The following is a 57671-nucleotide window of genomic DNA, read 5'->3' as shown; positions in this document are numbered from 1 at the left end:
TAGGGAAAGACGCTAACGGTAAAGATGTAGAAGTTTTCGTTGAACATGTTCCATATAAAGAAAAAGAACTTTCTTTCACTGATCCGGACAAGCAGCTGAACACGACTACAGGAGATATTGTTAAAAACGTTGATGGAGATAAAATTTTAGGCGGTACCCTTTGGCACGGAACAAAGGTATTAGACGAAACTGGTAACGATGTAACACAGTTTAATTCGAATTTTATAAGTCTAGCAAAATTTGATGACAAATCTAATAAATATGAGTTCTTCAATAGCGAAACAGGTCAAAGCCGCGGTGATTATGGCTACTTCGATGTTGTACACGAAAATAAAATAAGAGCCCATGTTTCAATTGGAAATAACAAATACGGTGCTGCTCTTGAACTTACTGAACTAAATAAGAATAAATTTACGTATAAGAGAACTGGTAAAGACCAAGCTGGTAAGGATATAACTATATTCGTTGAACATGAACCTTATAAAGGTGATATGAAACCACAATTTAGCTTTTAAAAACGTTTGATTAAAGATCCTGTACTGAGTTACAGGATCTTTCTTAAGACAAAATCATTTATGATTCTCTTTAAAAAATCATCTCATATCCACCCTCAACACTTCAGCTTGATTGTTAAATATGAAAACTTTAAAAAGCCTTACTACGCATAAATTGTAGTAAGGCTCTGACTATTTAAGATAAAAATTAAAAGACTTCATTCCATCTATACAAATAAAGTTTAACAACTGATATTATCATCCCCTCCAAGGAAAAGAAACCTTATTTCAACTTTCCTATTGATAAGTTAACACGATAATTCCCGTATTTTAATAGTCGTCCTAGAAAGTTATCTAAGTCTTCATTGGAAGCAAAATGTGTTTTTAATAAATAACACCCCTCACCACTTATACGGTGTACTTCAGAAACCCCTTCTTCTCCTTGAAAGAAATTCATAAACTCTTGGTGATTGGCTGTTGTTACGAACAAAGTAACAAATGCAGTCACTACTTGCCCTAATTTAATTCGGTTTATTGCAATTGTATACTGTTCAATAATCCCTAAATCCTCTAATCTTCGAATTCGATTTCCTACAGCTTGCCCCGTCATATGTATTTTTTGACCAAGTTCTTTCCATTGTATTCTTGAGTTTTCTCCTAATAATTTCAGTATCTCAAAATCTGTTTGATCAATGATATAAACCAATCCTTTCACCGTGAAAGTAGAAAGCCCGAAAGTGTTTCGCCAACTTATTCTGCTTATCGATACAATTCACTATACTTAGTTTATCCTCTTACATCACATTATTTATCAGCTATATTTACTTATAACACAGAGGACACAACAAAAAAATACATCTAGATTTAAAGGAGGTTACAAATATGTTATTACAAGAAATTATAGCGTTCAATGAACACTTTGTAGAAAATAAGGAATACGCTCATCGTGAAGCGACAAAGATGCCTAAAAAACGTATGGTTGTTGTTTCTTGCATGGATGCTCGTTTAATTGAGCTACTTCCAAAAGCTTTAGATATACACGATGGTGATGCAAAAGTTATCAGAAATGCAGGTGGTAAAATTGCTTCTGCTTTTGATAGTGTTATGCAAAGTGTTGTAGCGTCAGTATACGATTTAAATGCAGATGAGATTTTCCTTATTGGACACCATAGATGTGGCGCGAGCCAAACGAATCCAAAAGGAACACTTCAAAAAATATTAGATCGCGGAGTAGTTTCACCAGAAATTTTATCAGCGATTGAATATGCTGGTATTGATCTTGAAAAATGGTTATTCGGATTTAATGATGTTTGCGACTCAACGCAAGCTAATGTTGATTTAGTAAGAAATCATCCACTTATCCCAAAAGATGTTCCTGTACATGGTTTAGTTATTGACCCTCACACAGGTAAATTAGATGTAGTAGTTGATGGCTATAAAGCGTTAAATAGTGAAACAAAATAATAATTATCACGTATATGAAAGGAAGTTATGAGATATGAAAAAACAAGTATTAGATATGAATAGACAAGAAGCTACGCAAAAAATTCTAGCGGCAAAAATTAAAAAAGGGTTAACTTGGGCAGAAATTGCAAAAGTAAGTGAAAATTCTGAGACTTGGGTTGTAACAGCATTATTAGGACAAGCTACAATGACACGTCCAGAAGCAGAAAAAATCGGTAAACTATTAGAATTAGATGAAGAAGTAGTTCAAGCATTAACAGTAGTTCCACTTCGTGGCCAAATAATGGAAATGCCTCCTACGGACCCGATTGCATATCGTTTATATGAAATGATGTTACAATATGCACCAACTATTAGAGAATTAATCTTAGAAAAAGCTGGCGAAGGTGTAATGAGTGCAATTAACTTCAACTTGGGTGTAGATACACAAGAAGATCCAAAAGGTGGCGATCCTCGTATCGTGATTACACTTAACGGTAAATTCTTACCATTCCGTGCATGGTAATTAATTTAAAATCTATCTATATAATTAAATTAATTTTATAGATTTACAAAATCCATCCTTTTTAATCTAACTGTGTAGAAAGGATGGATTTTTACTATGAAATTCTTTTTTCGGCAAAGGAGAATAATATGAATAAAAAATACTTTGATACGAGCTTTAATATTCTACAATGGTTTGTGTTTCTATTAGCAAATGCAATTGCATTACCTATAATTATTGGTGGTATATTTCATTTACCAATAGAAGATGTCTCAACATTAATGCAGCGAACTTTTTTAGTTGTAGGAGTAAGTTCATTTATACAATCATGGTTTGGGCATCGCTATCCCATTGCGGATGGGCCAGCCGGTTCATGGGTAAGTATATTTGTCATATTGGGGCAAGTCGCTATGCATCAGGGACAAAGTGCAAAAGACGTGTTGCAACTTTTAGAAGGTGGATTAATTATTTCAGGCATATTACTCTTCATTCTTGGTATAACAGGGCTTGTTCATCGAATCTTACGTTTATTTACCCCTTTAGTTACAGGAACTTTTCTTTTAATCTTAGCACTTCAGCTTAGTGGTGTGTTACTAAAAGGAATGATGGGATTACAAGGATCTGCAACTCATCCTGACTATACAACAGCTACTATTGCTCTCTTTATTTTTGCCCTTATTACTTTCTTATCAATTAAAGGGAAAGGGTGGATGAAAAGTTACGCTGTATTACTTGGAATTTCATGCGGTTGGCTTTTATATGCAGTATTAGGAAAATCATCTCATATGCCTTCGCACACAACGCTAGTTAAGTTACCAGAAATATTTGCTTGGGGCACACCTAGATTCGATATTGGAATGACTCTAACTGCAACTTTATTTACATTTCTTTTAGTTGCAAATACAATCGCTGCTATTTCGGCTGTAAAACAAGTAGCCCCATTATCTAAAGAAAATGAAAGGCAAACACTGAACCGTGGTGTATGGGTCGGAGGTATATCACATATTATCTCGTCGTTGTTCTCTACAATTGGAATTGTACCATTACCTGCATCAGCAGGATTTATCCAACTAACAGGACAAAGAAAAGTAAAGTCGTTCCTTATAGCAAGTCTTATATTAACAGGAATTTCTTTTATTCCCTCAATTGTAAACTTTATATCCTTGCTACCAGGACCTATTGCTAATGCTGCACTTTTAGCAACACTTGTCCAAGTAATAGGAATTTCATTTCAATCCATTTTACGCGAAGAAGTAAATCAACGCCGATTAACTATATTAGGAATTTCATTACTAATCAGTTTAGGAATAATGTTTCTTCCAGAAAGTGCATTTAGCGGTATTACTTCTTCCTTACAATATGTTTTAAGTAATGGCTTACTTGTGGGTACCATACTTGTCATTCTATTAGAACAATTTTGGAAAGAGTAAAAAGCGCCCTACTTATAGGGCGCTTTTTTATACTTAATGACTAATACTAGCTGTTGGGTATAATGTTGTTCCTCCAATTGAAACTTTTATTTCATTTGTTAATGGAACATTTTGTTCATTAATAATTGTTCTCCACCATTCCCATGCAAGACCTGTACATTCTCTTGCTACAATTTTTATATTTTTTGAATTTGGTGGGAGTGGGATAACTGTAGAGTAATGAGCCGTTTTGTCTTTTCCGCTACCATCCCATGTTTTATGTGTTAATACTTCGTTACCCTTTTGGTCAAATGTGAATTCATCCCAAGATACATCAAATTGAGCAACGTAAGCACCGTAATGATCAAGTGTCATTTTAGCACTTGAATATTCTGTAGTTGTCGTCTCAATATAATCTGTATTGTTATGAACAGCAGCAGTTGCATTATCTTTTAAGAAAGTACTTGTATATGAAATTGGGTATGCTGGATTTTTAAGACTTAATTCAGCATTATCTTTAATGATATTTCGGATTTCATTGAAATCTTTAGTAACAACCTTGTTATGCTCTTTCGCATCTCCGCCTAATACTACAGCAGTAAAGGTACTTTCTTCAAAAATATCTTTATACTGTCCACTTGTTTCAACGCTGTTATCCTTAAGTAAGGCTTTAAAAGCAGCTTGTACATCTTTGCTCTTAGATGTTGTTTCTAATTTTACATAAATCGTTCTACCATAAGCTACATTTGAAACCATAACAGGTGGAGCCGAATTACTTACGCCTTTTCGAGTTAACTCATCAAAAGTAACACTATTATCAAAAAGGTCGGATGGATTGTTAGGTAGTTCAGCACTTACCGTATAAAATATTTGCTTATATGCGGCAACCATCACTTTTTTCTCTCCGTTTGCAACCGCATTAAAATCAATGTTTAGACTGTTATCAAGATATTTAGCGTTAACATTAAGAGCACTTGCGATTTGTGATTTACTATAAACCATAGATTCCGTATACTGCATTCTTGCAGGCAACGTATGTGTTGTAGAATACTTTTCATTCCAAGTAGATACTAAATCGTCTACTGCTCCAGCTACATTACCATATGTCGGATTTTGGACAGTGATTGTATTTTCTTTTCTCATGCCAGGTAAGTCTATACTAATATTCAAAGGCTTTCTCTTAGCCACTAATAAACTTGGTTGATTGTCTGCAAAAGCTTTATTTGCAAGTTGTACAGCTCCTGGATACGTGCGATTCACTACAGAATCAATAATTGAAATATCGACTGGTGACGTTGTAAGTGATTTTTTTTCCCGTTCCACTACTACAAATTTACCATTTGAATTGATACTTTCTTTCGGAACAAAACTCTCTACTTTATCACCATTTACAGCTAAAACCTCTTGATTATTATATTTAAGATTTGCTATACCAGTATCAATGCCACTAGCATTTTTGGTTACATCAGTTACATTACTTGCTTGTGTTTCTGCGAAGGAAATAGATGAATAATTAATAGTGCATAGACTAACTAATAAACATGTAAGGAACTTTCTTCTTTTAGTGTTTTTCTTAATATTCAGAAAAATCACCCCGTTCTTTTTTTAGTAAAATATGATAATGATTGATAAATGATAGCTAACTAATAAATTTACATAAATGCTTTTAAAAGTTCTTGAATTAACGGGATTACGCCACCTACAAATTTTAAAACTGCCATTGCGATTTCCATATTATTTCCTCCTTTTTATTGCTACGAAAATATGATTTATCTTTATGCCCTCATTATAGTGACCCCTTACACTTTTATCAATACACTCTGATATGCAATATTACATATACAAAAAACAAGCTGAATTCTTTTGAAAAATTATACAGAGATATTTTTTCGTTTGGTACATACTTGAAAAGGTGAAGCATTCTTTTGCATTTTATGAGTAATCACATAAAAAAAGCTGCTGCCTATAAAATATAGACAGCAACTTCAACTAAAGTGTCTTGCATAATCTACGCAAGACATTTTATAACTAATAAACTGCGATCGGCCCATAAGGACCATTAATAATCTCTATTTTTGTTTCAAAAATATCTGTCAAAAGTGTTGGGTCCATAACTTCTTCTACTGTTCCAAAAGCAGCAATTTGTCCATCTTTCATAGCACAAATTTTATCCGAGTATTTAGCTGCAAAATTTATGTCATGCATGACAGTCAAAATTGTTCGTCCAAATTCATTAGCTGCACGTCTCAAATGCTCCATCATTTGAACAGAACGAGCAACATCAAGGTTGTTCAGAGGTTCGTCCAAAAGTACATATTCCGTCTCTTGGCACAATACCATCGCTACATATGCCCTTTGTCTTTGACCACCAGAAAGCTCATCTAAATATCTATTCTCTAAACTAGTTAAATCTAAGAAATCGATATATTTAGAAATGATAACCTCATCTTCTTTAGTCAATCTTCCCTTTGAATAAGGAAAGCGCCCAAATCCAACTAATTGTCTAACTGTAAGCCTAGTTACAAAATGATTTTCTTGTCGCAATATAGTCAAAACTTTTGCTAAGTCTTTTGATTTGGATTCAGAAACATCCATATTTGCTACCTGAATTTGGCCTTCATCCATATCTAAAAGTCTGCCAATCATCAAAAGTGTCGTGGACTTTCCAGCGCCATTTGGTCCAATTAAAGAAGTAAAGCCTGCTTTTGGTATTTCAATATCCAAAGGTCCTATTTTTACCTTATCAGTATAGAACTTTTTAACATTATCAATTTTTATCATAAAGCCCTCTTCCTTAAAACTATAGTTAAGAATATAATTCCACCAAATAATTCAATAATAACTGAAACTACACCTTGAGCATGGAATACATGATACATTAAAAAGTATGCGCTCGTCATTATTAAAAATCCTATAGCAAAAGCCATTGGGAAAATATATCTATGATCATAAGTTGACGCCGCCTGATAACTCAAAGTTGCTACTAAAAAGCCGTAGAAAGTAAGTGGCCCAATTAGAGCTGTTGAAATAGACATCAAAATAGCTACTAATACAAGCGTATAAATTACACTAGGTTGATATTTAACTCCAAAAGAAGTAGCAACATCCTTTCCTAGTGACAAAACATTCAAATTCTTAGAATGAGCAAAAATTAATACTGCTACAATTATGATCATAGGAATTACAATAGGGAAATATGCAGGATCTGCATGATTAACAGAACCAAATAATCTTGCTTGTAAAATATCAAATTCTGAAGGCGCAAGTAGTTTTCTCATGAAAGTTGACACAGAATTTAGCCCGGTACCAATAATAATTCCAACTAAAAGCATAAGTTGTAAATTCCCGTATTTGCCGGAAAGTAACCATCCATAAAGTATCAAACTCATGAAGACCATAACAACAACTTGGAATAAAAATGAGCCAATTCCATTAAAATTTATTAATGCACTAGCACCAAAGAAGAATATTGTACTCGTTTGAATTGCTGAATAAAGTGATTCAAAACCTAAAAGCGATGGAGTAATAATTTTGTTATTCGTAATAGATTGGAAAGCAACTGTCGACAAGCTATGGCAAACTGCAGCGATAATCATTGCAACAATAGCTACTATCCTTCTCTTAACAACTGGGATAAAAGAAGGTGAATCTATCGGAACTGGATTGTTATAAACTAAAAGTCCATATGAAGAAAGAAGGCCTAAAGTAATCAATGTGATCAGTAAAATCCAATAACGCCTTGCTTCCTTCTTAGAACGAAAAGCACTAGCTGATCTACTTTCATTATGAAGGCTAGAATCGACTTCAACATTTTCTTTATTTCTATAATCTAATGTGATCATCGCAGCCTCCTTGGTTTTCTTTTTCTCAATAAAATAGTAATAAACACGACTGCTCCCACTGTTGCAAGTATTAAAGAAACAGGTACTTCAAAAGGCTGTATAATTGTTCGAGAAATGATGTCACAGGCAGTTATTGCACCCATTCCGATCACACAAACCCAAGGTAAATTACTCCTAAGGTCATCACCTCTAAACATTGAAACGATATTTGGCACAATTAATCCCAAGAAAGGTAAGTGTCCAATAACAGCTGCAACAATTCCAACTGCAACCGAGATAAGAGCAGTCCCAAAAAGAACAATTCTATTGTAATTAACTCCAAGACTTGTTGCGACATCTTCTCCTAGTCCAGCTAAAGTCAATCTGTTAGCATACATAAAAATAAGAAAAGTAATGATAACAATCAGCCATAAATATTCATATCTTCCGACCTGAACGTTAGCAAATGAACCGACAAACCAAGTTTCAATACTTTGCGTCTTTTGAAAAAGGAGTCCTAAAAAAGTAGACACTGCAGAAATAACTGCTCCAAGCATCAATCCAATAATCGGGACAATTAAAGACGAACGAAGCTTAACTCTTCTTAAAAATAAAAAGAAAATCATAGTTCCTATAAAAGAAAAAATGATTGCACCAGTCATTCTTTGAACTAAAGTCGGGGCAGGAAATAGTAAATACACAAAAAGCAGGCCTAAGCCTGACCATTCAATCGTCCCCGTTGTAGTAGGTTCAACAAAACGATTCTGTGTAATGAGTTGCATGACGAGCCCTGCCATTGCCATCGCAGCTCCAGTAAGCATTAATGCAACTGTTCTCGGAACACGAGTGATGAAAAACATCTCCATTCCGTCCTCTTGTCCACGTATATCATAAACTCCAGTAAACAGTGATATAATCCCTAAAATTATAACAACTATAACTGCTATTATAAAAGGTTTTGTCCATATTTTATTTTGATTATAAAACTGGGGTTGAGAAATATTCTCAACCCTAGAAATCATATTTTTTGACACTGTTTCGTACCCCTTTATACTACTTAGCTAAAGTTTTTGCCATATTTCCAAATAACTCTATATAAGTTTGAATTGATTCATTTGTGTAAGTATCTTCTGGTGCATAAATAACTTGTTTTTTAGAAACAGCAGTTGTGTTTTGAAGAGCAGGTGATTTAGAAATAACATCCTTAGCAGGTGTTGACTTAGCTGCATCAGATGTTGCAGCATCACGATCTAATACGAAAAGCCAATCAGGATTTGTTTGTGCGATAGCTTCAACAGAAACATCATCACCTTTATGACCTGCAGTAGAATTCGAAACTTCTAATGCTGGAGTCCAACCGAAAATTTCATACATAGGTCCCCAAACGCGACCAGAGTGCGGCGCAGCAAAGCCAATATTTCCACCAGTAACGATAACACTCATAACTTTATCTTTTCCGTTATAAGCAGATTTTGCCTTTTCAATAGATTTATCGAAATCAGCTACTAATTGTTTAGCTTCTTTATCTTTAGCAAAGATTTTACCTAAAGTAGTTGTAGAATCTTTAAGTCCTTTTACTAAGTTTTCTCCAGGCTTAGTAGCCTTCTCAGAAACATCAAAATTAAGATCAATAACAGCTGCATTTGGCACTAATTTTTTGATTTCTTCATAATGATCAGCAAATCTTTGACCAACGATTACAAGATCAGGGTTTGCCGCTGCAATAATTTCTAGATTTGGTTCACGGTGATTCCCAATATTTTGAACTTTTTCATCCTTTTTATATGCTGAATCAGCAGGCATGATATCCTTTGGAGCAGCCGCTAATTTAATTCCCCAATCAGATAAAGTTTCAAAAGTTCTGTTATCCAAAGCAACTACATTCTTTGGGTTTACAGGTACTTTAACAGTTCCATGAGCATCAGTGATTTCAACCGTTTTTGGCTTATCACTACCATTATCTTTATTATTAGCCTTCGAAGTTTCTTTACTTGAATCTGAGCAAGCCACTAACATTAAAGTAAAAATTGCTAGAATACTCACTAATTTTAAAAGCATAGATTTTTTCATATGTATACTCCTTATAGTGTGATTTATTTCGAAAATGATGACATCCATAGATTGAATTAGAAGATAACTTTTATTCAATTGAATCGCTATTGATAATCATTTTCATTTGAACATCCTGTTAATTAGTATAGTCATTAATTCTGTGAAAATCTTGTGAATCGTATGAATTCATAAAATCAAGCATAAAAAGTAATATGTGCGGTCAGGACTGTTGATTAACCTTCATTAAATACTTTCTCAACAAATACGGGACAGAGACCTTCCCTTACAAAATACGCGCAGTAATAGCTAATATTTCACAGAAACTACTTTATTATCTTATTTTTATCATTCAACCATTGAATAGCCTCTGCCATGTATCGTTTGAATATATCTATCTTTCTTCTCGCACTTTAGCTTTTTTCTTACATACCCAATATATAAGTCTACTACATTCGGATTTACTACTACGTCATATCCCCAAACTTGATTCAAAAGCATTTCACGGCTTAATATCGTATTTTTATTCTTAATTAAAAATACAAGTAAATCGTACTCGCGCTTCGTAAGCGAGAGATTTTTGCCACCTTTTTTCACAATATTGCTAGATGCATCAACAAAGAGATCTTTAAACTGAAAAAAGTTTGTCTCATTTTGCTGGTTATAGTCACTTCTTCTTAAAATAGCTTGAACTCTCGCTACTAATTCTTCCTTCACAAATGGTTTTCTAATATAATCATCTGCTCCTGCTTGTAACCCTGCTATGCAATCCTCGCTAGAAATATTGTTGGTCACAATAATGATTGGTGTCGTTTTAACAAGTCGTATTTGTCTACAAATTTCTGGTCCCGATATACTTAATGAATCCCAATCCAATATGATAATATCCCAATCTTGCTCATATGCTATATTTAAACCTTGGTTTTCATTGTGAAGTTTTAAAATGAAATGGCCCTCTTGCGTTAAACCGCTTACGATTTTCTTTGCTGAAGACCGTTCATTTTTAATCACCAACACCTGCTTCACCGATGGTTCACCTCTACTTCAATATAAATTATTTAGATAAAAAAATTATCCCGAAAAAATAATTTAAGATTTATAAATTTAAAACCCCTAAATAATCCATTAAAACAGTTTATTAGGAGAACTCTATATAATCTTACAATAGGTATGGATAAAAACACAAAACATATGAAGATTCGAATAAAGTAAAAAAATAATAACCACTTAACAATTGAGCGTTTACAATCTGCTATAGTATCTACCCGCTTATCATCAATAACCATTTTTTATTCTCTCTTTCAGGGATACCGTCCCATCAACTTCAGCATTCTATAAAACCACAAACAAAAAGAACCATAACCTCACCAACCTGGCAAAATTATGGTTCATATTATACAAAATAAAAAACCACCAAATATGTATTGGTGGAGACGGTGGGAGTCGAACCCACGTCCAAAAATATCGGCACTTAAGCTTCTACGAGTGTAGTCGATATATTAGCATTTCGCGAACTCTTCGGCCTATCGACAGGCTTCCAAGTTGCTAGTCTGGTTGTTCTCTTCCTTTGTCCTCAGACGGCGAACTCCGGCGTAGTCCACTTAGTTTGAGTCCCTTACCCTACCACATGGACGATGGAGGGAGGAACCTTTAGTGCAATTAAGCAGCTAAAGAAAGATTGTTTTGTTTGCCAATTATAGGCTTTGACGTTTTAACGAGGCCGATCCCCTCGACTCGCAACCTAAGCTCGAACTATCCCTGTCGAATCCGTAACGTCCCCATGATAAAAATGGAGCATACGAAGAAAATATCGTGATAGCTACTAAGAGCTGTTTTTCAATGTGCAACAATCTTACATAAGTTATTATAACATACGCGCTCCATTTTACAAATGTAAATATCTGTATTACATCTTTTGGCGATCACGGAACGCGCGTGCAATTTCACGTTTAGCTTCTTTCTCTTTTAAATCGTGACGTTTATCGTATTGCTTTTTACCTTTTGCTAAACCAAGTGCCATCTTTGCAAATCCATTTTTCAAATAAATTCTAAGTGGAACTAATGCGTAACCTGTTTCTTTCGCAGCGCCCGCTAGCTTATCAATTTCTTTTTTATGCAGAAGTAATTTTCTCGTACGAAGTGGATCATGGTTGAAACGATTCCCTTGTTCGTACGTATTAATGTGCATATTATGAACCCATACTTCACCATTATGTACACGTGCAAACGCATCTTTCAAGTTTACGCGTCCAGCGCGAATCGACTTAATTTCCGTTCCTTGAAGGACAAGCCCTGCTTCGTATGTTTCTTCGATGAAATAATCATGAAATGCTTTTTTATTCTGTGCAATAACCTTACCTGTACCCTTTGGCATATAACGTCCCTCCTCTATTTTTACTATTGTAACAAATGTTAATAAAAAGCGAAAGTGGCTCGCTCAGAATCTTTGGACATTGGAACTCCCGACAGAGAAGCGCTTTTTGCTTCGTCCGAGGGAGTGAAATGGCCAACAGATTCTAGCCACTGTAGCTGGATTCCATTAAAAGCGAAAGTGGCTCGCTCAGAATGTGAGGTAGCTGGAGCTTCTGACCTTGAGGCGCTCTTTGCCTCTCGGGAAGAAGTGAAGCCGCCGAACATTCTAGCCACTGTAGCTGGATTATATAAAAAGCGAAAGTGGCTCGCTCTCAAGCCACGAAGAAAAAAGAAAACGGCCCCGCTTTTCATCAAAGCGAAGCCACTCTTTTCTTACTTACGCTTTTTCTTTTTCTTCTTGAATCCTGGTACGTTTTCGAAGAATGCTTTTTTCTTCTTACCGTTACCATCTTTTTTTCCTGGCTGGCTAGCAGAAGCGGATGCAGATGCAGATCCTCTTCCTTTTCCTTTACCACCACGGTCAAATTTTCTACCTGTGCCACGTTCACCGCCGCGCTCATTACTGCGCTCGCTACGTCCACCGCGTTTCTTTCTGCCTGTTCTTGGCTGCTCGATAACGACTGGACGATCTTTGAACTTACGGCGAGGTGTGCCTTTCATGCCAACGATTTCAAAGTCGATTGCACGCTCGTCTTTGTTTACGTTAATAACGCGAATTGTAATTTCGTCACCGATGCGGAATACGTTTCCTGTACGTTCTCCGATCATAGCGAAATGTTGCTCGTCATAACGGTAGTAATCATCCGTTAAGTAGCTAACGTGTACAAGACCTTCAATTGTATTTGGAAGCTCTACGAATAAACCGAAGTTTGTTACAGAACTAATCATACCGTCATACTCTTCACCGATCTTATCAACCATATACTCTGCTTTTTTCATCTCATCTGTTTCACGCTCTGCTTCAACAGCACGGCGTTCCATATTAGAAGAGTGCTCTGCAATCTCAGGTAATTTTTCACGCCATTTTGCTTGCGTTTCGTTGTCGACTTTACCATTAATAATGTATTCACGAATTAATCTATGAACGATTGTATCTGGGTAACGACGAATTGGTGATGTGAAATGTGTGTAGAACTCAGTTGATAAACCGAAATGTCCTAAACTATCCGCATCGTAACGAGCTTGCTTCATAGAACGAAGCATAACTGTTGAAATAACTACTTCTTCTGGCTGTCCTTGAACCATTTCAAGAATTTGTTGCAGCGCACGAGGGTGCACTTCATTCGCACGTCCTTTTACCGCATATCCGAAGTTCGTTACAAACTCGAAGAAACGCTCAAGCTTATCTTCTTTCGGATCTTCATGGACACGGTACATAAACGGTACGTTCATCCAGTGGAAGTGCTCTGCTACTGTTTCATTCGCAACAAGCATAAATTCTTCAATTAACTTCTCTGAAACAGAACGATCACGCATAACAACATCAGTCGGTTTTCCTTCTTCATCTACTAATACTTTCGCTTCTTTAAAGTCAAAGTCAATTGCACCACGGCGCATACGTTTTTCACGTAAAATTTGTGCCAATTGACCCATCTCTTTAAACATCGGTACGAGCGGCTCATAACGCTTAATTAACTCTTCGTCCTCATCTTCTAAAATGCTTCTTACGTCAGCATACGTCATACGCTCTGTCGTTTTAATCACACTTTGGAAAATCTCGTGTTTAACAACATCACCTAAGTTGTTGATTTCCATTTCACAAGATAATGTCAGACGGTCTACTTTCGGATTTAATGAGCAAATACCGTTAGATAGACGATGCGGAATCATCGGGATTACACGGTCAACAAGATACACACTTGTCGCTCTTTCCGCTGCTTCAACATCAATTGGAGAGCCTTCTTGAACGTAATGACTTACATCCGCAATGTAAACGCCTAGCTTGTAGTTACCATTTTCAAGCTTCGTTACTGTAACAGCATCATCTAAGTCTTTCGCATCCGCACCATCAATCGTTACGATCATTTGATCACGCAGGTCGCGGCGATCTTTTAAATCTTCTTCTGAAATCGTTTCTGGTACACTGTTTGCATGCTCCATCACTTCCTCAGGGAATGCTAAAGGTAAATGATGTTTATGAATGACAGATAAAATATCTACTCCTGGATCATTTTTATGACCTAGAATTTGAATAACTTCACCTTCTGCGCTTAAACGATTCTCTGGATAGCTCGTAATTTTCACAACTACTTTATGACCTTCTACAGCACCCATTGATGCGCTTTTCAAGATAAAGATATCACTCGTCCAGCGCTTATTGTCAGGTATAACAAATCCAAAGTTTTTCGATTCTGTATATGTACCAACTAGCTCTTTCGTGCCACGTTCTAAAATGCGTACAATTGAACCTTCTTGACGCGAACCGCTCGATTGAGAACTAAGGCGTGCTAATACTGTATCGCCATGAAGTGCACCGTTTAATTCTGTAGGCGGGATGAAAAGATCATCGTCTCCTGTTTTCTTCTCGTCTGGTACAACGAATGCAAAACCACGTGCATGTCCAATTAATTTACCTCGTACTAAATTCATCTTTTCAGGAAGACCGTAACGGTTGCTACGTGTACGAATAACAAGTCCCTTCTCTTCCATCGTTACAAGTGCCTTTACAAAATCTTTAAAACCCTCAGAACCTTCAATTCCAAATGCCTCTTCTAACTCTTGTATCGTTAGCGGTTTATACGCTTCTTCTCTCATAAATAATAACAACTTATCAATATGTTCTTGTATGATTTCTTCCAAGCAAAAATACCTCCTTTAAAACCTTATATTATTTAGTGTATCCGAAAGATAGGGGATGTATAAAGTGAAACTTCAATACTCCCCTTATGATTTTTACAGTTTTCACAAAAAATTCCTTATGAAAAAAAGAGGCAACTAGATCTTACCAATCTAGTTGCTCCAAGAAGTTATATACATCCTCATGTAGCTCGTCACGTTGTTTATCAAGTGTAATGACATGCGTAGAGTCTTCATACCATTTAATGTCTTTTAACGTAGATTCTACACCGTTATAAATAATGTTAGCACTATCTGTATTAATCATTTCGTCATGACGTGCTTGTACAACAAATGTTGGCGCATAAATCATATCCACATTGTTACGTACGTCAGCAATTAATTGTTGTAATGCTTTTAATGTATTCATCGGTGTCTTTTGGAATTCCAACATTTCTTGTTCAATTTGTTCAGGTGATTTTTGCTCACGTTTTTTATATTCGCGGGCATATGCCAATATACCTTGGTACATCGTTTCTTCGCTCTTAATATACATCGGTGCACACATTGGTACTACACCTAAAACCGGTACTGTATAACCTAATTTTAAAGAAAATACGCCGCCAAGTGACAATCCAACAACAGCAATTTTCTCAAAACCTTTATCTTTTAAAAGCTGATATGCCTCCGTTACATCTTGCCACCAATCTGTAGGCCCTGTATGAACAAGCTCTTCTGGTGGTACACCGTGCCCTTTATAAATTGGCGCATGACAAGTATAGCCTTTCTTTTCTAAGAAACGCCCTAACATACGTACATCAGCTGAGTTCCCTGTGAATCCATGTAGTAATAAAACAGCGCGGTCTCCACCCTCAAATGTAAATGGTTTCGGAGATGCTAATTTCATCATGTATTTCTCCTCTTTCTCTTCTGTAATCTAGTCGTATTCTTTCTATATCTAGTGTACCATATTTGTATTTCTATAATCTAATTAGAAACATCTTTCAAATAGCAAAACAAAAAAAGAAGAACCATTAGTACCATTCACTAACGCTTCTTCTTTCAATTCTATAAATTGAAGTACGTAACACCAATTGTTAATACAAAGAACAATACAGCTAAAACAATTGTAATACGGTTTAATACCGCTTCAATTCCACGTGCCTTTTGCTTACCAAATAATTGCTCCGCACCGCCTGAAATTGCACCTGAAAGGCCTGAGCTATTACTAGATTGCATAAGTACCATAACAATCATTAAAATCGATACAATAATAAGTAAAACTGATAATAACGTATGCACTTGGCGTACCTCCTACAAAGATTCAGTTATTGTAACTGTAGCATAAATTCTATAGAAAAGCGAGAGCTATAGAGGCGCTCTCGCTTTTCTTCTATTACATAAACATCATCGCAAATAACGGTCCAAGTAAACATGTCAAAATTGCTGTTAATGTCATTGTTACCGATCCAATAACACCTTCATGCTCATTATTTTTCATTGCTCTCATCACGCCCATAATATGAGAAGCACATCCAAATCCGATACCTTTACCAACTGAGTTTGTAACACGGCTCCATTTTAATAAAAGTGGGCCTGTAATCGTTCCAGTAATACCTGCGATAACAACGAAAGCTGCTGTTAAGGAAGGTACACCACCAACTTGTTCAGAAACACTCATCGCAACTGGCATTGTCACCGATTTTGGTAATGACGATAAGATTAAGCTTTTATCCGTTCCCATAAGTGAAGCAATCGCAAAATCACTAGCGATTGCAACTGTTGTACCTACTAATACCCCGCCAGCAATCGGTACAACATATTTTTGCAGAACATGACGTTGTTTATAAAGAGGAATTGCAAATGCTACAACACCGGGTCCAAGTAGCTTTGCAATCCAGCCACCACCACTTTCCATATAATGTTGATATGGTATATCAAGCACGATAAATAGGAAAGCCATTAATCCAGTTGCTACAAGCATTGGAATGGTGAATGGTGTTGGAAATAATTTATAGATTTTTTTAGATAATTGATATAATAGCACCGTAAAAAGAACCCAACCAATTCCGATTAATATTTGGCTCATCGCGACTCTCTTTCCTTCCTATTCGCAAGATATTGTCCTGTATGTCCTGCGACAATAATAATTAAAAATGTACTCGCTACAACTGTAATGAAAAGAGAAATTCCTTTACTCATAAAAAAAGCACCGTAATTCATTAGGCCAAGCGTTGGCGGAATTAATAAAAACGGCATAATAGCAACGAGTGTTTCTGCTCCTAAATCGAACCATTTCACTGGAAGAACTTTTAGGCTAAGTAAAACAAGTAAGAGGAACATTCCAATCAAACTTCCTGGAATCGGAATATTTAACATTTCTTGCACCCAAGTTCCAACCATATAAAACACGTAAAGAGCAGCAATTTGGACAAGAATCTTTGTAAATTTCATGTTCATCATCCCTCATGTTTATACGATCTTCTGTTAATATCTTTATCATAGTATAAATTGTAAAAAGCTGCAATTTATCAACTTGATAGCAAAAACAGCCTATGTTATACGCTTACAACCTTGATATGACTGCATTTCTAAACGGAAATTACGTCAAAAACCTTGACCTAATATAAAAAAGTTTTTATTTTCTGAATTTAAAAGACTATTATTTCAATAAAATAATCTTTTTATTCTTAAACTTACATATATATAAAGTGAAACTTTAATCAATGAGATTCCCCTCATCCTTATTGATTATTAGTCCTCACCAAGCTGGTTTGTACGGGATAAACAAGATAGGTGGTGAACATATGCCCAAAAAAGTTCTCATTTTTTGTGATCCTGGGATTGATGATACGATGGCTCTCCTCTTAGCATTCTTTATCGATGAAATAGAAATCGTCGGTATCGTTGCTGATTACGGCAATGTTCCAAAAAAAATGGCCGTAGAAAATGCTCATTTTTTTAATAACGAAACAAAGAATAGAAATATCAAGATATTCGGTGGTTCAGAACGTCCCCTTACTGGTGCCCCACCTGCGTTTTTTACGGATGTACATGGGAAACAGGGGCTCGGTCCAATTATTCCAAAGGTGAATGTGACTAACGGAGAAATGGAGAATTTTTTTGAAGTCATTCCTCTTATTGAACAGTATAAAGATGAATTAATCATTGTGAGTTTAGGAAGACTTACCTCCCTAGCAATTTTGTTTATCATGTGCAAACAGTTAATGAAACAAATTAAATCTTACTACGTAATGGGCGGTGCCTTTTTACATCCTGGTAATGTTACCCCTATTTCCGAAGCAAACTTTTATGGCGATCCTACTGCTGCTAATATAGTCCTTCAATCCGCAGTTAACATGTACATATACCCATTAAACGTCACTCAATACTCCATCATTACACCAGAAATGGCAGAATACATTGAGGCAAAAGGAAAAGCTCCACTTGTCAAACCGTTATTTGATCATTATTACTACGGATATTATAAAGACGCCCTACCACATTTAAAGGGGAGCCCCTTCCATGACACAATGCCAATACTCGCTTTATTTGATAACTCTATGTTCACGTATCATAAATCACCTATTGTTGTCATGACAGAATCCTCTGCACAAGGAGCAAGCATAGGGGAATTTCGCTCTTTAGTGAACCAGAAGCCATTTATTGATTGGCCGGTTCATCAAATCGCAATTGATTTTGACTATAACCGCTTCTTCAAACATTTCATGTCACTTATGACGGGTGAACAATTTTAGCATAAAAAAACAGACCGTGATTTCTCACGGTCTGTCGTTTATTTTCTACAATTATCGTTTGATGTTATAGAAAGATTTGATACCATCGTAAACAGCGATTTCGCCTAGTTCGTCTTCGATGCGTAATAATTGGTTGTACTTAGCAATACGGTCAGTACGGCTCATAGAACCAGTTTTGATTTGGCCAGCGTTAGTTGCAACTGCGATGTCAGCGATTGTAGCATCTTCAGTTTCACCAGAACGGTGAGATACAACTGCTGTGTAACCAGCACGTTTAGCCATTTCGATAGCTTCGAAAGTCTCAGTTAAAGTACCGATTTGGTTAACTTTAATTAAGATTGAGTTAGAGATACCTTTTTCGATACCTTCAGCAAGTTTTTGAGTGTTAGTTACGAATAAATCGTCACCAACTAATTGTACTTTATCACCGATACGCTCAGTTAATAATTTGTGACCATCCCAGTCGTTTTCGTCTAAACCATCTTCGATAGAGATGATTGGGAAGTCTTTGCAAAGCTCTTCATAGAAATCAACCATTTCTGCAGAAGTTAAGCCAGTACGGCCTTCGCCTGCAAGGTCATATTTACCAGTTTCTTTGTTGTAGAACTCAGAAGAAGCAACGTCCATTCCTAAGAATACGTTCTCGCCAGCTTTGTAACCAGCTTTTTCGATAGCTTCGATGATTACTTCTAAAGCTTCACGGTTAGAACCAAGGTTTGGAGCGAATCCACCTTCGTCACCTACTGCAGTGTTAAGACCTTTGTCATGTAATACAGCTTTAAGTGCATGGAATACTTCAGCACCCATACGGATTGATTCTTTGAATGTTGGAGCACCAACTGGTAAAATCATGAACTCTTGGAAGTCAACGTTGTTATCAGCGTGAGAACCACCGTTGATGATGTTCATCATTGGAGTTGGTAATTGTTTTGCATTGAATCCACCAAGGTAACGGTATAATGGAAGACCTACGAAGTCAGCTGCTGCGTGAGCTACTGCCATAGATACACCAAGGATAGCGTTAGCGCCTAGTTTACCTTTGTTTGGAGTGCCATCTAATTCGATCATAGCACGGTCGATACCAGCTTGGTCAGTTACATCGAAACCAGCGATTTCTGGAGCGATAATTTCGTTAACGTTGTTTACTGCGTTAACAACACCTTTACCAAGGTAACGAGATTTGTCACCGTCACGTAATTCTACTGCTTCGTGCTCACCAGTAGATGCACCACTTGGTACGATAGCGCGTCCGAAAGCGCCGCTTTCTGTGTAAACTTCTACTTCTACAGTTGGGTTACCACGAGAGTCAAGGACTTCGCGAGCATAAACATCAATAATTGTTGACATAATAAATTCTCTCCTTTTTATATAAGCAAATTATTTAATAATTGTTTTACCTGTCATTTCTTTCGGTTGTTCCACATTTAAAAGTGTAAGCATTGTTGGAGCGATATCTCCTAAAATACCACCTTCACGAAGCTCTACATCATTTTTTGTAACGATGAAAGGAACCGGGTTAGTTGTATGAGCTGTCATAGGACCGCCATCAGCAGTTAACTCCTGATCAGCATTACCATGGTCAGCAGTAATAAGTGCTACACCATCTTTTGCAAGAATCGCTTCTACAACTTTTCCTAAACATTCGTCAGTTGCTTCTACTGCTTTAATTGTTGGTTCCATCATCCCAGAATGGCCAACCATATCACAGTTCGCAAAGTTAAGAATGATAACATCATGTTTATCATTTTCGATTTCATTTACTAAAGCGTCCGTTACTTCGTAAATGCTCATTTCAGGTTTCAAGTCATACGTTGCAACCTTCGGTGAGTTAATTAAGATACGCTCTTCTCCTGGGAATTCAGCCTCACGACCACCGCTAAAGAAGAATGTAACGTGCGGATACTTTTCAGTTTCCGCGATGCGAAGTTGCTTTAATCCCGCTTGCGCAACAACTTCACCTAAAGTGTTATCAAGGTTCATTGGCTTGAATGCCACGTAACCATCTACAGTTTCACTGAAGTGTGTCATACATACGAATTCTGGAATGTGAGGTACTTTTTCACCACGATCGAACTCACGGAAGTCTTCGTTTGTAAATACACGAGCAATTTGAATTGCACGGTCTGGACGGAAGTTATAGAAGATAACTGCATCATCATCATTGATTGTTGCAACTGGCGTGTTATCTTCGTTAACAATTACAGACGGCAATACGAATTCATCATAGATACCGTTCGCATAAGAGTCTTCTACACACTCTTCTGCTGATTTATAAGTAGGGCCTTCACCATTCACCATAGCACTGTAACATTTTTCTACGCGATCCCAACGCTTGTCACGGTCCATAGAGTAATAACGACCAGAGATAGTCGCGAATTGTCCTACTCCTGTTTCTTTAATTACTTCATTCGTTGCATCGATATAACCTTTTGCTGTTTGTGGTCCAACATCGCGGCCGTCTAAGAATGCATGGATATAAACTTTCTCCACGCCTTCTTTTGCTGCTAGGCGAAGAAGAGCAAACATATGGTTCATGTGACTGTGCACACCACCGTCAGAAAGTAAACCGAATAAATGAAGTGCAGTACCTTTTTCTTTTACGCTTTTAATTGCATTTTGAAAAGTTTCGTTCTTATCGAACTCGCCTTCACGAATTGCAACGTTAACGCGTGTTAAGCTTTGATATACTACGCGGCCAGCACCGATATTTAAGTGACCAACCTCAGAGTTACCCATTTGACCTTCTGGAAGACCTACTGCCTCGCCACAAGCTGTAAGCGTTGTGTGAGGGAATTTGTTCCAGTAACCATCAAAATTAGGTTTCTTAGCTTGTGCTACAGCATTCCCGTAAGTTTCTTCACGAAGTCCGAAACCGTCAAGAATGATTAAAGCTGTTGGCTTTCTCATTTTACCGCCCCCAGAAGACCTAAGAACGAAGCAGGCTCTAAGCTAGCACCGCCAACTAAAGCGCCGTCGATGTCAGATTGTGCCATATACTCTTTAATGTTTTCTGGTTTTACGCTACCGCCGTATTGGATACGAACAGCTTCTGCAGCTTCTGGAGAAACAGCTTCTGCAACAACTTTACGGATGTGCGCACATACTTCGTTTGCATCTGCAGAAGAAGAAGATTTACCTGTACCGATAGCCCAGATTGGCTCATAAGCGATAACAGTTGCTTTAACTTGCTCTTCTGTTAAACCTGCAAGTGCTTTTGTCACTTGACCTGCTACTAGATCAAATGTTTTTCCCCTTTCGCGCTCTTCTAAAGTCTCACCACAACATACGATTGGTGTTAAACCATGTTCAAATGCTGCGATAGTCTTTTTGTTTACTGACTCATCTGTTTCAGCAAACATTTCACGACGCTCAGAGTGGCCAAGTACTACATAGCCAACTTTTAAGTCGCTAAGTGCTACTGGGCTAATTTCGCCAGTGAATGCACCATTTTTTTCGAAGTGCATGTTTTGTGCACCTACTTGTAAGTCAGTTCCTTCAGTTGCTGCTACAAGGCGCTCTAAGAATAGAGCTGGAGAGCAAACTACTGCATCAACAGCTGAAGCTGCTGGGATTTGACCTTTAACTTCCTCTACGAAGCTAACTGCTTCAGATAGAGTTTTATTCATTTTCCAGTTACCTGCGATAATTGGTTTACGCATGCTTTGCACCGTCCTTTTTCTTTGGCTGCTACTTATTTGTCGTTAAGACAAACTACACCTGGAAGCTCTTTACCTTCCATGAATTCTAATGACGCACCGCCGCCAGTAGAAATGTGGCTCATTTTATCAGCCATACCGAATTTTTCAACAGCTGCTGCAGAGTCACCACCGCCGATAACAGAGTATGTATCTTCTGCATCTGCTAATGCTTGTCCTACTGCTTTTGTACCTTCTGCGAATGGAGTCATTTCGAATACACCCATTGGTCCATTCCATACAACAAGCTTAGAATTTTTAATTACATCTGCATAAATTTCACGTGTTTTAGGACCGATGTCCACGCCTTCCCAGTTAGAAGGGATAGAGTCGATACCAACGATTTTAGTTGTTGCAGTTTCAGAGAATTCCTCAGTGATTACAACATCAACTGGCATGTAGAAGTTTACGCCTTTTTCTTTTGCAAGTTGCATAAATTCTTTAGCTAGTTCGATCTTGTCGTCTTCACATAGAGATAGACCAATTTCATGACCTAAAGCTTTAACGAATGTGTAAGCAAGTCCACCACCGATGATTAAGTTATCTACTTTGTCTAATAGATGACGAATTACACCGATTTTATCTTTTACTTTCGCACCACCGATGATAGCTGTAAATGGACGTTCTGGGTTAGAAAGTGCTTTACCAAGTACATCTAACTCTTTTTCCATTAATAGACCAGATACTGCTGGTAGGTAGTCTGCGATACCTGCTGTAGAAGCGTGAGCACGGTGAGCTGCACCGAATGCATCGTTTACGAAGATGTCAGCAAGTGCTGCAAATTCTTTCGCAAGTTCTGCATCGTTCTTTTCTTCGCCCGCATAGAAACGTACGTTTTCAAGAACTAATACGTCGCCTTCGTTCATTGCTGCAACCATTTCTTGTGCAACTGGTCCGAATGCTTCGTCCGCTTTTTTAACGTCTTTACCAAGAAGCTCGCCTAAACGTGCTGCTACTGGAGTTAAACGCATTTCTTCTACTACTTGACCTTTTGGACGGCCTAAGTGACTTGCTAAAATAACTTTCGCACCTTGCTCTACTAAATATTGAATTGTAGGAAGAGCTGCACGGATACGAGTTTCATCTGTAATTTTGCCTTCTTTCATAGGTACGTTGAAATCAACGCGGCAAAATACACGCTTACCTTTTAAATCTACGTCACGAATTGATTTTTTGTTCATTGGATTTCCCTCCGACTACTAGTTAGGATTGACAAAACCCACTCAAAAGCTTAACACATTTGCTTTTAAAACGAAAGAAGAGAGAGAGGGAACAAACCCTCTCCCTCGTTTTGTCATTGATAACTTATATAATTAAGAATTAAAGACCTTTTGAAGTCATGTAAGCTGCTAGGTCTACTACGCGGTTAGAGTAACCAGTTTCGTTATCGTACCAAGAAAGTACTTTAACCATGTTACCTTCCATTACCATTGTAGATAATGCATCGATTGTAGAAGAAGCTGTACATCCGTTATAGTCGATAGATACTAATGGCTCTTCGCTGTATCCAAGGATACCTTTTAATTCGCCTTCAGCTGCTGCTTTGAATGCTGCATTTACTTCTTCAACTGTTACTTCTTTGTCAAGTTCAACAACTAGGTCAACTAGAGAAACGTTAGCAGTTGGAACACGTACAGCGCCACCGTTTAATTTACCTTTAAGTTCTGGTAATACTAATGCTACAGCTTTAGCTGCACCAGTAGATGTTGGGATCATGTTTTCAGCTGCTGCACGAGCACGACGTAAATCTTTGTGTGGTAAGTCTAAGATTTGTTGGTCGTTAGTGTAAGAGTGAATTGTTGTCATCATTCCGCGTTTTACGCCGAATTTTTCGTTTAATACTTTAGCGAATGGAGCTAGACAGTTTGTAGTACAAGAAGCGTTAGATACTACGTTGTGGTTAGCTGCATCGTATTGTTCGTGGTTAACACCCATAACTACAGTGATATCTTCGTCAGAAGCTGGAGCTGAGATGATAACTTTCTTAACTGATCCACCTAAGTGTTTCTCAGCATCTGATTTTTTAGTGAAACGGCCAGTAGATTCTACTACTACTTCTACTCCGTAGTCGCTCCATGGTAATTGAGCTGGGTCACGCTCAGCGATAACTTTAATTTCTTTACCGTTAACAACGATGCTGTTTTCGTTAGCAGATACTTCTGCATTTAAAGTTCCGTGAACTGTGTCATATTTTAAAAGGTGAGCTAATGTTTTAGCATCTGTTAAGTCATTGATTGCTACTACTTCTACCTCAGAGTTGTTAAGAGCTGCGCGGAATACGTTACGTCCGATACGTCCAAATCCATTAATACCAATTTTAGTCATTTGAATTTCCTCCTTGGGGGATTATATTAAAGGGTAAAACCCTTTGTTAACTGTTTTGCTGCACCTTCATCTGTAATTAGAATTGAAGTGTGCCCTTGTTTAATTACAGCCTGTATTGCTTTTGCCTTTGAAGAACCTCCAGCGACTGCAACAACGTGAGATACATTTTGTAAGTCCTCTAGTTGCATACCAACCGTTCTTACTTTATGAACAACATTTCCTTCTTCATTAAAGTAGTAACCGAAAGCTTCGCCAACTGCTTCGCTTGCCTGAATCTTTAACCAATCTGCTTCTGAAGTACTTCTGCGACGTGCCATTGTTAACGCATCACCTATTCCATGAATGACGATATTGGAAGATCGAATCAACTCAAGAACTTCTTTCACGGAAGGCTCTGTCACAATAGACGCATATGCTTCGCTACTAACATGGTCTGGAACATACAATAAGCGATAATTACTCATCGTATTTTGCGCCATCTTGGCACAAATGGTATTGGCTTCTAATTCAACACCTTCTCCAATTCCACCACGTGCTGGGACAAATAGCATATGTAAATCTTTGCAATCAAGTTGCATCATGTCCGCAGCAGCAGCTAGCGTAGTTCCTCCAGCCACAGCAACGATATTATTCGCTGTCAGACGGTCTTTTATACAAGTCACACAAGCACGGCCCATCTCCAGTTTGACCCAAGGTGATTCATCACTATCACCAGGGACAACGAAAACTTCATCCAAGTCTAATGTTTCCTTAAGTTGCTTTTCTAAAACCTTTAACCCGGAAATTTCTTTCATAAAGTCTTCCAAAGCAAGAACTAAAGCTGTTCCTTCTTCTGTCAAAGTCATTCCAGAAGAAGCGACGTGAACTAAGTTTTGTTCTTTCAAAACTTGAACTTCACTTCGCAATACTCGTTCTGTCATACCGAGACTTGCTGATAAGTTTCTTCTTCCAATCGGCTGCATGAGCCTAATGTATTGAAGAATTTGCATTCTCGTTTGCATAACAGGTAGCAGATCAGGTAATAATTTTTTTGTGTTCTGAATCCATGAGCGCATATCTTTTCTCCTCACTACATCGGTTCATTTTCCCTCATGGTCACTTTACGTCCCGTAGTGACATTTTGTGTCCCACATAGGTTAAAAAAATAATCCCTGCTACGTGTATTATTGTAACAGGAGATAGAAACTTATTCAACTCTTAACTGCATTCTTTATATAGTTTATTATGACACCTTTGTGAATGTTACCATATTCTACTTGTTTTCCGTCCATTTCTACAACCGGAATCATTAAGTGATATTTTTCTAAAAGGTCATTATCTTCATATATATCTATTTCCTCGATTTGAAAAGAATATTCACATTGTACTTCCTGTAAAACTTGTTTTGCCTTCACGCAAAGGCCACAATCTTTTTTAGTATACAGTACAACTTTCATCTTCTTCACCTATCCGATCGTTTTTCGTAATGACGAAGCTGGGATATGCATTTGTTCTCTATACTTCGCCACTGTTCTTCGAGAAATAACAATTTCATGCTCTTCTTCTAATAATTTTGAAATCTTTTGATCTGAAAGTGGCTTTTTCTTATCCTCTGCCCCAATTAGCGTTTGAATAAATTGTTTTACACGTTTTGTAGAAACTGCTTCATCTTCAGTCGTCGAAACGGCATTGCTAAAGAACGATTTCATCTCAAATAAACCGTGCGGTGTTTGCACATATTTATTTCGCGTCGCACGACTAATTGTCGATTCATGCACACTTAACTCTTCCGCTACCTCTTTTAAAGCGAGAGGTCTTAAATACTCTGGACCTTTCCAGAAGAAATCACGTTGTTTTTCCATAATAATAGTCATTACTTGCAGCAATGTCTGTTTTCTCTGCTTCAAACTGCGCATAATCCACTGCACATGCTGATACTTTTCTGATACGTAAGATGCTACTTCACTTTCACTATTATTAAGAAGCGCACTATATTCAGAATGAATTTCAATTCTCGGCATATTTCTCTCATTCATTTGTAAAACGAGGCGATCGCCATCTTTTTTCACCGCCATATCAGGTACAATGTAAAGTGGTTTATCTGAAGAAAACGCAAGACCTGGTTTTGGTTGTAATGACGTTATACAATTTACCGCACTCTGCAATTCCTCATTACTACACTTCAACACTTGAACGAGCTTTCGCCAATCTTTCTTCACAAAATAAGCGAAATGATCTTCTACAACCTCTTCTGCTAATCCATTACGTCTTTGTAAGCGCTTCAATTGTAAGGTTAAACATTCCTGAATATTACGCGCCCCTACCCCTGCTGGCTCCAGTGATTGGACAAGCTCTACAGAACGGTCGACTACATGAATATGTGCAGAAAGGAGCTCTGCTAACTCTTCATTCGTTTCTTGTAAATATCCATTTCCATCCATGTTCATAATAATGAAAGAAGCTACTTTTCGCTCTTCTTCATCTATTTTATAATACTGTATTTGATTTAATAAATGTTGCTGAATCGTTGTAGAATCCACACTGTAGATCTCCATCTGATTCTCGACTTGTTTGCTGGTACTTTTACTGTTGTTAGAGCTCTTTTTCTTCTCCCTCTCAAAACCACCTAACTCAATAAGGGGATTCTCTAACGATTGCTCATACAAAAACTCCGATAATTCTTGTACATTATACTGGAGCATTGTAATCGCTTGCCTTAACTCTTGTGTCATTGCCAAACGTAAGCTTTGTTCTTGTAAAAGACTTGCCTTCAAACTAATCTCCCCCTTGTTTCTATTGTACAATAAGTTTGGTAAAAGGAGAATCCTCACGCAGACACCCATTCCAAAATATTATTAATTTATATGTATTAATGAGATTTACAACTTACAACCGAAATTTGAATAATATTGAAAGAAAATAATAAAATTAAAAATTATTATCAAGTACTAATAGTAAATCTTATTACTAGATATAACAAGAGGTAAATAAAAAAAGTCCTAACCTACAAAACGTAAGTTAGGACTTTTTGACGCGCCCAGAGGGATTCGAACCCCCGGCAGACGTGGTACCGGAAACCACCGCTCTATCCGACTGAGCTATGGGCGCATGATTATAGAAAACACTTCATTTTCTTCTCATAATAATAGCAATAAAATCCATCTAAATCAATAAAAATATCCCCGTAATACCTTATGCATCTTAGCTAAAAGCATATAAAATCCATTCCACCCCTAAATTTTCCAATCATAAATTCTCCCCAACTCACAAATTATAATCTTTGAATTGATATTCCAAAGGGGGCTTCATTCAATGACTGTAATTACAAAATTAAAGCAGACTGTTTCTGGATTAAAAAGTGCACAAGCTAGCTTAGAGGGATTCGCTCTTGATACGGATAACCAACAAGCTAAGCAACTTTTCCAAACAGCTGCGCAGCAAACACAAACGATTATCGATTCTTTAAACCCACGTGTTGAAGAAGTCCAACAAGAAGAACCACAATACTCACAGCAATAACGAATCAGATTTGCTGTGAAATAGAAAAAGGATGATATGCAGTCATCCTTTTTCTATCACATTACATATTGCAATAGAAATGGAATGATGATTATGCGAAAGATTGGACTTATAACCGCGTTATTTATACTTCTATTTAGTTCTTTTACCGGTTGTGATCATAGCCCATTAGATAAAAAGGTAAAGAAAGAAGAAACAAAACGAACAGAAAAAGAAAAGGGTCCAAAATTAACAAAGATGAGTACAGAATCCTTTAATCAATCTATATCGCAAGGAGCTAAGAAAAAGGCCCTCGCTATGGATGAAATTATAAAAAGCGCAGCAGTGAATTCAAATTTAGATCTCTACATAGCGGTTATACCTGAGCATCATGAAAGGTTTGGATTAAAACCTTTGCGCAAGAAACTTCAAAAGCAACTAAGTGATGAATATCCTACTTTCGATGTTCGTGTTAGTACAGATAAAAAAATCTTTATGTTACTCGAAAAGCTTGCAAACAAAATTAAGAAAAAAGAAGTATCGAAAGATGAGATCAAAAAACAGTTAAAGCTAATCGGATCAGAAATGGAATCTAACACTTAACGCTTTCGAATAGAAAAGGAAGGATTGCAATGTCAAGTAAAGATAAAAACTTAACCCCTGTACAACAGGAATACAAAAAATTTGAGCAAGAACGCGAACCGAAACGCCCTGTTCTAAAAAATTGTTTAAAGGCCTTTTTCGTTGGTGGTTTTATCTGCCTAATCGGGCAACTGATATCAACTTTTTATATTACGTATTTCGATTTTACCGAACGCTCAGCAGGAAATCCAACAGTCGCAACTCTTATTTTTATCTCAATGTTGCTAACCGGATTCGGTGTATACGATCGTCTCGGTCAGTTTGCAGGCGCTGGAACAGCTGTACCTGTCACTGGATTTGGTAACTCTGTTATCTCCGCGTGTATTGAACACCGAACGGAAGGTTTTGTACTCGGTGTCGGCGGTAATATGTTTAAACTAGCTGGTTCTGTTATTTTATTTGGTGTATTTTCCGCTTTCGTCATCGCACTTATTAAAACTATTCTCGTTCAATGGGGAGGGCTATAAATGTTACAAGGACACCGAACGTGGGTATTTGAAAACAAACCAGTCATTATTTCAACAGGGGTTGTCGGTGGACCATTTGAAGCAAAGGGGAACATCCCAGAAGACTTCGATATCCTTCATGAAGATTTATGGCTCGGACAAGATTCCTATGAAAAAGCACATAAGATTTTATTCGAAGAAGCTTGTAGTCGCGCTACTGAAAAAGCAGAACTTCGTAAAGATGATATTCAATTCGTACTCGCAGGAGATTTAATTAATCAAATTACTCCAACAAGCTTTGCTTGCCGCACACTTGGGACTCCTTATCTCGGATTATTCGGGGCTTGCTCTACTTCTATGGAAGGTTTAGCACTTGGGGCAAGTATCGTAAATGCAAAAGGTGCAAAATATTTATTAACTGGAGCTTCAAGCCATAATACAGCTGTAGAAAAACAGTTCCGCTACCCTACCGAATACGGTGGACAAAAGCCGCCTACTGCACAGTGGACAGTAACCGGAGCAGGAGCCGCTATTTTAAGCGATACTGGACACGGTCCAAGAGTAACCTCTGCAACAATCGGCCGAGTGGTTGATATGGGATTAACGGATCCGTTTAATATGGGAGGCGCAATGGCTCCAGCTGCAGTTGATACAATTGAAGCCCATTTACGTGAACGTCAAATTGATGCCTCTTACTACGATTTAATCGTAACAGGCGATCTCGGACATGTAGGACGCGAAATTGCTTATGACTTACTACATAAACACGGAACGAAAGTAACGAGCGAACAATTTCAAGATTGCGGAATTATCATTTATAGAGAAGGACAACCTGTCATAGCTGGTGCTAGCGGACCTGGATGTTCTGCAACAGTCGTGTACGGTCATTTATTAAACCGAATGAAAAGAGGAGAGTTCAAAAAAATACTTGTCGTTGCGACAGGCGCTTTACTATCTCCACTTACATTCCAACAAGAAGAAACGATTCCGTGTATCGCTCACGCCGTTTCGATTGAATTTGGAGGTGCAACGCAATGATTTTTTTCTGGGCTTTCGTCATTGGCGGACTCATATGTGTAATCGGCCAACTTATGTTTGATGTCGGCAAACTAACACCTGCTCATACAATGGCAACACTCGTTGTTGCTGGAGCTATATTAGATGGATTTAATTTGTATGAGCCATTAATTGATTTCGCTGGAGCCGGGGCAACTGTACCTATTACAAGCTTTGGTAATGCCCTCGTTCATGGCGCAATGGAAGAAGCTGCAAAACATGGCATCGTTGGCGTTATTACCGGCATGTTTAAAGTAACGAGCGCCGGTGTATCAGCGGCTATTATTTTCGGCTTCATTGGAGCATTGTTATTCAAACCGAAAGGATAAGAGGTGTTTATATGACTGTTATCGCTAGCGTAAAAACTTGCCTTGCTAGTGTAAGGGGCGCTCAAGCAAGTTTAAGCTCCCTTTCATTAAATTCACAAGACGAAGAATCAAAACGCGTATTTCATGAATGTATGTTAGAAATGGACAGCGTCATCGCTGATTTAAAGGATAGAATTTCAGTATTAGAACGTGAAGAACCTCAATATAAAGGGTTTTAAGTAGACTGGAGGAAACGACTATGTCTCACCTGCCGGAATGGACACTTGTCATTCTTCGCTCTGTATTCATATTAATTATTTTATTCGCTATTACGAAATGGTTAGGGAAAAGACAAATCTCTCAGCTTTCCTTTTTTGAATACATAGCCGGAATGACGATTGGTGACATCGCTGCCCAAGTATCTACAGGGCTCGATTCAAAATTTTTTCACGGCGTCTTTGCGATACTCATTTTCGCTGTGGTACCTTTTTTAACAGGAATCCTCTCTTTAAAGAACAAAACAGCTCGGGACTTCTTTGAAGGGAAATCTACCGTATTAATAAAAGACGGAAAGATACTCGAAGATAACTTAAAGAAAGAAAAATATACGAGTGACGAATTACTGGAACTTCTCCGTGGAAAAAGTGCGTTCAGCGTAGCTGAAGTCGAATTTGCTGTCTTAGAACCGAGCGGAGAATTAAATGTATTATTAAAGAAAGATTCCCAGCCACTTACAGCAAAAGATATCGGTTTAAAAGTACCAAACGAGAAAGAACCACAAACTGTTATTATGGATGGAAATGTACTAGATGAACCTCTTTCAGCAAGCGGACATAACCGCGCTTGGCTACATTCAGAATTAGAAAAACTCGGTGTTGTTATTGAAAATGTCTTCCTCGGTCAAGTGGATTCATACGGACAACTTACTATCGACATTTACAATGACAAACTCCAAATGCCTTCTCCTCAAAACAAACCTTTATTATTAGCATCTTTAAAAAAATGTCATGCTGATCTTGAACTATTTTCCCTAGAAACAAAGTCGAAATCAGCAAGCGAAATGTATAGTAAAAACGCGAAACAAATCGAAAAGATTTTAAATAAAGTAACCTATCTTTTAAAAGACTAATTATCGAAAGAACGCTTCAGTTAAAAGGCGTTCTTTTCTTTTTTCTCCAGTTTTCATAACGTTTAAATTTATGTAATTCGGTTATGATGTTGAAGATACATAAGCAGGGAATTTCGGAAACATAGCGAATATTTCATGGTACAACTACATATTTTTTTGATTTAAAGTGGTTTCGTTTGACCTTTATTGACCATAATTGTATTATAAGACTAAGAAAGCTTTATAAGGAGGAAATAACAGATGAATTTAATTCCTACAGTAATTGAACAAACAAATCGTGGAGAACGCGCTTACGATATTTACTCTCGACTATTAAAAGACCGCATCATTATGCTTGGTAGTGCAATTGATGACAACGTAGCTAACTCAATCGTTTCCCAGCTTTTATTCTTGGAATCTCAAGATCCAGAAAAAGATATTCACATCTACATCAACAGCCCTGGTGGTTCTATCACAGCAGGTATGGCAATCTATGATACAATGCAGTTTATTAAACCACAAGTATCAACAATCTGTATCGGTATGGCAGCATCTATGGGTGCATTCTTACTTGCAGCAGGTGAAAAAGGAAAACGTTATGCACTTCCAAACAGTGAAGTAATGATTCACCAACCACTTGGCGGAGCACAAGGTCAAGCGACTGAAATCGAAATCGCTGCAAAACGTATCCTATTCTTACGTGAAAAACTAAACCAAATTCTTGCTGACCGCACTGGTCAACCACTTGAAGTACTACAACGCGACACAGACCGCGACAACTTCATGACAGCAGAAAAAGCTTTAGAATACGGTTTAATCGATAAAATCTTTACAAATCGTTAATAACTAAAAGCGGAGGCGGCTCGTTCAGCTCTGACTGGCTAAGGTTCTTTCGCATAAAAGGCGCTTTTTGCCTTCTTATGCGGAAGGTTCTTAGACACGAAGAGCTAGCCGCTGGAGCTGGATATACTAAAAGCGAAAGCGGCTCGTTTAGAATCGCAGGGTGTTGGAGCCCCTGATTCCGAGGCGCTTTTTTATTATCATGCACCTCCGTATGGATACCCATCCTGGTATTCACCTAAATATATCAGCGATTTTTCAAATATATCGACCGCAACTCCGATTATATCGGCGATTATTTTAATATATCGACGTTTCGACATAACTTATCGACTTACCGACAATTCTCGACAAGCACGTACCCCTTAAATACCCCTCCTCGCTAATTCGCACAGACAACAAAAAAGCTATCGCATATACGCGATAGCTTTTTATTGTACATATGCAGCTAATGCTTCTAAAGCCTCTTCTGCATCTGAACCTTCTGTTGTAATTGTTATCATGCTTCCAGTTCCAATTGCTAAGCTCATAATCCCCATTATGCTCTTTGCATTTACTGTCTTTCCATCTTTCTCGATGAAGATATCTGCATGAAAGCGATTTGCCTCTTGTACAAACAACGCAGCCGGACGTGCTTGTAAACCGTTTTTTAATGAAACCTGAACTCTTTTTTGAACCACAGCTCCATTTCCCCTTTAACCTCTTATTTTTTTGCTACCGTTTCCCCCGCGCGTAATTTCTCTGCAATTTCATCGATTTTACGCAAACGATGATTAATACCCGACTTACTAATCTTCCCCCCGGATACCATCTCACCTAACTCTTTCAATGTTACATCTTGATAATCTCTTCGTAATTGTGCAATCTCTTGTAGTTTATCCGGCAATATATCAAGACCAACTGTCTCATCAATGTAACGAATATTTTCAATCTGCCTTAGTGCTGCACCAATTGTTTTATTTAAATTAGCTGTTTCGCAGTTCACTAAACGATTTACAGAATTACGCATATCACGTACGATTCGAATATCTTCAAATCTTAAAAGTGCATTATGAGCACCTATAATATTTAAAAACTCTGTAATTTTTTCTGCTTCTTTCAAATACGTAATGTACCCTTTTCTTCTCTCCAGCGTCTTACTATTTAAATCAAATCCGTTCATCAGTTCACATATAGCATCATTATGTTCCTTATATAACGAAAAGATTTCTAAATGATAAGATGATGTTTCTGGGTTATTTACTGAACCACCTGCTAAAAATGCTCCGCGTAAATACGATCGTTTACAACATTTCTTCTCAATCAGTTCTTGTGATATATTTCGAATAAATGAAAAGTCATCTCGAACGATATGAAGATCAGCTAATATTTCGCGAGACTTCTCAACAAGCCGCACAATATATACATTATTTTTCTTCAATCGCATTTTTTTACGAACAAGTAATTCTACCGTCACGTCATATCCTTTTTTCAAAAGCGTATAAATCCTTCTTGCAATTGCCGCATTTTCCGTTTGAATATCGATAGATAGACGACGGTTTGAAAAAGAAAGCGACCCGTTCATTCGAAGTAGCGCTGATAATTCTGCTTTCTCACAGCATTCCTTCATCTCAAGATTCGTCAACTCTTTCTTTGTTTCTGATGCAAATGACACAGTCAACACCTCCTTATACGATTATTGCGGAACAAAATTCTTGTCCTATATGAATGAGGAGCGCTACCTCAAACGAGGCAACGCATATTTATAACAATGAATATAAAATCGAAGCTAACTTTAACGTATCATGCCTTACAACATGATCATCATACTTCGCTAATCCCTCTTGAATAACATCAATATTATTTTCAACAAAACGTTCTTCATCCACTACAACTGGTGTAGACATTTCTTCATCATATAACTTACGCAATTCACAAGGAATCTCACGGTTATTTACAATTGCAGTATTGATAAATGGTTGCCCTAAATGATCGTGTAACGCCTGCACATGATCAAAAGCAGTATATCCCATCGTTTCACCCGCTTGTGTCATAACGTTACATACATATACCTTCTTCGCCTTTGCAGCAAGAACAGCGTCTCCAATTTTGTTAACAACTAAATTGGGCAATATACTCGTATACAAACTGCCAGGACCGAAAACAAGTAAATCAGCTCGTTTAATCTCAGCCAACGTTTCATGCAATGGCTCTACATCTTCTGGAGTTAAAAAGACGCGATTAATCTTCTTTCCGTAATAAGGAATCTTTGATTCACCTGTTACAATTTCCCCATCTTCAAGTTCCGCATGAAGTACCGCACTTTGATTCGCTGCTGGTAATACACGTCCTCTGACATTTAATACTTTACTTGTTTCCGTAATTGCATGGAAAAAGTCTCCTGTAATCGAGGTCATACCTGCCAACAATAGATTTCCTAACGCATGACCTTTCAGTCCGTCTCCTGTTGTGAAACGGTGCTGAAATAAAGCTTCCACCAGTGGCTCTACATCCGATAACGCAACAAGTACGTTACGGATGTCACCTGGAGGTGGAATTTCTAGCTCATCACGTAATCTACCCGAACTACCACCATCATCAGCGATTGTAACAACTGCTGTAATATCAACAGGATATTGCTTTAATCCTCTTAATAAAACAGAGAGTCCAGTTCCGCCTCCCATGATGACAATTTTAGGCTTTCTCTCTTTTTTCATCCCTTAATGGCCCTTTCTCTTCTCCACATCACGATGAGATACATGAACACTATACTCTGGTTTCAAATGTTTCCCAAGGTATTCTGTAAGCGTAACAGAACGATGCTGTCCACCTGTACATCCAATTGCAATTACAAGTTGACTTTTGCCTTCTCTTTTATAATGAGGCAGCATGAAAGTAATCAGATCCGTCAACTTCTCTAAAAACTTATGTGTCTCATTAAATTTCAGTACATACGAAGAAACTTCTTCATCTAGTCCTGTTAATGGCTTCATGTGTGGAATGTAATATGGATTTGGTAAAAAACGAACATCAAATACTAAATCTGCATCAATTGGAATACCGTACTTAAATCCAAATGACATAACATTTACACGAAATGCTTGCTCAGTTTCTGTTGAGAACAAGTGAACAATTTTTTCACGTAATTCTTTCGGTTTTAAATCCGATGTATCAAGCACAATATTCGCTCGTGCCTTCATATCTGTTAATAAATTGCGCTCTGCTTCGATTCCCTTTAACGGCAAACCAGTTGGTGCAAGTGGATGCGAACGTCTCGTTTCTTTATAACGAGTTACAAGCGTACTATCTTTCGCATCTAAAAATAAAATATGAGGAATAATCCATGTACGTTCTGATAAATCATCAAGTGCTCCCCATAAATGTTCGAAAAACTCTCGGCCACGTAAATCAATACCAAGTGCCACTTTATTCATTTTCCCTTTTGAATCCGCCATAAGCTCAATAAACTTTGGCAATAACATCGGTGGTAAATTATCTACACAAAAATATCCTAAATCTTCAAAACTTTGTAAAGCTACTGTTTTTCCAGCTCCAGACATCCCTGTAATAATTACCATTTTTATATCATTATTCTCTGTCATCGTATCCTCTCCTTGACGGTTTAACTCGGATCTAATCGATATGAAAGCAACTCAAAATCTGGGGTATATACAAATGTACCGTAGATTATGCCATTTCCTTTAATTAAATAATCAATAATGTGATAATCTCCTGGCGCCATTGCTAAATCATCAATTTTATCAAATGTATGCCAACCAATGATGCCTTCTTCGCTCTCTAGTTTGTTTTCTCCTGCAAAATCTGTCGCTAAAAAGGAGAACATCATCCATTCAGAAACAACTTTATCACCTTCTTGGATGACAAAGGTGAAGACCCCCTTTAACGCTGGGTTTTTCAAATAAATACCTGTTTCTTCGCGATATTCGCGAACAACGGAATCTCTTACAGTCTCACCACGCTCCATTTTCCCGCCTGGTGCAACCCACCAATTCCGGCGAGGTTTTTGGAGTAAGAGTACTTCATTATCTCTAATTAACACACAGTTTGTCACTCTTTGCATGTTTCTTCACCTCAGCTACTTGCAGTAAAATTCCTCACTGCATACTTCTTTCATTATACTATCAAAAACAGTTTGCTACAACGAAGGAGCCAGTCCTCTTTCGCTAAGCATATGCTACTCAGCAATTTTAAAAAAGCTTTCTATAACAAGCAATGTAAATGCTTATACTTTTAATGAATAGCATGAAAAATCCCCTTAACGCTTTTTATCGCCAAGGGGATTAAAGTACTTATTTCTTACCGAAATAAGTAACAATCGCAAATCCTAAAATAAAGGTAATGATTGAACTTATAATTGAAAATCCACCAGTCGGAATCCCAGGGAATACAATTACAATCGAACCGATTACAAGTCCAATAATTGCCGCAAATGTCATACTTTTATAACGATCTAATAAAAAACTAATGCCTTTACTACTTACAACAAATCCAACCATAACACCAGCACCGATAACCACGATTAAAGGTAAGTTAAGTGTAGTTAAAGCGTTAATTGCTGTTGGATACACACCAATAATTAATAAAATAAACGATCCACTAATCCCAGGAAGCAGCATTGCCATACTAGCCATCCATCCTGCGAAAAATAAACCAATTGCATTTAAAATTGTTAAAGTCGTAATTGGATCTGCTGCCTTATCTGGTTTAAAGAAAGCTGTAATCGCAACAAGAATTGCTGCAACTATTAATAAAACGATGTGCTTACCTTTAAACGACGACTTTGCATCAGCTTCCCTCATTAACATCGGTAATATACTAATAATTAAACCGAGGAAGAAAAATTGAGTCGGTTCATAATGATTTGCAAGTAAATATTTAATAACGTGACTTAACGTTAAAAATGCCGCTGCCACACCAGCTGCAAGGGGAATTAAAAATCCTAAATGTTTTTTCCATTCACGACTAAAGAATCCACTAATTGCCGCAAGCAATTGTTCATAAATCCCTAACACAACAGCGATTGTACCGCCGCTCACACCAGGAATTAAATCACTAACGCCCATACAAAATCCACGATATATATTACGCCATTCCATACTGAATAAATTCCTCATTTCTTATAGTGATTTTTTCCGTAAAGTCCAGTATATCAATAAGAAAGCTTATAATCCTTATATTTTTTGACAAAACTTTGACATTTTCACACAAAAAAAGAAGAAAGCTCCTGTCGGTAGCTTTCTTCTCACAAGGTATATTATCCCTTATTTTTCTGATACAGTTTTTAATTCCTCTAATAATTCTTCTACGTAATGTTGTGCACTTTGCGCTGCAATACTACCGTCACCTGTTGCAGTTACAATTTGACGAAGCATTTTTTCACGAACATCACCAGCTGCGAAAATACCAGGGATTTTCGTTTCCATACGCTCGTTCGTTTCAAGGTAACCATTTTCATTTGTAATACCTAGTTCAACAAATGGTTTTGATAAAGGTAACATACCGATGTATACAAATACGCCGTCAGTTTTGACTTCTTTCTCTTCTCCACTATTTACGTCCACAAGTGTTACACTTCCTACTTTACCACTTGCTTCGTTGATTTCTTTTATAGTGTGATTCCAAATGAAATCTACTTTTTCGTTTTGGAAAGCACGGTCTTGTAAAATTTTCTGTGCACGAAGCGTGTCACGACGGTGAACGATCGTTACTTTTGATGCGAAGCGTGTTAAGAACACACCCTCTTCAACAGCAGAATCTCCGCCACCAATTACGATAAGCTCTTTTCCTTTAAAGAATGCTCCGTCACATACTGCACAATATGATACACCGCGGCCGCCAAGTTCTGTTTCACCCGGTACACCAATTTTTTTATACTCTGCACCGCTTGCAACGATAATTGCACGTGCTTTATATTCTTTTTTACCAGCAATAATTGTTTTGTATTCTTTACCATCGATGACTTTTTTCACATCACCGTATGCATATTCAGCACCAAATTTCTTCGCATGCTCAAACATTTTATTTGATAAATCTGGTCCTAAAATAGACTCATAACCTGGGTAGTTTTCTACATCTTCCGTGTTTGCCATTTGGCCACCTGGAATACCTCGCTCAAGCATTAATGTGCTTAAATTTGCACGAGATGTATATACTGCAGCTGTCATACCAGCTGGTCCTGCACCAATAATAACGACATCATAAATTTTTTCTTCTGACACACTATTCACTCCTATCCATTCCTACACAATTAAGTTACCCTCATTATACTGTTAGCATCATTTTTTTCCCAATGATTTGCTTATCTTATGTGTGCGTACGCTTAACAGCTTGCACATACTTTCGGACAGTCGCTACAGATACATTATATACATCTCCAAGCTCCGACTGTGTCATTTTATTTCCTTGTTCGCCGCGTACAATGTATTCAATCGCAGCTGACCAGCCGTACACATTTGTAAATATGTCTCCAGATGTATATAAACGTATGAACGTACAAAACCAAAAGTGTAAACACTCTTCGATTAATTCATCATCTTTTTTCGTATAATTGTATAATGCATCCGCAATTCTCGCGCACTGCTCAAATTGCTGTAAATCAGCTGGAATACTCTTATGACTATTAAGTAAAAAGAAGTACTTTGCAAGTTGCGATACGATGGGAACACCGTTCTTCGCTTGCGTTATATCAAAGAAGAATCCAACCTTCTCCGGCGTTGACAATTCATTCATTAAATATAAAGCTAGCATTTGTTCTTCTAGCGTCGCACTTTGCTGAAATGATTTTCGTAATTCTTCAAATAACACATTTTGCCCTTCATCTGCTAAATTCAGCGCATTCCACGGTTCTTTTCCCTTTTTATCAGGATGTAATTCCACGACATATTGCCACATTTTTTCAGCTAGTTGCTGGTCTTTCACCATATACGCAGAATATGCAAACCAATAATAAAAACTAACGTCTCCCTCATATCCTTGACGCTTTAATAGTTTGAACCACTTATATGCATGCTCGAAATAACCAATTGTTGCGAGTGTAGTTCCCAGTTTCAAACGATGTTCAAATGAAATCGGATATACCGAAACTAGCTGTCCCGCTAATGCCTCTACTTGTTTATGCTCTCCAATTGAATATAGAAAAATAAGCGTATTACAAAGCGCATGTATATTACCAGGGTTTTTCTCTAAAATCATTTCTGTTAACTTCAGTGCTTTGTCTACATTACCAGATTGAAAATGTGCAATGGCTAAATTATTATGACCTGACCAAAATTCCGGATAATCTTTCGTAACAATTTCTAATGTAGCAATTGCTTCTTCCAATTGTCCATTACGAATATAGCGATTCGCTTCTTCCTGCATAACAATTAAATCATCTTCATCTTCAATCTCTTCCGCACCCATTGCTTCTTCTTCCATAATCTCAAGAAGTTCTAATGTATCTTCTACGAATTCCTTCTCTTTTGCAACTTCTAAATAACGATCTGCATATTTCTTCGCCTGTTGAAATAACCCCATATATGCATAATTATTTGCAATAAAATAATAGCACTGTTCAAGTTCTGGATTAGATCTAACTAACTTTAAGAAGATTTGATTCGATTCTTGATATTCACCAGCCTCAGATAATACTGATGCTAATTGACATAAAATAAACGGCTCCTTCTCACTTTGTGCCGCTCTTCGAAAATATTTAATTGCATCTTGCAATTTTTGTCCTTTGTAAGCTCTCATCCCTTTTTTATAAAAGAAGTCCGCTAATTGATTAAAAGAGATAACTTGTCCGTTCTCCTTATATATCCTTTGATTTTTCCCCATATATCCTCCAGTTTTTTGTTTTCTTCGTTCACACATTCTTCTATCTATAAGTATAAACGATTCCGTAAAAAACAAAACAGTATATTATACTCAATTATTTCCTTTTTATTCATAAAAAAAGAGGAGAAATGTTACATTTTCACCATGAACCTTCTCTTGCGGTCATTTGCTCTTTCGTATAAATAATACGCATTGGATTTCCACCTACGAAAGCACCGCTCGGTACATCTCTATGAACAAGTGTGCCAGCTGAGACAGTCGCACCGTCTCCAATGTTCACACCTGGTAATATTGTTACATTCGCTCCAATCATTACTTCATTTCCAATGACGATTTCGCCAAGTCGATATTCACGAATTAAATATTCATGTGCTAAAAGCGTTGTGTTATAGCCAATAATCGAATTCTCTCCCACAGTTATCTTTTCTGGGAACATAATATCCGGCATTACCATAAGCGCAAATGATGTTTTCTTTCCTACTTTCATCCGTAAAAAAGTGCGGTACAACCAATTTTTTACGGATAAAAATGGCGTGTAACGCGCAATTTGGATAATAATAAAGTTTTTCATTACCTTCCAAAAAGACACTGTTTTATACACATTCCATAACGAATTTTCTCCTGAAACAGGATAGCGCGTTGTCCGTCGCACTTAGCTCGCTCCTCTACTAACTTACTTGGACCTTTATGAACGGTTCATATTAGACAAAATCGGTAGCAAATCACTCATTTTATCTAACATAAAGTCTGGCTTGTAAGCTTCTAAATACGCTCTACCTTTCAGCGTCCATGAAACCGCAGCTGTTTTCGTCCCCGCATTTTGACCACCGACAATATCATGATGATTATCCCCAACCATCAATGCCTCTTCTGGTTTTGCATCTAATAATTCAAGCGCTTTTTGAAGTGGCTCCGGATGTGGTTTCACATGCTCTACATCATCAATTGTCACGACAACATCAAAAAATTCATCAAGCTTTGACAACTGTAATCCCATCTCAACGGTTTGTCTCGCTTTCGTTGTAACAATACCAACTTTATAACCTTGCTTCTTCAACTCTCGAACTGTTTCATATACAGTTTCATATTCTTCTACTAATTCATCATGATGATCATGGTTAAATTTCCGATAGCTAGTAATCATCTCTTCAACCTTACTTTCATCAATCTTGCTGAAAGTATCATGCAAAGATGGACCGATAAATGGCAACACATCTTCACGCTTATATTGATTTGGATAATATGTATTTAAAGTATGTAAAAACGAAGAAATAATAAGTTCATTTGTATTAATTAAAGTTCCATCTAAATCAAATAACACGGTATTTATTCTCATCGCCTTAGTCCTTTCGCCTTCCTGAATATGAAAGAAGCAGCATCTTATAATAAGATGCTACTTGTCTCTAATTTTCTAAATATCTTTTATCAGCTTGCCCCATTTTTCGTCTCACAATAATGAAAATAATAGAAATAACAACAAGTCCAATTGACATTACTTGTGCAATACGAAGTGGTCCTAGCATTAAACTATCTGTACGTAAGCCTTCTACGAAGAAGCGTCCTACTGAATACCAAATTAAATATGTGAAGAATAACTCCCCGCGACGTAAATTCACTTTTCTTAATGCAAGTAGTAAAATTACGCCTGCAAAATTCCATAATGATTCATATAAAAACGTCGGATGATAGTACACACCCTCAATATACATTTGATTAATAATGAAATCTGGTAAATGAAGACCTTCTAAAAACTGTCTCGTTACTTCATCACCATGCGCCTCTTGGTTCATAAAGTTTCCCCATCGGCCAATTGCTTGTCCTAGTAAAATACTTGGTGCAGCAATATCTGCCAACTTCCAGAAGGAAACCCCGCGTCGTTTCGCAAAAAGAACACCTGTAATAACAGCCCCGATTAAACCACCATGAATCGCCAAACCACCTTGACGAATATTAATAATTTGACTCGGATTTTGTGCGTAATATTCCCATTCAAAAATAACATAGTACATTCTCGCAAAAAGAATAGCGATCGGTACTGCAATTAATACAAGGTCAACAAATGTATCTTTTGGAATACCTAGCCTTTCTCCCTCGCGAGTTGCCAGCCAAAGACCTAATAGTACACCTGTACCGATAATAATCCCGTACCAATACACAGGAAACGGCCCAAGTTGGATAGCTACACGGTCAAGCTGTGGTACAGAAGCTAACAGCATATGTATATGACCTCCCTCTCCAAAGTTTACTCCTGATTTCCTAACTCAATTGCACTCATTAATCGTTCAGAGAACTGCTGTGCTGCATTGACTCCCATACGTTTTAAACGGAAGTTCATCGCTGCTACTTCAATAATAACAGCCAAGTTTCGACCAGGACGAACTGGAAGTGTAATCTTCGTAAGCTCTGTATCAATAATTTTCATCTTCTCTTCATCAAGACCTAAGCGATCGTAATTTTTCTTTTGATCCCAAATTTCAAGATTAATAACAAGTGTAATACGCTTATAATTTCGTACTGCCCCTGCACCGAATAACGTCATAACGTTAATAATACCTAGACCACGAATTTCTAATAAATGCTCGATTAAATCTGGTGAACTTCCGACTAACATGTCTTCATCTTCTTGACGAATTTCCACACTATCATCCGCAACAAGACGGTGACCACGCTTTACAAGCTCAAGAGCTGTCTCACTTTTACCAACACCACTTTGACCTGTAATTAAAACACCAACGCCGTAAATATCTACTAACACACCATGCACAGCTGTTGTTGGTGCTAACTTACCTTCTAAATAGTTTGTTAAACGACTTGATAATCTCGTTGTCGTTTGAGAAGAACGTAATAAAGGCATACCTGATTCACGTGATGCTTGTAATAACTCATCTGGTACATCTTGATTACGAGTTACAATAATACATGGCGTCTCCTCAGTACAAAGCGCTTTCATTCTCTCTTGTTTTTGCTCTGACGTTAACGTGTCAAAGAAAGTAAGCTCCGTTTTACCAAGAAGCTGCACACGATCTGCTGGATAATATGTAAAAAACCCTGCCATTTCAATTCCAGGTCGTGATAAATCACTTGTATCAATTGGACGATGAATACCTTCTTCACCACTGATTAACTCCAATTGAAATTGTTCAATTAAATCTTTTGTCCTTACTTTCGGCATATGTATAAACCTCCACTCCGCTGCGGGTTCAGTCTCGTTTGATGTAAAATTCCATTCTATCGGATATTGTACCATTTTTTTCTGAAAACAAGAAATACGGTTTCTAATAAATAGAAAAAAACATTTCATACGAATAATGAAATGTTTTTCTTTTTGTCACTTTCTCTTTTTTTCATATAGAGGCTCAACAATTGCCTTTTCAATTATCATATTAAAAATTGAAATACAAATTGCCGCAACAATCGCTACACCAAATCCTGATATATTAAAAGCATCTCCTAATAATGAATCTGCTATTTTTAACGTAATCGCATTAATAACAATTAAGAAGAAGCCGAAAGTTACAACAGTAATTGGTAGCGTAATTAAAATTAAAAATGGCTTTACGAACACATTTAAAACCGCCAATATAATACTCGCAATAATTGCAGTTTGTATATTTGCTACGTAAAATGCATCTGGTGCAATCCCTTTTAAAAGTCCCGATACAGCGATTAACACAACGCTATTTACAAGAAGTGATACAATCCATCTCATTTCGTTACACATCCTTTTAAACATATATATTTCATCATACGCTAATAGATAAGAAACGCAAGTATGATACGAACACTTATATCAACTTATTCTATCTTTCATGCTTGTATACCTACTAACATTTCTTAGTAAAATAAGGGCCGCACCATCTATGTTCATGAGTTTTTACAAAAGTCCAAGTGAACTCCTTATCTACAATATAGATATCACCCTTATACATATCGTCCCTCTCACACAATATATCATCCATATGTAACAAACTCGCATCCTTTATTAACAGTACCTCATCACAGTGTTGGTAGAAAATGTAGCAATCCTTTTTCACTTCATTATGAAACGCGTTCTTTGCTTCTTTACCCTCTAAACACTTCTTTTTCTCATAACTAAATATGTGCCAAAGATACCCACATCCATACTTATCTCCATAAAGAAAAATGTCTTCTTTTTCTTCATCACTTAAATGATTTGCAAAGTGATCCTCCCAGCGCTTTCGAAAATATACACCCCAACTTCGAAACTCTCTTACTTTCATATTTTTCTTCCTTAACACCTCTAAAAACTTCATCTTCTCCCCCTATACAATAAAAACCGAGCGTCATTTCCACCCGGTTTTCATCAATAAACTTATTGCGATAATTCTACTTCTTTTATTTTCTCTTTCATTCTTGCTTTATCACGATTTAAAATCTCTTTTAAATATTTACCTGTGTACGAGCGCTCTTCTTTCACTACTTGCTCTGGCGTTCCGGAAGCAACGATTTGTCCACCTTTATCTCCGCCCTCCGGTCCAAGGTCAACTATATAATCAGCTGTTTTTATCACATCTAAATTATGTTCAATTACAAGTACCGTCTCACCGCTCTCAACAAGACGTTGCAACACTTCTAGAAGACGTGCAATATCATGCGCATGCAAACCAGTCGTTGGTTCATCTAAAATGTATAACGTACGTCCTGTAGAGCGACGGTGTAATTCAGAAGCTAATTTCACACGCTGTGCTTCCCCACCAGATAATGTTGTTGCTGGTTGACCTAATTTCATATAACCAAGCCCAACGTCTACAAGCGTTTGAAGTTTACGCTTAATTTTTGGGATATTAGCGAAGAACTCTACTCCATCTTCAATTGTCATCCCTAACACTTCAGAAATATTCTTATCTTTATATTTCACTTCTAACGTTTCACGGTTGTAACGTTTACCATGACAAACTTCACACGGAACGTATACGTCTGGTAAGAAGTGCATTTCGATTTTAATAATTCCATCACCACGGCACGCTTCACAACGTCCACCTTTTACATTAAAGCTGAAACGTCCTTTTTGATATCCGCGCACTTTCGCTTCATTCGTTTGTGCAAACACATCACGAATATCATCGAATACACCTGTATACGTCGCTGGATTAGAACGTGGTGTACGACCGATTGGTGATTGATCAATATCAATTACCTTATCTAAATGTTCAAGACCTTTAATCTCTTTATGAGTACCTGGCTTCGCTTTCGCTTTATATAACTTTTGAGCTAGCGATTTATATAGTACTTCATTAATCATCGTACTTTTACCAGAACCAGATACCCCTGTTACCGCTACAAACGTACCAAGCGGGAATGACATTTTCGCATTCTTTAAGTTATTCTCTTTTGCGCCGACAATCTCTACTTTACGTCCATCACCTTTACGTCTTTCAAGTGGAACTGGAATAAACTCTTTACCGCTTAAATACTTCCCTGTTAATGAATTATCATCTTGCATCACTTCAGCCGGCGTCCCTGCTGAAACGACCTGTCCACCGTGAATACCTGCACCAGGCCCTATATCAAGTAAATAGTCAGCAGCCATCATCGTATCTTCATCATGTTCAACAACAATTAACGTATTACCTAAATCGCGCATTTCTTGCAATGTACGAATAAGACGATCGTTATCACGCTGGTGTAAACCAATTGAAGGTTCATCAAGAATATAAAGTACGCCAGTTAGACGAGAACCAATTTGCGTCGCTAAACGAATACGCTGCGCCTCACCACCTGATAAAGTTCCTGCGGCACGACTTAACGTTAAATAATCTAAACCAACGTTCACTAAGAACCCAACGCGCTCCTGAATTTCTCTTAAAATTAAATGAGCTATTTTTTGTTGCTTCTCCGTTAGCTCTACATTCGAGAAGAATTCTTGTACTTCTTGAACTGAATACTTCGTTACGTCAGCAATCGTTTTATTGCCAACAAATACAGCTAAGCTCTCAGGCTTTAAGCGTCCACCTTTACACTTCGGACAAGCTTGTTCTGCCATATACTTTTCCATTTGCTCACGAATGTAATCGGAGCTCGTTTCACGATAACGACGTTCAATGTTTGGAATAACACCTTCAAATAAAATCTCATTTTCCTTTACTTGACCAAATTCATTTACATAGCGGAAATAAACCTTCTCTTCCCCGCTTCCGTACAACACTTTATCAAATAAATCTTTCGGTATATTTTTCACAGGCACATCCATATCAACGCCGTAGTGATTACATACAGATTGTAAAAGTTGCGGGTAATATTGTGAACTTGTCGGTTCCCAAGGTGCAATTGCATGTTCATTTAATGATAAATCCCAGTTCGGGATAACAAGCTCTAAATCTACCTCTAGCTTTGAACCAAGTCCATCACAAGAAGGACATGCTCCGAACGGACTGTTGAATGAGAACATACGCGGCTCTAATTCTCCGATTGAAAAACCACAATGCGGACAAGCATGATGTTCACTAAATAGAAGTTCCTCTTCTCCCATTACATCAATTAACACTCGGCCTCCGCCAAGCTTTAATGCACTTTCAAGTGAATCAGCAAGACGGCTTGCGATTCCTTCTTTTACAACAATACGGTCAATTACAACTTCAATGGAATGCTTCTTATTTTTATCTAACGTAATATCCTCAGATACATCAAGCATTTCACCATCAACACGTACACGAACATATCCTTGCTTCTTAATATCTTCAAGTACTTTCACATGTGCACCTTTACGCCCAGACACGATAGGAGCTAACACTTGTAATTTCGTACGTTCAGGATATTCAAGAACACGGTCTACCATCTGCTCTACTGTTTGTGATGTAATTTCAATCCCATGATTTGGACAAATTGGCGTACCAATTCGCGCAAATAATAAACGTAAATAATCATAAATCTCCGTTACCGTTCCGACAGTTGAACGTGGATTACGACTCGTCGTTTTTTGATCGATTGAAATCGCTGGTGACAATCCTTCAATCGTGTCCACATCCGGCTTATCCATTTGTCCTAAAAACTGGCGCGCATACGCAGATAATGATTCTACGTATCTGCGCTGCCCTTCTGCATAAATCGTATCAAATGCTAATGATGATTTCCCCGAACCAGACAATCCCGTTACAACGACAAGCTGATTTCTCGGAATGGTTACATCAATATTTTTTAAGTTATGTGCTCTAGCACCTTTTACAACGATAAAATCCTTGCTCTTACTCACTTTTTTCACCCTTCCGCTTTTAATTCTAATAGTAAATCTCTTAGTTCAGCTGCACGCTCGAAGTCTAACGCTTTTGCTGCTTCTTTCATCTCTGCTTCCATCTTCGCAATTGTCTTTTCGCGCTCTTTTTTCGTCATTTTCTTAGAAGGAGTTGCTTCGTATGTTTCTGTCTCTTCAGCAGCTGTCGTTGCACGGATAACATCACGAACGCCTTTTTGAATCGTTTTCGGCGTAATACCATGCTCTTCATTGTAAGCTTCTTGTATACTACGACGACGCTTCGTTTCTTCAATCGCAATTCCCATAGATTTCGTTATACGATCTGCATACATAATAACGCAGCCGTTTTCATTACGCGCGGCACGACCAATTGTTTGAATTAATGAACGTTCTGAACGCAAAAATCCTTCCTTATCAGCATCTAAAATAGCGACAAGTGATACTTCCGGAATATCTAATCCTTCTCGCAATAAGTTAATGCCGACAAGTACATCAAATTTACCGAGGCGAAGATCACGGATAATTTCAATACGTTCTAACGTTTTAATTTCAGAGTGAAGATAGTTAACTTTAATTCCTACATCTTTTAAGTAATCCGTTAAATCCTCTGACATTTTCTTCGTTAAAGTCGTAATTAATACACGTTCATTTTTTGCAATGCGATCTTGAATCTCTCCTAATAAATCGTCAATTTGCCCTTCAATTGGTCGTATATCAATTGGCGGATCTAAAAGTCCTGTTGGACGAATAATTTGTTCTATTACTTCTGGTGACTGCTCTAACTCGTACGGTCCTGGCGTTGCCGAAACATAAATAACTTGATTCGTTTTCTCTTCAAACTCATCAAACGTAAGCGGCCTATTATCTAAAGCCGAAGGCAGACGGAATCCATGATCTACAAGCACTTGTTTACGTGCTTGGTCCCCGTTATACATCGCTCTTACTTGCGGTACTGATACGTGCGACTCATCCATAACGATTAAGAAATCTTTCGGGAAATAGTCTAATAACGTATACGGCGTTGCCCCCGCTGGACGAAGTGTTAAATGACGGGAGTAGTTTTCAATACCTGAACAAAAGCCCATCTCGCGCATCATTTCTAAATCATAACGTGTACGTTGCTCTATACGCTGCGCTTCTAACAACTTACCGTTATCATTTAACTCCTTTAAACGCTCTTCTAATTCTTTTTCGATATTTTCAATAGCGACCTTCATTTTCTCTTCACGTGTAACGAAGTGAGATGCTGGGAAGATTGCTACATGATCACGTTCTGCTAATACTTCACCTGTTAACGCATTTACTTCACGAATACGATCGATTTCATCACCGAAAAATTCAATTCGAATACAATGCTCATCAAGTGATGCCGGGAAGATTTCAACTACATCTCCGCGTACACGGAATGTACCACGCTTGAAATCAATATCATTACGTCCATACTGTACATCAACAAGTTCACGAAGCAATTGATTGCGGTCTTTTTCCATACCAACTCGAAGCGAAACAACTAGCTCGCGGTATTCTTCTGGAGAACCTAAGCCATATATACACGAAACACTCGCAACGATAATTACATCGTCCCGTTCAAATAATGCAGACGTTGCCGAGTGACGCAATTTATCAATTTCATCATTAATCTGCGCATCTTTTTCAATAAACGTATCTGTTTGCGGCACATACGCTTCTGGCTGATAATAATCGTAGTAACTAACAAAATATTCAACTGCATTATTCGGGAAAAAGTCTTTCAACTCACTATACAACTGCCCTGCTAACGTTTTATTATGAGCCATAACAAGTGTTGGCTTTTGCACTTCTTTAATGACATTTGAAATCGTAAATGTCTTACCCGTTCCTGTCGCTCCAAGCAACACTTGCTTTTTCTTTCCACTATTAATTCCCTCTACAAGCTTCTCTATAGCTACCGGCTGATCACCTTGCGGGGAATACGCTGAGACAATTTCAAATTGACGTTCCAAGAAAATCCGACCTCCTCATAAAAATCTGTATTATTATTTTACCACGAATACCTATAAAAAACCTAAAAAAACGAACAGATATTCGGTAAAGTTTTCGACAATATACACATAGAAAAAGGAAGGAGTAAATACCTCCTTCCTCTACTAATTCTTTTTTTTAGGTACATATACTAAGTCATATCCATTGCGCCCAGCTTCATTCATACAATCTATTAACCGATAAGTACTTTCTGATTCGCGCTGCTCTTTAACAATACCTTTACAACTATCTTTATGTAACCCTTTATCCTTCCCAGCAAATTTGTCTTTTCTATTATCTGACACATAAAATATATCGTTCCCACTATACTCTAACGTTTGAAAAATCGGGTCCCCTTCAAGGGTATACTGTACAATTCTTATTTTATCAACTTCCCTTTGCTCGACATTCAAAACGAACTTTTCAAATTTATCTAGATTGAGAATTCCTGCTCCCTTTACAATGACATCATTCTTCTTATCAATTGTAGTGCTAGATGGTGAACATGCTACTAAACTAAAGAGAAATAGACTTATAAAACTGGTTCTTTTTCCTATTGTCATCCTCTCCTATAAAAATTATTTGTATACCAGAAAAGCTACTTTCAATTATGAAAGTAGCTTTTCTTTTCCTTTCTCCTTCTTCGGAAAAATCACATATGAAAATGAAATCGCTGTATCAACTAAAAATATAATCGCCCACACTTGACTCACGCGACTTGCAGCTTTATTTAAAACGATTCCCGATTCTAACCAATTACTCCATTGTTCAAATGGAATAAATCCATACGCGAAGAAAAAGAATATGTGCACACCAACGAATAAAACAAGATGTAATACCCAATTTTTTATTTCCTGCTTTGCATAGGCCATACCTGTTAATTCTACCTGTTCTTCAATAATAGGCGCCGGTTCATTACGCCATTTCGCAACTGATTTTTGTACAAATATATCAAGCTTCTTTAAATCCTTTTTCCCGTAGAAAACTGCATATAATAAAATGATTACAGTAATAATCTGAAAGTTAGAGAACTTTCCTGTTTGATAATAGTCCACTACCCCTAAAGTTAAAATAAATACTTCATTTACGAGGAGTACAATCCCCATAATAAAACTCGCTCTTTTCAAACGGAATCCGTAGCGAAGTAAAAAGAAACCGATAGCTGATAACCAAAATACAATTTCTGCCCCAATTAAAAAATACCAACGATATTCTGCGAGTATACTCATTTATCCTTCTCCCTTTCATCATAAATACGAAAAGCCTCATCCATATATGCTAAAAGTTCTTCTTCAATTGGATACATGCTCATTTTCTGTGAATCTTCCTTCGATTTTCTAACTTCCCATAACTTATCTAAAAACGCTTCGTCACCATTAGCCATTTCTAAACATTTCTGCATTAATTTCTTCGTTGCCTCTTGTACTTCATCACTTGCGACTTCTTTACCGTCTTTCATAAAAGTACGTAATTGCTTTAATAAATCTACCCATTCTAAAACATTCGGATCTTCCTCACTCATATTTGGCAAATTCTGAAGCAATTTTTGTTCTTCCTTTGAAAATACTTCATTTTGAAATATTTCACGTATACGAGGAGACTGTTTTGAAAGCTGAATAAGTTCAAACATAACTTTCCAATCAAGTTCTCCCTCTACATCTACCGAATAAACAACTGCTTGTAAAACACGCTCCATTCGATTAAATTTCTTTTGTTCTTCCTGTACAAACCGAAGTTGTTTTTCAAGCGAATTTTTTAAATCCAGCTCACCTTTTACTAACATATTCGCAGCTTCTTTTAATGAAAATCCCATTTCTTTCAAAAATAAAATTTGTTGCAAACGAATAACGTCATTTTCACTATATAACCGATGTCCACCCTCTGTTTTTCCGCTCGGCTTTAATAAATCTATTTGATCATAATAACGTAGTGTACGTACTGTAACCCCTGTTTCTTTCGTCAATTCTTGTATTGAAATCACTACCATCACCTCTTCCCTCTCATTATAAAAGATGACGTTACGTAACTTTCAAGCGTTTTGTAAAAAAAATACAAAAAGCTGTTTATACAAAGTGTATAAACAGCTTTTATGGAAATAACCCCTTTTGTATGGCGCGCCCACAAAATAAAATAAGTGCCCCAACAACAACACTCGTTGCCGTTTTATGATAATGGGCTAATAATAATAAATAATACGATAAACCTACAGTACCAATCATAATACAAATGCTCGGCACTGGATTACGAGAAAAGTTTTGCATTCCCCAAAGAAGCGAAAATATAGCTGTAGCGACACATAACACCGGTAATCCCATCCCAGTTCCCCTTTTTCTATCTATTATTCCTTGTTGCTAACACGCTCGTTGATGCGATACTAATTAATAAATCAAAACCAATCCTTATATATTTAAACGTTTACTCTAATTGAAATCTCTCAAGCTTATCATTTATTTTCTTTCTCCTTACTCCAGCGTAAATATTTCCTCCACCTTCACTCCAAAATACTTGGCGATTTTTAAAGATAACTCTAGACTCGGATTGTAATGATGGTTTTCAATCGCCACTATCGTCTGCCGCGTCACTTGCATCGCCTTTGCCATTTCAACTTGCGTTATATGATTTTGCTTTCTTAACTCTTTTATTTTATTTTTCACACCCATAGGCTCCACCTTCAAAAGTAAAGATATCTTTACTTAAATTATAAATATTTTCCAGTTATAAGTAAAGATATCTTTACAAATTTTAGAAAAACGTTTCACTGAACACCTACTCTAATAAAGTACAAGAGTAATTCAATTTATATCAGCGCAACTTAAATTATATCGGCGATTTCCCAAATATATCAGCGCAACTCCATTTATATCGGCGATTTTTCAAATATATCGACTTACCGACAAATATCGACATCCGTAGCGCTACTATAATCATAAGAAAAAGCTGTCCCCAAATACCTTCGGGAACAGCTTCTTCCTACTACATAAATCCTAACGCATATACAAGAACGTATCCAAGAACCGATAAGCAAATCGAGCCAATCAGCCCCGCCACGAACGCTTTGCTTCCTAACTTACGGAACGTTTTAAACTCTACATTTAAACCAAGTCCTGCCATCGCCATTGCGATTAGCATATAAGCAATGACAACAATGTATCCCGCAACAACTTCTGGAATAATCCCGAGCGAATGCACGGCACTCATCGCTAAAAATCCGAAAATGAACCATGGAATTGGAAGGTCGCGCCACGATCTTTTTTCCTTGCTTCCTTCACTCTTTCCAAACCATAATCCAATTAAAATTGCTACTGGTACGAGCATTGCAACGCGCGTTAGCTTCACGATAACTGCGATGTCTATAGCCGTACTTCCTCCTGGCGCCGCGGCTGCGATAACATGAGCAATTTCATGCAGCGTGGCCCCTGAGAATACACCGTAACCATATGGAGATAGGCCAAGCACTGGATATAATAACGTATAAATAAGCGTAAATATCGTACCTAAAATAGCAATAATTGCAGCCCCAACTGCCGTTTCATCATCTTTTGCTTTCACTTGCGGCGCAATTGCCACGACCGCTGCCGCCCCGCAAATTGCTGTACCACATGCTGTTAAAATCCCAAGTTTCTTTTCTACCTTAAATACTTTCGTTAGTCCATATACAACGAAAATCGTAAATGTAATAACAACCGCTGCGATGACCAATACTTTCGGCCCTGCCTTCGCAATATCAACAAGATTTAATCGCATTCCAAGTAAGATGATTCCAAAGCGCAGCAACTTCTTACTCGCAAAGTTCGTCCCTGCAATCGCATCTTGAGGGACTCCAATTGCCGCACGCCAAACCATCCCAATTAGAATAGCAATTACTAATTGTCCCATAATATTTAAAAATGGAAGCTCTGCTAAATATTTCGCGGCAATTGCGATTAATAATGTAATCCCAATTCCTTGCGAAAATCCAAAACGCTTCTTCTTTTGTATAACAAGTGTTTGTTCCATTTTGAACCACTCCAATAATCGTATTGGAACATGCATGTTCTTTCTACTTACATTATAAGAGAGTTTCTATAATAAGTTTAATACCAATACCAAATCTCTATCATTAGAAATACTTATGATAAGATAATAGAAAAAGAAAGGAGCCCATTATATGAACGTAGACATTTTAAAAATTTTTGTTACTGTCGTTGAACAGAAACACTTCTCCCGTGCAGCAGAATTATTAAACCTTTCACAGCCTGGAGTAAGTATGCATATACGCAACTTAGAAAACGAATTTGGCACTACACTTATTCAACGCTCCCCGAAGCACGTCCAAGTTACTGAAGCTGGAAACATATTATATATACATGCAAAGCAAATGCTCTCTCTTTACGAAGATGCTAAACAAGAAATTAATGAACTACATAACGTTGTAACAGGAACACTTCGCATTGGTGCTAGTTTTACAATTGGCGAATACTTACTTCCAAAAATACTGGCTAACTATGCGAATGAAAATCCACACGTCGAAGTTCATACTTTCATCTCAAATACAGAAGACGTTTTGCAAAGCCTTCGCTCTAATCAAATTGATATCGGCCTAGTGGAAGGACAAGTCGTATACGCCGACGTAGATGTTGAAACATTTATGCAAGATGAAATGAAGCTCGTCGTCCCGCCAAATCATCCATTACTCCGCACAAATGAAATAAATGAAAGTACACTCCAAGATCAAGTATGGGTATTAAGAGAAAGTGGTTCTGGTACACGCGCTTATAGTGACCGCTTTATTCATCAACACCATTTAAAAATGAAACGATTCTTTACATTCAGTAGTATCCAAAGCGTAAAGGAAGCTGTTAGTGCCGGGCTTGGCATCGCTATCCTTTCTGATTGGACTGTACGGAAAGAGCTATTAGCAAAAGAACTATTCCACGTCGAAGTTCCAAATGAACAACTAATCCGTCCGTTCTCCATCGTGCGCGGTAAATATTTCATTCCATCTAAAGCCATTCAAGTGTTCTTAAATCATGTAGATTCTTTTGCGAAAAAACAGAGTTGACCTTCACATTAGTGTGAAGGTTTACAATACATGTAAAAGGAGTGAAATACATTGCGAATTGGAGAATTATCAAAAGAAACTGGCGTTAGTGAAAGATCACTAAGACATTACGAAGAAAAGGGCTTACTCCCTTCTAAGCGCCTTGCAAATGGTTACCGTGATTTTGATGAAAGTGCCATCGAAAAAGTGGAGCTTATTCAAATGTACTTACAAATTGGCTTAAATTTAGAAGAGACGGCAAGGATGCTGCGCTGCCTTGAAATTGAACCGCACCTGTACGACAATCCGTGCAGCAGTATCCTTACGCTTTACGAAGATAAACTCAATGAAGTAACAAAGCAAATCTCATTGCTTTCCAACATCCAAACGAATTTGCAAAAACACGTTTCACTCCTAAAACATGCAAAAGAAAAGGGATGATTACATGTTTGTTATACATGGCAGTTCAAGACAAAACGGAAATACAGAAGCTTTAACACATATGATGATAGAGGACATTGAAACAGAACAAATTTATTTGCGTGATCATACCGTCTATCCTATTACAGACCAACGTCATGATGCAGAAGGATTCCAATCCGTAAATGATGACTATGAGCAGTTAACGAAACGCATGCTAGAACACGACACGATTATCTTTGCTACACCATTATATTGGTACGGAATGAGTGGACATATGAAAAGTTTTGTTGATCGCTGGTCACAAAGCTTGCGCGATACATCCCTTCATTTCAAAGAAAAAATGAAAGGCAAAAAAATGTATGTTGTCATCGTTGGCGGGGACAACCCAAAGGTAAAAGCATTACCGCTTATTGCTCAATTCCAATATATCTTTGATTTTGTTGGCTCTTCATTTGAAGGTTATGTTATTGGGAATGCGAATGGACTGGATGAAATTAAAAACGATGCTGAGGCGCTGGCAAAAGCACAATTGTATAATGATACATTCAAAAATAGCGAACAGAAATAAGTTTGACAAACCCTTTTGTATGCGCATACAATAAAAGTAATATTATGAAAGGAAGGTACTTTGACCAATGAAGTTCTAATTCTCTTATTTATTTCATCCATCACAAATAGTGAACAAAAATGATGAAAACTAGCAGGGGATTAGTCTGTCCATTTGTCGATACTTTCTTTCGAAACGATCATGTAAAAAATCGTTTATTTATGTACGATTTTTTACATACAAGGGCGACGTTTATCCTCTCTAGTGAAACTAGGGAGGTTTTTTTATGACTATTTTATTCGCAAGTAATATTGAAAAGAGCTTTGGTGATCGCACACTATTTACATTACCATCACTGGAAATTCAAGCACAGGATCGCATAGGAATTGTCGGAGTCAACGGAGCTGGTAAATCTACGTTATTACAAATATTAAGTAAAGAAATAGAAGCTGACAGAGGCATAGTAACTCATCATAGTTCTATCAGCATCATTCCTCAGCTTAGCGAAGAACTACCGGAAACTGCTTCTTCTCTTGCAAAAGGAAAATGGAGTATTTCAAACGTTACCGACGCAATGAGCGGCGGTGAACGAATGCGGCTAAAGATCGCCCATGCTCTCGAACAAAATGCAGGCATTTTATTCGCTGATGAACCAACAAGCCACTTAGATATGGTCGGTACAGAGCAATTAGAAAAGGCACTTTCATCATATAAAGGAGCACTTGTTTTAATATCGCATGATCGTGAATTTCTAGATAATATATGTACCAAAATTATTGAAATTGAAGACGGTACTATTCAAGAGTACAAAGGGAATTATTCAAACTATCGAAAACAAAAAGAACGTGAACGAATACAAAAACAAGCAGAATATGAGCAATATGTACAAGAAAAAAATCGTTTAGAACAGTCCATTCTACAAAGAAAGCAACGTGCTTCTAACATGACAAAAATCCCAACGCGGTTCAGTTCATCTGAATCTAGACTTTATAGGTTAAGTGGGGCTCATGGCCAAGAACAGGTTAGCAAAGCAGCGAAGGCATTAGAGACACGTCTCGAAAAACTAGAAAAGAAGGAAAAGCCAAAGGATCTTTCTCAAGCTCAATTTGACGTGCAATACCATACTCCCATTCATAGTAAGGTGGCAGTACAATTCAATAAAGCAACAAAGAAAATAGGCGACCGCACACTATTTAAAAATATGAATGGAACTATTGCCCCTGGTGCAAAGCTTGCCGTTTTAGGGGCAAATGGAAGCGGCAAAACCACTTTGTTCAACATGCTTCTCACAAACGAGCGTGGCATGCAGCTATCGAAAAGTTGTAAAATTGGATACTTCGAACAAACATTATCTATTTTAAAAACAGATAAAACCATTTTAGAAAATGTTCTAGAAGAAACAAACTATACAGAAGCATTCGTTCGCACAATACTTGCACGACTTCTATTCCGCCGTGAGGATGTTCATAAACCTGTGCACGTTCTAAGCGGGGGTGAACGAATGAAGGTTGCACTCGCAAAAGTATTTTTAGGAAACTATAATATGCTTCTGCTAGATGAACCGACAAACTATTTAGACTTAGCAACACAAGAAGAATTAGAAACCATGTTACAAGAATATCCTGGCACAATACTTTTCATTAGCCATGACCGTGCCTTTATTCGCTCTGTTGCAGACCATATTCTACAAGTAGATGAGAGTGAACCAAGAATCTTCCACGGTAATTACGAGCAATACACAAAAAGAACCACCGGAGCTTCTGTAAACGTTACTGAGCAAGAATTGTTACGATTACAAACAAAATTAACAGAAGTCATCGGCCGGATTTCCATTTCAAATCATCACGATGACATCACATCTCTCGAACAAGAATACGCAAAATTATTAACTCAAATTCAAAAATGTAAAGAAGCGCTCTAATGTCTTCCCTATATATCGACGGGGCCTTCCACATTTCCCAAGAAATATTGAAACTTCGACATACAAAGTAAAAAGCCGTGCATTGAAGTGACCCCTAAAAGTTAGACACGGTTATTTCATTAGGCAGCTTGATAAAAATGAGTCCGGTATTGCACCGGGCTCATTTTTAATTTTGCCTTTATCCGTTTTGTATTGTAATAATCTATATAT

61 protein-coding genes, 1 tRNA gene and 1 other RNA gene (1 of these 63 running past the window's edge) are annotated in these 57671 nt (G+C 37.4%); 17 read left to right on the top strand and 46 right to left on the bottom strand.

The features are described from left to right. On the top strand, window positions 1–515 hold the 3' portion of the coding sequence (locus tag D1166_RS09420) for a DUF4822 domain-containing protein (RefSeq protein WP_001036620.1). 451 nt of this gene lie to the left of the window's left edge; only the last 515 of its 966 coding nucleotides appear in the window; its start codon lies off the left edge, out of view; it ends in the stop codon at window positions 513–515. Window positions 516–777: 262 nt separating this feature from the next. Here the strand turns inward: D1166_RS09420 and D1166_RS09415 are convergent, their stop codons facing one another. Next, window positions 778–1209: an Lrp/AsnC family transcriptional regulator gene (locus D1166_RS09415; protein ID WP_025709812.1), complete on the bottom strand. Its 432-nt coding sequence runs from the start codon at window positions 1207–1209 to the stop codon at window positions 778–780. 167 nt (window positions 1210–1376) lie between these two features. Here D1166_RS09415 and D1166_RS09410 point away from each other — a divergent pair, with 167 nt between their 5' ends. From D1166_RS09410 to D1166_RS09400, 3 genes are all read left to right on the top strand, one after another. Then, window positions 1377–1958: a beta-class carbonic anhydrase gene (locus D1166_RS09410; protein ID WP_048568711.1), complete on the top strand. Its 582-nt coding sequence runs from the start codon at window positions 1377–1379 to the stop codon at window positions 1956–1958. A gap of 55 nt (window positions 1959–2013) precedes the next feature. Then, complete coding sequence (cynS, locus tag D1166_RS09405) at window positions 2014–2463, top strand: cyanase (protein WP_048568717.1); 450 nt, start codon at window positions 2014–2016, stop codon at window positions 2461–2463. 128 nt (window positions 2464–2591) lie between these two features. Then, complete coding sequence (locus tag D1166_RS09400; RefSeq protein ID WP_118043290.1) at window positions 2592–3872, top strand: purine/pyrimidine permease; 1281 nt, start codon at window positions 2592–2594, stop codon at window positions 3870–3872. Between the two features lie 33 nt (window positions 3873–3905). Here the strand turns inward: D1166_RS09400 and alo are convergent, their stop codons facing one another. The 13 genes from alo to D1166_RS09330 all read right to left on the bottom strand — a co-directional run bounded on the left by alo (window position 3906) and on the right by D1166_RS09330 (window position 17323). Beyond that, a complete protein-coding gene (gene alo, locus D1166_RS09395) occupies window positions 3906–5444 on the bottom strand; it encodes an anthrolysin O/cereolysin O family cholesterol-dependent cytolysin Alo (protein WP_098283681.1) in 1539 nt (512 codons plus the stop codon). Window positions 5445–5879: 435 nt separating this feature from the next. Further along, the gene (locus D1166_RS09390) at window positions 5880–6632 is read right to left on the bottom strand and encodes an iron ABC transporter ATP-binding protein (protein WP_000590070.1); all 753 of its coding nucleotides are present in this window, start codon (window positions 6630–6632) and stop codon (window positions 5880–5882) included. Further along, complete coding sequence (locus D1166_RS09385) at window positions 6629–7693, bottom strand: iron chelate uptake ABC transporter family permease subunit (protein ID WP_098022362.1); 1065 nt, start codon at window positions 7691–7693, stop codon at window positions 6629–6631. The genes D1166_RS09390 and D1166_RS09385 overlap by 4 nt, the downstream gene beginning before the upstream one ends. Next, window positions 7690–8706 (bottom strand): ABC transporter permease, encoded by a 1017-nt coding sequence (locus tag D1166_RS09380; RefSeq protein ID WP_098283680.1) that lies wholly within the window; start codon window positions 8704–8706, stop codon window positions 7690–7692. Before D1166_RS09380 ends, D1166_RS09385 begins: the two co-directional genes overlap by 4 nt. Window positions 8707–8725: 19 nt before the next feature. Further along, window positions 8726–9742, bottom strand: a complete 1017-nt coding sequence (locus tag D1166_RS09375) for a siderophore ABC transporter substrate-binding protein (protein ID WP_025709808.1) — start codon at window positions 9740–9742, stop codon at window positions 8726–8728. Between the two features lie 327 nt (window positions 9743–10069). Then, on the bottom strand, window positions 10070–10747 hold the full coding sequence (locus D1166_RS09370; RefSeq protein WP_000815809.1) for a response regulator transcription factor: 678 nt from the start codon (window positions 10745–10747) through the stop codon (window positions 10070–10072). 399 nt (window positions 10748–11146) lie between these two features. Continuing rightward, window positions 11147–11501, bottom strand: a transfer-messenger RNA (tmRNA) gene (ssrA, locus tag D1166_RS09365). A 126-nt stretch (window positions 11502–11627) separates the two neighbouring features. Beyond that, the gene (gene smpB / locus D1166_RS09360; RefSeq protein WP_001123919.1) at window positions 11628–12095 is read right to left on the bottom strand and encodes an SsrA-binding protein; all 468 of its coding nucleotides are present in this window, start codon (window positions 12093–12095) and stop codon (window positions 11628–11630) included. A gap of 371 nt (window positions 12096–12466) precedes the next feature. After that, complete coding sequence (rnr, locus tag D1166_RS09350; protein ID WP_118043289.1) at window positions 12467–14893, bottom strand: ribonuclease R; 2427 nt, start codon at window positions 14891–14893, stop codon at window positions 12467–12469. A gap of 142 nt (window positions 14894–15035) precedes the next feature. Then, window positions 15036–15776: a carboxylesterase gene (estA, locus tag D1166_RS09345; protein WP_000761986.1), complete on the bottom strand. Its 741-nt coding sequence runs from the start codon at window positions 15774–15776 to the stop codon at window positions 15036–15038. A 161-nt stretch (window positions 15777–15937) separates the two neighbouring features. Further along, the gene (gene secG / locus D1166_RS09340; protein ID WP_000557264.1) at window positions 15938–16171 is read right to left on the bottom strand and encodes a preprotein translocase subunit SecG; all 234 of its coding nucleotides are present in this window, start codon (window positions 16169–16171) and stop codon (window positions 15938–15940) included. A gap of 94 nt (window positions 16172–16265) precedes the next feature. Then, window positions 16266–16958, bottom strand: a complete 693-nt coding sequence (locus D1166_RS09335) for an LrgB family protein (RefSeq protein WP_000078304.1) — start codon at window positions 16956–16958, stop codon at window positions 16266–16268. After that, on the bottom strand, window positions 16955–17323 hold the full coding sequence (locus D1166_RS09330; protein WP_000673222.1) for a CidA/LrgA family holin-like protein: 369 nt from the start codon (window positions 17321–17323) through the stop codon (window positions 16955–16957). The genes D1166_RS09335 and D1166_RS09330 overlap by 4 nt, the downstream gene beginning before the upstream one ends. A 353-nt stretch (window positions 17324–17676) precedes the next feature. On the opposite strand from D1166_RS09330, the gene D1166_RS09325 reads away from it, so the two are divergent. After that, entirely contained in the window at window positions 17677–18627 is a 951-nt protein-coding gene (locus D1166_RS09325; RefSeq protein WP_001125050.1) for a nucleoside hydrolase, read from the top strand. A 51-nt stretch (window positions 18628–18678) separates the two neighbouring features. Here the strand turns inward: D1166_RS09325 and eno are convergent, their stop codons facing one another. The 9 genes from eno to D1166_RS09280 form a co-directional block, all read right to left on the bottom strand. After that, entirely contained in the window at window positions 18679–19974 is a 1296-nt protein-coding gene (eno, locus tag D1166_RS09320) for a phosphopyruvate hydratase (RefSeq protein ID WP_000103951.1), read from the bottom strand. A gap of 30 nt (window positions 19975–20004) precedes the next feature. Continuing rightward, the gene (gpmI, locus tag D1166_RS09315) at window positions 20005–21534 is read right to left on the bottom strand and encodes a 2,3-bisphosphoglycerate-independent phosphoglycerate mutase (protein ID WP_001231158.1); all 1530 of its coding nucleotides are present in this window, start codon (window positions 21532–21534) and stop codon (window positions 20005–20007) included. Then, window positions 21531–22286 (bottom strand): triose-phosphate isomerase, encoded by a 756-nt coding sequence (tpiA, locus tag D1166_RS09310; RefSeq protein WP_118043288.1) that lies wholly within the window; start codon window positions 22284–22286, stop codon window positions 21531–21533. Before tpiA ends, gpmI begins: the two co-directional genes overlap by 4 nt. A gap of 32 nt (window positions 22287–22318) precedes the next feature. After that, window positions 22319–23503, bottom strand: a complete 1185-nt coding sequence (locus D1166_RS09305; RefSeq protein ID WP_001036350.1) for a phosphoglycerate kinase — start codon at window positions 23501–23503, stop codon at window positions 22319–22321. Window positions 23504–23642: 139 nt separating this feature from the next. Then, window positions 23643–24647, bottom strand: coding sequence for a type I glyceraldehyde-3-phosphate dehydrogenase (gene gap, locus D1166_RS09300; protein ID WP_000161236.1), 1005 nt, complete (start codon window positions 24645–24647; stop codon window positions 23643–23645). A 26-nt stretch (window positions 24648–24673) separates the two neighbouring features. Beyond that, window positions 24674–25702: a gapA transcriptional regulator CggR gene (cggR, locus tag D1166_RS09295; RefSeq protein WP_001258185.1), complete on the bottom strand. Its 1029-nt coding sequence runs from the start codon at window positions 25700–25702 to the stop codon at window positions 24674–24676. Window positions 25703–25837: 135 nt separating this feature from the next. Then, window positions 25838–26083 (bottom strand): glutaredoxin family protein, encoded by a 246-nt coding sequence (locus D1166_RS09290; protein WP_000869730.1) that lies wholly within the window; start codon window positions 26081–26083, stop codon window positions 25838–25840. Window positions 26084–26092: 9 nt separating this feature from the next. Beyond that, entirely contained in the window at window positions 26093–27400 is a 1308-nt protein-coding gene (rpoN, locus tag D1166_RS09285; RefSeq protein ID WP_000647955.1) for an RNA polymerase factor sigma-54, read from the bottom strand. A gap of 258 nt (window positions 27401–27658) precedes the next feature. Beyond that, window positions 27659–27734: transfer RNA gene (locus tag D1166_RS09280), tRNA-Arg, on the bottom strand. A gap of 204 nt (window positions 27735–27938) precedes the next feature. Here D1166_RS09280 and D1166_RS09275 point away from each other — a divergent pair. The 8 genes from D1166_RS09275 to clpP all read left to right on the top strand — a co-directional run bounded on the left by D1166_RS09275 (window position 27939) and on the right by clpP (window position 32527). After that, the gene (locus D1166_RS09275; protein ID WP_000216166.1) at window positions 27939–28145 is read left to right on the top strand and encodes a DUF1657 domain-containing protein; all 207 of its coding nucleotides are present in this window, start codon (window positions 27939–27941) and stop codon (window positions 28143–28145) included. 93 nt (window positions 28146–28238) lie between these two features. Next, complete coding sequence (locus tag D1166_RS09270; protein ID WP_001226064.1) at window positions 28239–28727, top strand: YhcN/YlaJ family sporulation lipoprotein; 489 nt, start codon at window positions 28239–28241, stop codon at window positions 28725–28727. Between the two features lie 29 nt (window positions 28728–28756). Then, complete coding sequence (spoVAC, locus tag D1166_RS09265; RefSeq protein WP_000095408.1) at window positions 28757–29233, top strand: stage V sporulation protein AC; 477 nt, start codon at window positions 28757–28759, stop codon at window positions 29231–29233. Then, window positions 29234–30250 carry a stage V sporulation protein AD gene (spoVAD, locus tag D1166_RS09260; protein ID WP_000938972.1) on the top strand — a complete coding sequence of 339 codons (1017 nt, stop codon included), beginning with the start codon at window positions 29234–29236 and terminating at the stop codon, window positions 30248–30250. Further along, window positions 30247–30597 carry a stage V sporulation protein AE gene (spoVAE, locus tag D1166_RS09255; RefSeq protein WP_000575919.1) on the top strand — a complete coding sequence of 117 codons (351 nt, stop codon included), beginning with the start codon at window positions 30247–30249 and terminating at the stop codon, window positions 30595–30597. Before spoVAD ends, spoVAE begins: the two co-directional genes overlap by 4 nt. An 11-nt stretch (window positions 30598–30608) precedes the next feature. Continuing rightward, window positions 30609–30815: a DUF1657 domain-containing protein gene (locus D1166_RS09250; protein ID WP_000215909.1), complete on the top strand. Its 207-nt coding sequence runs from the start codon at window positions 30609–30611 to the stop codon at window positions 30813–30815. Between the two features lie 20 nt (window positions 30816–30835). Beyond that, the gene (locus tag D1166_RS09245) at window positions 30836–31705 is read left to right on the top strand and encodes a DUF421 domain-containing protein (RefSeq protein ID WP_000018924.1); all 870 of its coding nucleotides are present in this window, start codon (window positions 30836–30838) and stop codon (window positions 31703–31705) included. Window positions 31706–31945: 240 nt separating this feature from the next. Further along, complete coding sequence (gene clpP, locus D1166_RS09240; protein ID WP_001049162.1) at window positions 31946–32527, top strand: ATP-dependent Clp endopeptidase proteolytic subunit ClpP; 582 nt, start codon at window positions 31946–31948, stop codon at window positions 32525–32527. A 428-nt stretch (window positions 32528–32955) separates the two neighbouring features. Here the strand turns inward: clpP and D1166_RS09230 are convergent, their stop codons facing one another. The 22 genes from D1166_RS09230 to D1166_RS09125 form a co-directional block, all read right to left on the bottom strand. Next, window positions 32956–33204 carry an HPr family phosphocarrier protein gene (locus D1166_RS09230; RefSeq protein WP_000250307.1) on the bottom strand — a complete coding sequence of 83 codons (249 nt, stop codon included), beginning with the start codon at window positions 33202–33204 and terminating at the stop codon, window positions 32956–32958. A gap of 23 nt (window positions 33205–33227) precedes the next feature. Then, window positions 33228–34178 carry a DNA-binding protein WhiA gene (gene whiA / locus D1166_RS09225; protein ID WP_000006560.1) on the bottom strand — a complete coding sequence of 317 codons (951 nt, stop codon included), beginning with the start codon at window positions 34176–34178 and terminating at the stop codon, window positions 33228–33230. A gap of 88 nt (window positions 34179–34266) precedes the next feature. Further along, window positions 34267–35220, bottom strand: a complete 954-nt coding sequence (locus tag D1166_RS09220; RefSeq protein ID WP_000712186.1) for a gluconeogenesis factor YvcK family protein — start codon at window positions 35218–35220, stop codon at window positions 34267–34269. A gap of 3 nt (window positions 35221–35223) precedes the next feature. After that, a complete protein-coding gene (gene rapZ / locus D1166_RS09215; protein ID WP_000138459.1) occupies window positions 35224–36105 on the bottom strand; it encodes an RNase adapter RapZ in 882 nt (293 codons plus the stop codon). A gap of 20 nt (window positions 36106–36125) precedes the next feature. Beyond that, window positions 36126–36584: an NUDIX hydrolase gene (locus D1166_RS09210; protein WP_001190080.1), complete on the bottom strand. Its 459-nt coding sequence runs from the start codon at window positions 36582–36584 to the stop codon at window positions 36126–36128. 229 nt (window positions 36585–36813) lie between these two features. Continuing rightward, window positions 36814–37620 (bottom strand): DUF368 domain-containing protein, encoded by an 807-nt coding sequence (locus tag D1166_RS09205; RefSeq protein ID WP_000455196.1) that lies wholly within the window; start codon window positions 37618–37620, stop codon window positions 36814–36816. A 165-nt stretch (window positions 37621–37785) separates the two neighbouring features. Then, on the bottom strand, window positions 37786–38742 hold the full coding sequence (gene trxB, locus D1166_RS09200) for a thioredoxin-disulfide reductase (protein ID WP_001288079.1): 957 nt from the start codon (window positions 38740–38742) through the stop codon (window positions 37786–37788). An 85-nt stretch (window positions 38743–38827) separates the two neighbouring features. Further along, window positions 38828–40339 (bottom strand): tetratricopeptide repeat protein, encoded by a 1512-nt coding sequence (locus D1166_RS09195; protein ID WP_000517720.1) that lies wholly within the window; start codon window positions 40337–40339, stop codon window positions 38828–38830. Window positions 40340–40478: 139 nt separating this feature from the next. After that, window positions 40479–40991, bottom strand: a complete 513-nt coding sequence (locus D1166_RS09190) for an acyltransferase (protein ID WP_001255073.1) — start codon at window positions 40989–40991, stop codon at window positions 40479–40481. Window positions 40992–41024: 33 nt separating this feature from the next. Continuing rightward, the gene (gene ppaX / locus D1166_RS09185) at window positions 41025–41675 is read right to left on the bottom strand and encodes a pyrophosphatase PpaX (protein WP_002097946.1); all 651 of its coding nucleotides are present in this window, start codon (window positions 41673–41675) and stop codon (window positions 41025–41027) included. A gap of 67 nt (window positions 41676–41742) precedes the next feature. Then, window positions 41743–42555 carry a prolipoprotein diacylglyceryl transferase gene (lgt, locus tag D1166_RS09180; RefSeq protein ID WP_000922850.1) on the bottom strand — a complete coding sequence of 271 codons (813 nt, stop codon included), beginning with the start codon at window positions 42553–42555 and terminating at the stop codon, window positions 41743–41745. A 26-nt stretch (window positions 42556–42581) separates the two neighbouring features. After that, on the bottom strand, window positions 42582–43511 hold the full coding sequence (hprK, locus tag D1166_RS09175; RefSeq protein WP_001127250.1) for an HPr(Ser) kinase/phosphatase: 930 nt from the start codon (window positions 43509–43511) through the stop codon (window positions 42582–42584). Window positions 43512–43667: 156 nt separating this feature from the next. Continuing rightward, a complete protein-coding gene (locus D1166_RS09170) occupies window positions 43668–44048 on the bottom strand; it encodes a phage holin family protein (RefSeq protein ID WP_001267308.1) in 381 nt (126 codons plus the stop codon). A 115-nt stretch (window positions 44049–44163) separates the two neighbouring features. Further along, window positions 44164–44613, bottom strand: a complete 450-nt coding sequence (locus tag D1166_RS09165) for a DUF4275 family protein (protein WP_000670208.1) — start codon at window positions 44611–44613, stop codon at window positions 44164–44166. 59 nt (window positions 44614–44672) lie between these two features. Continuing rightward, window positions 44673–47549 (bottom strand): excinuclease ABC subunit UvrA, encoded by a 2877-nt coding sequence (uvrA, locus tag D1166_RS09160; protein ID WP_000045583.1) that lies wholly within the window; start codon window positions 47547–47549, stop codon window positions 44673–44675. Between the two features lie 5 nt (window positions 47550–47554). Further along, on the bottom strand, window positions 47555–49531 hold the full coding sequence (uvrB, locus tag D1166_RS09155) for an excinuclease ABC subunit B (protein WP_098595733.1): 1977 nt from the start codon (window positions 49529–49531) through the stop codon (window positions 47555–47557). Between the two features lie 144 nt (window positions 49532–49675). Beyond that, window positions 49676–50113 (bottom strand): DUF4362 domain-containing protein, encoded by a 438-nt coding sequence (locus D1166_RS09150; protein ID WP_016110955.1) that lies wholly within the window; start codon window positions 50111–50113, stop codon window positions 49676–49678. Window positions 50114–50158: 45 nt separating this feature from the next. Next, window positions 50159–50779: a hypothetical protein gene (locus D1166_RS09145; RefSeq protein WP_098595734.1), complete on the bottom strand. Its 621-nt coding sequence runs from the start codon at window positions 50777–50779 to the stop codon at window positions 50159–50161. Next, the gene (locus tag D1166_RS09140; RefSeq protein WP_000260337.1) at window positions 50776–51537 is read right to left on the bottom strand and encodes a MerR family transcriptional regulator; all 762 of its coding nucleotides are present in this window, start codon (window positions 51535–51537) and stop codon (window positions 50776–50778) included. The genes D1166_RS09145 and D1166_RS09140 overlap by 4 nt, the downstream gene beginning before the upstream one ends. Window positions 51538–51637: 100 nt before the next feature. Next, window positions 51638–51865 (bottom strand): hypothetical protein, encoded by a 228-nt coding sequence (locus D1166_RS09135; RefSeq protein WP_000524139.1) that lies wholly within the window; start codon window positions 51863–51865, stop codon window positions 51638–51640. A gap of 147 nt (window positions 51866–52012) precedes the next feature. Then, entirely contained in the window at window positions 52013–52210 is a 198-nt protein-coding gene (locus D1166_RS09130; protein WP_000538364.1) for a helix-turn-helix transcriptional regulator, read from the bottom strand. Between the two features lie 313 nt (window positions 52211–52523). Further along, window positions 52524–53546, bottom strand: coding sequence for a YeiH family protein (locus tag D1166_RS09125; protein WP_098595735.1), 1023 nt, complete (start codon window positions 53544–53546; stop codon window positions 52524–52526). Window positions 53547–53697: 151 nt separating this feature from the next. Here D1166_RS09125 and D1166_RS09120 point away from each other — a divergent pair, with 151 nt between their 5' ends. The 4 genes from D1166_RS09120 to abc-f all read left to right on the top strand — a co-directional run bounded on the left by D1166_RS09120 (window position 53698) and on the right by abc-f (window position 57461). Continuing rightward, window positions 53698–54591, top strand: coding sequence for a LysR family transcriptional regulator (locus D1166_RS09120; protein ID WP_001099987.1), 894 nt, complete (start codon window positions 53698–53700; stop codon window positions 54589–54591). Window positions 54592–54642: 51 nt separating this feature from the next. After that, entirely contained in the window at window positions 54643–55011 is a 369-nt protein-coding gene (locus tag D1166_RS09115) for a MerR family transcriptional regulator (RefSeq protein ID WP_001219199.1), read from the top strand. Between the two features lie 4 nt (window positions 55012–55015). Continuing rightward, entirely contained in the window at window positions 55016–55561 is a 546-nt protein-coding gene (locus D1166_RS09110) for a flavodoxin family protein (RefSeq protein WP_118043287.1), read from the top strand. A gap of 265 nt (window positions 55562–55826) precedes the next feature. After that, a complete protein-coding gene (gene abc-f, locus D1166_RS09105; protein ID WP_118043286.1) occupies window positions 55827–57461 on the top strand; it encodes a ribosomal protection-like ABC-F family protein in 1635 nt (544 codons plus the stop codon). Window positions 57462–57580: 119 nt separating this feature from the next. On the opposite strand, the gene D1166_RS09100 is transcribed toward abc-f, so the two are convergent. Continuing rightward, window positions 57581–57671, bottom strand: a 91-nt coding sequence (locus tag D1166_RS09100; protein WP_130953558.1) for an IS3 family transposase, incomplete at its 5' end; no start/stop codon positions are given.

Source organism: Bacillus sp. ISO11 (assembly GCF_003458115.1).
Classification (GTDB): Bacteria; Bacillota; Bacilli; order Bacillales; family Bacillaceae_G; genus Bacillus_A; species Bacillus_A cereus.
This window is presented reverse-complemented; position numbering and strand designations above follow the sequence as displayed.

Coding starts and splice junctions, on each gene's coding strand:
- cynS (WP_048568717.1), top strand. CDS start 2,014: ATGAATAGACAAGAAGCTACGCAAAAAATTCTAGCGGCAAAAATTAAA.
- clpP (WP_001049162.1), top strand. CDS start 31,946: ATGAATTTAATTCCTACAGTAATTGAACAAACAAATCGTGGAGAACGC.
- D1166_RS09250 (WP_000215909.1), top strand. CDS start 30,609: ATGACTGTTATCGCTAGCGTAAAAACTTGCCTTGCTAGTGTAAGGGGC.
- hprK (WP_001127250.1), bottom strand. CDS start 43,511: ATGCCGAAAGTAAGGACAAAAGATTTAATTGAACAATTTCAATTGGAG.
- lgt (WP_000922850.1), bottom strand. CDS start 42,555: ATGCTGTTAGCTTCTGTACCACAGCTTGACCGTGTAGCTATCCAACTT.
- smpB (WP_001123919.1), bottom strand. CDS start 12,095: ATGCCAAAGGGTACAGGTAAGGTTATTGCACAGAATAAAAAAGCATTT.
- abc-f (WP_118043286.1), top strand. CDS start 55,827: ATGACTATTTTATTCGCAAGTAATATTGAAAAGAGCTTTGGTGATCGC.
- gap (WP_000161236.1), bottom strand. CDS start 24,647: ATGACTAAAATTGGTATTAATGGATTTGGACGTATCGGACGTAACGTA.
- D1166_RS09165 (WP_000670208.1), bottom strand. CDS start 44,613: ATGAAGTTTTTAGAGGTGTTAAGGAAGAAAAATATGAAAGTAAGAGAG.
- spoVAD (WP_000938972.1), top strand. CDS start 29,234: ATGTTACAAGGACACCGAACGTGGGTATTTGAAAACAAACCAGTCATT.
- D1166_RS09150 (WP_016110955.1), bottom strand. CDS start 50,113: ATGACAATAGGAAAAAGAACCAGTTTTATAAGTCTATTTCTCTTTAGT.
- D1166_RS09220 (WP_000712186.1), bottom strand. CDS start 35,220: ATGAAAAAAGAGAGAAAGCCTAAAATTGTCATCATGGGAGGCGGAACT.
- D1166_RS09125 (WP_098595735.1), bottom strand. CDS start 53,546: ATGGAACAAACACTTGTTATACAAAAGAAGAAGCGTTTTGGATTTTCG.
- gpmI (WP_001231158.1), bottom strand. CDS start 21,534: ATGAGAAAGCCAACAGCTTTAATCATTCTTGACGGTTTCGGACTTCGT.
- ppaX (WP_002097946.1), bottom strand. CDS start 41,675: ATGAGAATAAATACCGTGTTATTTGATTTAGATGGAACTTTAATTAAT.
- D1166_RS09120 (WP_001099987.1), top strand. CDS start 53,698: ATGAACGTAGACATTTTAAAAATTTTTGTTACTGTCGTTGAACAGAAA.
- D1166_RS09410 (WP_048568711.1), top strand. CDS start 1,377: ATGTTATTACAAGAAATTATAGCGTTCAATGAACACTTTGTAGAAAAT.
- D1166_RS09145 (WP_098595734.1), bottom strand. CDS start 50,779: ATGAGTATACTCGCAGAATATCGTTGGTATTTTTTAATTGGGGCAGAA.
- rapZ (WP_000138459.1), bottom strand. CDS start 36,105: ATGACAGAGAATAATGATATAAAAATGGTAATTATTACAGGGATGTCT.
- spoVAC (WP_000095408.1), top strand. CDS start 28,757: ATGTCAAGTAAAGATAAAAACTTAACCCCTGTACAACAGGAATACAAA.
- D1166_RS09330 (WP_000673222.1), bottom strand. CDS start 17,323: ATGAAATTTACAAAGATTCTTGTCCAAATTGCTGCTCTTTACGTGTTT.
- D1166_RS09135 (WP_000524139.1), bottom strand. CDS start 51,865: ATGGGATTACCGGTGTTATGTGTCGCTACAGCTATATTTTCGCTTCTT.
- D1166_RS09385 (WP_098022362.1), bottom strand. CDS start 7,693: ATGATCACATTAGATTATAGAAATAAAGAAAATGTTGAAGTCGATTCT.
- D1166_RS09325 (WP_001125050.1), top strand. CDS start 17,677: ATGCCCAAAAAAGTTCTCATTTTTTGTGATCCTGGGATTGATGATACG.
- D1166_RS09170 (WP_001267308.1), bottom strand. CDS start 44,048: ATGAGATGGATTGTATCACTTCTTGTAAATAGCGTTGTGTTAATCGCT.
- D1166_RS09205 (WP_000455196.1), bottom strand. CDS start 37,620: ATGGAATGGCGTAATATATATCGTGGATTTTGTATGGGCGTTAGTGAT.
- D1166_RS09400 (WP_118043290.1), top strand. CDS start 2,592: ATGAATAAAAAATACTTTGATACGAGCTTTAATATTCTACAATGGTTT.
- D1166_RS09110 (WP_118043287.1), top strand. CDS start 55,016: ATGTTTGTTATACATGGCAGTTCAAGACAAAACGGAAATACAGAAGCT.
- spoVAE (WP_000575919.1), top strand. CDS start 30,247: ATGATTTTTTTCTGGGCTTTCGTCATTGGCGGACTCATATGTGTAATC.
- D1166_RS09140 (WP_000260337.1), bottom strand. CDS start 51,537: ATGGTAGTGATTTCAATACAAGAATTGACGAAAGAAACAGGGGTTACA.
- D1166_RS09210 (WP_001190080.1), bottom strand. CDS start 36,584: ATGCAAAGAGTGACAAACTGTGTGTTAATTAGAGATAATGAAGTACTC.
- cggR (WP_001258185.1), bottom strand. CDS start 25,702: ATGCGCTCATGGATTCAGAACACAAAAAAATTATTACCTGATCTGCTA.
- D1166_RS09130 (WP_000538364.1), bottom strand. CDS start 52,210: ATGGGTGTGAAAAATAAAATAAAAGAGTTAAGAAAGCAAAATCATATA.
- estA (WP_000761986.1), bottom strand. CDS start 15,776: ATGAAATTAGCATCTCCGAAACCATTTACATTTGAGGGTGGAGACCGC.
- D1166_RS09245 (WP_000018924.1), top strand. CDS start 30,836: ATGTCTCACCTGCCGGAATGGACACTTGTCATTCTTCGCTCTGTATTC.
- D1166_RS09305 (WP_001036350.1), bottom strand. CDS start 23,503: ATGAACAAAAAATCAATTCGTGACGTAGATTTAAAAGGTAAGCGTGTA.
- D1166_RS09275 (WP_000216166.1), top strand. CDS start 27,939: ATGACTGTAATTACAAAATTAAAGCAGACTGTTTCTGGATTAAAAAGT.
- eno (WP_000103951.1), bottom strand. CDS start 19,974: ATGTCAACAATTATTGATGTTTATGCTCGCGAAGTCCTTGACTCTCGT.
- tpiA (WP_118043288.1), bottom strand. CDS start 22,286: ATGCGTAAACCAATTATCGCAGGTAACTGGAAAATGAATAAAACTCTA.
- D1166_RS09290 (WP_000869730.1), bottom strand. CDS start 26,083: ATGAAAGTTGTACTGTATACTAAAAAAGATTGTGGCCTTTGCGTGAAG.
- D1166_RS09195 (WP_000517720.1), bottom strand. CDS start 40,339: ATGGGGAAAAATCAAAGGATATATAAGGAGAACGGACAAGTTATCTCT.
- D1166_RS09335 (WP_000078304.1), bottom strand. CDS start 16,958: ATGAGCCAAATATTAATCGGAATTGGTTGGGTTCTTTTTACGGTGCTA.
- D1166_RS09270 (WP_001226064.1), top strand. CDS start 28,239: ATGCGAAAGATTGGACTTATAACCGCGTTATTTATACTTCTATTTAGT.
- D1166_RS09375 (WP_025709808.1), bottom strand. CDS start 9,742: ATGAAAAAATCTATGCTTTTAAAATTAGTGAGTATTCTAGCAATTTTT.
- D1166_RS09390 (WP_000590070.1), bottom strand. CDS start 6,632: ATGATAAAAATTGATAATGTTAAAAAGTTCTATACTGATAAGGTAAAA.